We start from the raw sequence: 57,671 nt of genomic DNA, 5'->3' as shown, positions 1-57,671 counted from the left end.
CGTGGGCTGCTGCCGCGGATCCCGGCGTCGCCGCTGACGGGCGTCCCCGCCTCGAACGGACGGCCGGCCTCCGCTCCGGGTGGCGCGCCGCTGCTGGTGGCCGGGGGCCGCTGAGGAGCCCGCGCCCGGCGGGAAGATCCTGGACCCCGATGAAGTTAGTAGAACTGTGAACGACATCGGGGTACGAGATGCGGCCGCCTCTGCGGCGGCACAGGACGTGGACGTGGTCGTCATCGGCGCCGGGCAGGCGGGCCTGTCCAGCGCCCACCACCTGCGGCGGGTCGGCTTCGAGCCGGGCCGGGACTTCGTGGTCCTCGACCACGCGCCCCGGCCCGGCGGCGCCTGGCAGTTCCGGTGGCCCTCCCTGACGTACGGGAAGGTGCACGGCATGCACGCGCTCCCCGGCATGGAACTGACCGGCGCCGACCCCGCACGCCCGTCGTCCCAGGTCATCGGGGAGTACTTCGAGGAGTACGAGCGCCGCTTCGACCTGCGCGTACAACGCCCCGTCGACGTGTACAAGGTCCGAGAGGGCGACAGCGGAAGGCTCCTCGTCGAGACCTCGGCGGGCACCTGGTCGACACGCGCGCTGATCAACGCGACGGGCACCTGGGACCGGCCGTTCTGGCCGCGCTACCCGGGCCAGGAGACCTTCCGGGGGCGGCAGTTGCACACGGCGCTCTACCCGGGACCCGAGGCGTTCGAGGGACAGCGGGTCGTCGTCGTGGGCGGCGGCGCCTCCGGAACGCAGCACCTCATGGAGATCGCCCCGCACGCGGCCTCGACCACCTGGGTCACCCGGCGGCCCCCGGTGTTCAGGGAAGGCCCCTTCGACGAGGACTGGGGGCGTGCGGCCGTGGCCATGGTCGAGGAGCGCGTGCGTCAGGGGCTGCCGCCGCGGAGCGTGGTCTCCGTGACGGGGCTGCCCGTGAACGACGCGATCCGGCGGGCGCGGGCCGACGGCGTTCTCGACCGGCTGCCGATGTTCGACCGGATCACCCCGCCCGGCGTCGAGTGGGACGACGGACGCCACGTCGACGCGGACGTCATCCTCTGGGCGACGGGCTTCCGCGCGGCGATCGAGCACCTCGCACCCCTGCGGCTGCGCGAGACGGGCGGCGGCATCCGCCTCGAGGGCACCAGGGCCGCCGCGGACCCGCGCGTCCATCTGGTGGGGTACGGGCCTTCGGCCAGCACGATCGGGGCCAATCGCGCGGGGCGTGCGGCGGTCCGCGACATCCAGCGGCTGCTTGCGGGGGCGCCGGTCACAGTGTGACGCGGCTGCCTACGGCGGCTACGTGAGGCGCCTACGGCAGGTACAGGGTGTAGAGGAGCCGGTCGGGGGCGACGGGCGGGGAGCCCTGCAAAACACCGGTGGTGGCGTGGTCGACGAGGCCCCGCTTCACCTGGGCCGGGGTGTCGGCGGGCCGGAATCCGAGGTGCAGCGCCGCCGCGCCCGCCGTGTGCGCGGTGGCCATCGACGTGCCGCTGAGGGTGGCTACGGCGGTGTCGCTGTCCTGCCAGGCCGAGGGGATCTGCACACCGGGCGCGAACAGGGACACGCAGTCGCCGTGGTTGGACGAGGGGGCCCGGCGGTCGCCGCGGTCGCTCGCGCCCACACTGATCGTCTCGGCCACCCTGGAGGGCGAGGTTCCGCAGGCGCCGCCCGCCTGTCCCGAGCTGCCGGCCGACACGGTGTACGTGACCCCGGAACGGATGGATCCGCGGACCGCGCCGTCGAGGACCTCGCTGGCCGAACCGCCGAGGCTCATGTTCGCGACCGCCGGCCGCGTGGCGTTCGCCGTCACCCAGTCGACGCCCGCGACGACCCCCGACGTGGTGCCCGAACCCTGGCAGTCCAGGACGCGCACCGCCACAAGGCGGGCCTGCTTGGCCACCCCGTACGTCTTTCCCGCGGCGATGCCTCCCACGTGGGTGCCGTGGCCGTTGCAGTCGTTGCCCTTCTGGCCGTCGCCCACGGTGTCGGTACCGACCGACGCGCGGCCGCCGAACTCCGCGTGGGTGGTCCGTAGTCCGGTGTCGATGACGTACACGCTCACGCGCGGAGCGGTGGTGCGGTAGGTGTACGTGGTGGACAGCGGGAGGCGCCGCTGGTCGATGCGGTCGAGACCCCAGGGCGCGTTCGGCTGGGTCCGGTCCGGCGCGACCGCCCCGGCGGATCCGGCCCGCGACCGGGCGCCCCGCGGGGTCTCCACACGTACCCGGGTGTCCTGGCGGACGTACGCGACGCGGGGGTCGGCGGCGAGACGGGCCGCCTGCGCCCGGCTCATCCGGGCGGAGAAGCCGCGCAGCGCGGCCCGGTACACATGTCCGAGCCGCGCGCCTTCGGCCCTGCCGACGAGTTCGCGCGCCACGGCGGGCACGTCGCCGGAGGCGACCTCTTCGGCCGCCGCGCCTGAGCCGGGTGTGTTCAGCACGGCGATCCAGCCGTCCGGCACAGCGGTCTCGGAACCGCTCGCCGGCCGCAACTCCCCGGCGGGACCGGCGGAAGCGGCATGCGTCGCGGGGGTGGCGCCGAGCAGGGCGGCGGCCGTCAGTGCGCCGGACAGCAGCACCGCTGTCTGCCGCCGACGAGAGCTCGTTCTCATTCCCGGTGCACCCTAGCCTTTCGTCGACCAGAGACGGCGTCGGGTCATGTGCGGTGCGGGGCACGGTCGTTGCCCGTGGTACGGCGCGTAACGCATGCCAGCGTCTCGCGCCGACCGGCGCCGCACAAGAGGCCGGGCCACCGGTCGTGAGCAGGTCCAAAGGCAGGCTCTCAGGGCGCGGCGACGTTCACCAGGCTCTTGTAGGGGAGGTAGCGCGGCACGCTGGGCTGGGTGGGGGCCGGAGTGACGCCCTCCAGGGCCTCGATCATCATGCCCAGTTCCACGGTGCCGCCGCCCTCGGTGAAGCGCCGCCAGGCCGACATGTCCCGCCACTCCGCGTGGTTGAGGACCCGGCGGCCGTCCTTGCTCGTGTGGAAGTGGACGGCGAGCAGGCCCGGCGGGCGGGTCCTCTCCAGGATGTCGACGACACCGTCGACGAAAGCGCGCTGGTTGTCCGGCCCTTCGGTCTCGAAGATGGGGGTGACCAGCGCGCCGGGGGTCCGGTCGGGGCTGTCCTCGGGGGTGTAACTGCGGTAGAGCGAGTACCGCACCTCGCCGGGGCGCTCGATGCCCAGGAGCATGCGGTCGACCTTGCTGATGTCCTCGGAGCGCCGGGCCGCACGCGCCCATTCGCGGTAGGAGTCGTCGTCCGTCCACTGCGTGTAGTTCAGGACCTCACGGCCGTTCTCGCTGAGGAACGTGGTGAACGAGAGCATGCCGGCCGGGCGGTCCCGCTGTTCCCACTCCTCGAGCACGAGGTCCGCGGCCTGCTTCTGGACCCCGGGGGCCGGCAGTGGCCAGGAACTGACGAGGATCGTCCCGGCGTCCGCGCGCCGGACGTCGGGAAAGGCGCTTGATATCGGTGCGGGCATGGTCGGCTCCTTCTACCTACTGATCGGTACGAACAGTGCAAAGCGTTGTACCTGAACCACGGTTGAGGTCAAGGCGAAGCCGACCCGGCGAGCGTAGGAACTCCCCCTGACCGGCGGCCACTCCCCATGGCCTGACCTCCTGCTACTTGGCCTTGTTGAACTCCCTCACGTTCTTCTGGTGTTCCTGGAAGCTGGCCGTGAAACGTGTGTCACCCGGCTTGACGGTCACGAAGTACAGCCAGTTCCCCGGCGCCGGGTTGACCGCCGCTCGGATGGCCTCCTCACCGGGGTTGCTGATCGGCGTGGGTGGCAGACCCATGCGCGCGTAGGTGTTGTACGGACTGCTGATCTTCGTGTCGCGTTCGCTGGTGGCCAGGGTGGAGCGGTTGAGCGCGTAATTGATGGTCGAGTCCATCTGCAGCGGCATGCCCTGGTCGAGGCGGTTGTAGATGACCCGGGCGACCTTCCCCATCTCCCCCTTGGAGCCCGCTTCGGCCTCGATCATGCTCGCGATGGTGACCGTCTGGTAGAGGTTCACCGCATTGTGGCCTGCTCCCGCCGTGACCTGGCCGCCGCCGAACTTCTTGTGCGCCGTGTTCACCATGTACGACAGGACGGACGCCGGCGTCGACCCGGAGCCGATCGGGTACGTGGCCGGGAAGAGATAGCCCTCGGGGTTGCCGCGCGCCTCGCGGGGGAGTTTGAGACCGGCCTCGGGGAGGGCCTTCTTCGTGGTGCCGGTGGGCACCCCGAGGGCCTTGTCCACGGCCGCGTACACCTGCCCCGAGCGCCACCCCTCGGGGATGGTCAGGGATTGGGGCCCGGTGTCGTCGTCAGGAAGCAGCAGCGGCACCGCCACGGCGGTGGCCGCAGCGGCGGCTCCGATCGCGATCAGGGCGATCCGGCCCCGCCGCGTCAGTCGAATCGTGCCCCGTCGCGGAGTCTTGGTCTGCATGGAGGCACGGTAACCCGCAAATACCGACATCCCGGGCATATCTTCATGTCGCGGGCTCCAGTTGGGCGTCTCTGCGCAGGAGGGCGGCGTAACGGCCGTCCCGCTCCAGGAGCTCCTCGTGGGTGCCGCGCTCGGCGGTGCGGCCGGCGTCCAGGACCACGATCTGATCAGCGCTGCGGACGGTGGAGAGCCGATGGGCGATGGTGAGGGTCGTCCGGTCGGCGGACAGGGCGTCGATGGCTTCCTGCACCGCCCGCTCCGTCCGGTTGTCCAGGGCGCTGGTCGCCTCGTCGAGGATGAGGACCGGCGGGTCGCGCAGGATGGTGCGGGCGATGGCCAGGCGCTGCTTCTCGCCACCGGAGAAGCGGTGGCCACGCTCCCCGACAACCGTGTCGTACCCATCGGGGAGCGACGCGATGTGGTCGTGGATCTGGGCGGCGCGAGCCGCGGTGAACAGCTCCTCGTCGGTGGCGTCCGGCTTGGCGAAGCGGAGGTTGTCGGCGACCGAGGCGTGGAAGAGGTACGTCTCCTGCGAGACCACGCCGACCGCGCGCGCGAGGGTGTCGAAGTCGAGGTCGCGCACGTCGACACCGTCGAGTGTGACGCGGCCGCCCGTGACGTCGTAGAGCCGGGGGACGAGGTGGCTCAGGGTCGACTTCCCTGAGCCCGTGGGACCGACCACGGCGAGGCTGCTGCCCGCCGGGATGGCTATGTCGATGCCCTGGAGCGTGGGGCCCGACTTCTCGTCGTAGCGGAACTCGACGTCCTCGAAGCGGACCTCGCCCTTGATCGCGTCGAGACGCACCGGCTTCTCGGGCTCGGTGATGTCTATGGGGAGGTCGAGATACTCGAAGATGCGCTGGAAGAGCGCGAGCGAGGTCTGTATCTGCACGCCGGTGGAGAGCAGGCTCACGGTCGGCCGGAACAGGCCCTGCTGGAGCGAGACGAAGGCGACGAGCGTGCCGATCGAGACGGTCGGGCCGCCCATCTGGAAGGCGAGACCGGCCGTCCAGTAGATGACGGCGGGCATGGCGGCCATGACGATCGAGATGACGGCCATGCGCCAGCGGCCCGCCATGCTGGACCGGATCTCCAGGTCGACCAGTTGCTCGGACTCGTCGGCGAAGGACTTGGTGAGGGAGTCGGCGCGCCCCATGGTGCGGCCGAGGACGATGCCGCTCACGGAGAGCGATTCGGTGACCGTCGCGGCCATCGCAGCCATCTGCTTCTGGCGCTGCGTGGCGATCTTCTTGCGCTCGCGGCCGACACGGCGGCTGATCCACACGAACACCGGGAGGAGGAGCAGCGAGACGACGGTGAGCCGCCAGTCCAGGGCGAGCATGGCGATGACCGTCGCGACCACACTCGTGAGGTTGGAGACCAGCGACGTGGCGGTGGAGGTGACCGTCGCCTGCATGCCGCCGATGTCGTTGGCGATCCGGGACTGGACCTCGCCCGTGCGTGTGCGCGTGAAGAAGGCCAGGGACATGCTCTGCAACCGGCCGTAGACCGCGGTGCGCAGGTCGTGCATGACGCGCTGGCCCACGGACGTGCTGATCAGGGTCTGCAGGACGCCCAGGACGCTCGTGACGACCGCGCTGAGGATCATGCCGAGCGCGAGCAGACTCAGCAGCCCCGTGCGCCCCTGGGGCAAGGCGGTGTCGAGGATCTCCTTGAGCAGGAACGGGGTCGCGACCGAGACCAGCGAGGCGGCGCAGACCAGCAGGCCCACGACCGTGAGGCGGCCCCGGTAAGGACGGAAGAGGCGAAGGATGCGGCGCATCTGGCGCGGCTGCGGCTCCTCGCCGGGGGCAGAGGGCTGCGCCGTCCAGGTGGGTTCGTTGTGGCGCATGGGCTCCTTCGGGATCTCTGACGACGATGACTCAGGGAGCATAGCTCACTGTTACCTATACTCACAATGCACAAGGTCCTGATAATGTTCCCGCATGAACACCCCGGACCCCGACGGCCTGCTCGCCGAACAGTTGCTGCGGCTCACGCGCAGGCTGCAGCGGATCCAGAAGCGCCACCTGGTGCCGTCCGGCATCACACCCGCCCAGTCCCGCCTCCTGCGCACCCTCGCGCACTACGAGACCCCGCCGCGCATGGCCGACCTCGCCGAGCGCCTCGAAGTCGTGCCCCGCGCCGTGACCACCCTGGTCGACGGCCTGGAGGCCGCCGACCTCGTGCGCCGCGCCCCCGACCCCACCAACCGCCGGGTGATCCGCATCGAGCTCACCGACGCGGGCCTCAAGGCACTCGGTGAGCTGCGCAGCGCGCGCCGGGCCGCCGCGGAGGACATCCTTGCCCCACTGGACGTCGAGCAGCGCGCCCAGCTGGGCACCCTGCTGAACGCGCTGTTCGACGTGCCGGACATCCGCCGCTGCTGAACACCACGGCTCCGCCGGACCGTCGCACCCAACCGGCCCCACCGAGGAGAGCTCATGCCACTGCTGGAGCCCGAGCCGGACGCCCTGCGCCCCGGTGCCGCGTCGCGCACGGACGGCCCTTCCCACGACCGCGTGCCGGACAGGCGGGCCACCGGTACACCGGAGCCGCTGCGCTCGGAACTGACCGCGCTGCTCGGCGCGGACAAGGTCCTGACGAAAGTCTCGGACCTGGTGCGGTACGCCTCGGACGCCAGCCCCTACCGCTTCGTGCCGCAGGTGGTGGTCGTCCCCGAGGACATCGACGACGTGTCCGCCGTCCTCTCGTACGCGCACGGCAGAGGCCGCGAGGTCGTCTTCCGCGCGGCGGGTACGTCGCTGAACGGCCAGGCCCAGGGCGAGGACATCCTGGTCGACGTGCGCAAGCACTGGTCGGGCGTCGAGGTGCTCGGCGACGGCGAGCGGGCCCGCGTCGGCCCCGGCACGACGGTCGTCCGGGCCAACGTCACCCTCGCCCGGTTCGGCCGGGTGCTCGGCCCCGACCCGGCGAGCGCGATCGCCTGCACCGTCGGCGGCGTCGTCGCGAACAACGCTTCGGGCATGACCGCGGGCACCACCCGCAACTCCTACCGCACCGTGGCGTCCCTGACCTTCGTCCTGCCCTCCGGGACGGTCGTGGACACGGCGGCGGAGGATGCCCACGAGCAGTTGGCGCACGCGGAACCAGCCCTGTGCGAGGGCCTCCTGGCGCTCAAGCGGGAGATCGAGGCCGACCCCGGCCTGGTGGCCCGCATCCGCAGGAAGTACGAGATCAAGAACACCAACGGCTACCGACTCGACGCCTTCCTCGACGGAGCGACGCCGGTGGAGATCCTGCGCGGCCTGATGGTCGGTTCCGAGGGCACCTTCGGTTTCATCTCCGAGATCGTCTTCGACACGCTGCGCCTTGACCGGCACACGAGCACCGCCCTGCTGTTCTTCCCCTCGCTGCCCGCTGCCGCCGCCGCGGTACCCCTGTTCAACGCGGCCGGCGCGCTCGCCGTCGAGCTGATGGACGGCAATACGCTGCGCGCTTCGGTGAGCGTCCAGGGGGTCCCCGCCGACTGGGCAGGCCTCCCGAAGTCGACCGCCGCGCTCCTCGTGGAGTTCCGCGCTCCGGACGAGACCGCCCAGGAGGCGTACGAGGCGGCCGCCGCCGCGGCGCTCGAAGGGCTCGAACTGGTCGCGCCCGTCGCGTCGGTGACCAACACGTTCACGCGCGACGCGAAGACGATCGGCGGCTACTGGAAGGCGCGCAAGGCGTTCGTCACCGCCGTCGGCGGCTCCCGCCCCTCGGGGACGACGCTGATCACCGAGGACTTCGCGGTCCCGCCCGGCCGACTCGCCGAGGCCTGCCAGGAGCTCCTCGACCTCCAGATCCGGCACGGCTTCGACGCCGCCGTCGCGGGCCACGCGGCCCACGGCAACCTCCACTTCCTGCTCGCCTTCGACGCGGCGGTCCCCTCCGACGTGGAGCGGTATGCCGCCTTCATGGACGATTTCTGCCGCCTGACCGTGGAGCGCTTCGACGGCTCACTGAAGGCCGAGCACGCCACGGGCCGCAACATCGCGCCCTTCCTGGAGCTGGAATGGGGCCCCAAGGCCACGGAGTTGATGTGGCGCACGAAGCAGCTGATCGACCCGGACGGGGTCCTCGCGCCGCGCGTCGTCCTCGACCGTGACCCGAAGGCCCATCTGCGCGGCCTCAAGACCATCCCCAAGGTGGAGCCGATCGCCGACCCGTGCATCGAGTGCGGCTTCTGCGAACCGACCTGTCCCAGCGGTGACTTGACCACGACTCCGCGCCAGCGCATCGTGCTGCGCAGGGAGATGATGCGCCAGCCGGACGGCTCTCCGGTCGAGGACGGCCTCGTCGAGGCGTACGGCTATGACGCGGTGGACACCTGCGCGGGCGACTCGACCTGCGGCATCGCCTGCCCGGTCGGCATCGACACGGGCGCCCTGATGAAGGGCTTCCGCCATGCGCGGCACTCGCCCCGCGAGGAGAGAGCGGCCGCGCTCGCCGCGAAGAACTTCGAGGCCGTCGAGGCATCGGCGCGGCTCGCGGTGGCCGCCGCCGACAGGATCAGCGACCGGCTGCTCACCACGGTGACCCGCACCGCCCGCCGGGCCGTTCGCCCCGACCTCGTCCCCGAGTGGCTGCCCCGCATCCCCGGCGCCGCCGCGCGCAGGCTGCCGCGCACCGCGCGCGTGGGCGCCGCCGCCGTCTACTACCCGGCATGCGTCAATCGCATCTTCGGCGGCCCCGGCGACCTCTCCCTGGCACAGGCCGTGGTCGCCGTCTCCACGCGCGCGGGGCGGCCGGTCTGGATCCCGGAGGACGTCGCGGGGACGTGCTGCGCGACGATCTGGCACTCCAAGGGGTACGACGCCGGGAACAGGGTCATGGCCAACCGCATCGTCGAGGCGGCCTGGGGCTGGACCGCGGGCGGCCGGTTGCCGCTGGTCGTCGACGCCTCGTCCTGCACGCTCGGCATCGCGCACGAGGTCGTGCCGTACCTGACCCCGGACAACCGCGAGCTGCACCGGGAGCTGACCGTCGTCGACTCGATCGTCTGGGCCGCGGACGAGCTCCTTCCGCATTTGACCGTGCACCGCACGATCGGCTCCGCCGTCCTCCACCCCACCTGTTCCATGCAGCACCTCGGCGACGAGGCGCAGCTGCGCGCCGTCGCCGAAGCGTGCGCGGACGAGGTGGTGGTCCCGGACGACGCCGGCTGCTGCGCCTTCGCAGGCGACCGCGGCATGCTCCACAAGGAGCTCACGGAATCGGCCACGCGCAAGGAGGCCGCCGAGGTCACGTCCCGCTCCTTCGACGCGCACCTCTCGGCGAACCGCATGTGCGAGGTCGGCATGGACCACGCGACAGGCCGCGGCTACTACTCCGCACTCCTGGAGCTGGAACGCGCGACTCGCCCTACGGCGCCTGGTGCCGGTACTGGGACTGGTGCCGACACCGGTGCCGGTACCGGTACCGGTACCGGTACCGGTACCGGCACCGGCACGAGAAATCCAACTGCCTGACCACTTCGGTCCCTTGCGCCTCGCTCGCACCCCCGTAAGGGTGGCTTCCGCCCCAGTGGTAGAGACCAGCCGCCCTTCAGCTACGGAGGTCCGATGCACGACGAGAACGCGACACCGACTCCTGACGGCACCACCCCCGACGACCGCGCCGAGGGCACGAAGGGAGACGGTCACTCGCGCCGTACGGTTCTCCGGACGGCAGGCCTCGCCGGCGCGGGGCTCGGGGTCGGCGCCTTCGCGGGCGGCACGGCGCACGCCGACACCCCCGCCGCCGCGATCGCGCCGGATACGGCCGAAGCCCCGGCCCGCCAGGGCAAGACCATGATCGGCGTGCCGTTCCAGCGGCGTTCCACGGTCCGGGTGGGCATCATCGGACTCGGCAACCGCGGCGGCAGCATGATCGACCTCTTCCTCGCGATACCCGGCGTCCGCGTCGTCGCGCTCTGCGACCCGGTCAAGGAGAAGACCGCCGCGGCGGCGAAGAAGGTCACGGCCGCGGGCCAGCCCGCCCCGGCGACGTACACCAGGGGCGAGCACGACTACGAGAACCTGTGCAAGCGCGGCGACATCGACTTCGTGTACGTGGCATCGCCCTGGGACTTCCACTTCGCGATGGCCGAGTCGGCGATGCTGAACGGCAAGCACGTCGGCGTGGAGTGTCCCATCGCCCTGCGCCTGGACGAGCTGTGGGAGCTCGTGAACCTGTCCGAGCGCACCCGCAGACACTGCATGCAGCTGGAGAACTGCTGCTACGGCAAGAACGAGATGCGCGTCCTGCGGATGGCGCACGCGGGCAAGTTCGGCGATCTGCTGCACGGCGCGGGCGCGTACAACCACGACCTGCGCGGCCTCATGTTCGACCCCGACTACTACGAAGGCCCGTGGCGCCGCCTGTGGCACACCCGGCTGCGCGGCGACCTGTACCCGAACCACGGCTTCGGTCCGGTCGCCAACTACATGGACGTCAATCGCGGTGACCGCGTCACGCTCATCTCCAGCTTCGGCACGCCCTCGCTCGGCCTCGCCGAGTACCGCAAAGCGCACATGCCCGCGGGCGACCCCAGCTGGAAGGAGACGTACATCGAGAGCGACCGCACGATCAGTCTCGTCCAGACGGCGAAGGGACGGGTGATCCGCCTCGAGCACGACGTCTCCACGCCCCACCCCTACAGCCGCATCAACAGCCTGGGCGGCACGCGGGGCGTCTTCGAGGACTACCCGGAGCGCATCTACCTCGAGCCGGACCACACGAACGACGAGTGGGGCGACTTCACCAAGTACGCCGAGTTCGACCACTGGCTGTGGAAGGAGCACGCCAACCCGCCCGGTGGCCACGGCGGCATGGACTACATCATGATCTTCCGTCTGATGCAGACCATGCGCCTCGGCCTGGTGCCGGACTTCGATGTGTACGACGCGGCGACCTGGACGTCACCCGTGCCGCTGAGCCATCTGTCGATCAAGGCGAAGGGCGCGCCGCAGGCCATCCCCGACTTCACGCGCGGCCTGTGGAAGAAGTCCAGGCCGGGCCTGGACTCCGAAAAGCCGCAGGAGGGGTGACGGGCTGACGGGGGCCCGTCGGCGTGCCGGCCGGCGGATGGGTCAGCAGCGCCGACGGTCCTCCGTCAGGGTTCCCTGGACGGTGGCCAGGGTGCGGTCGTAGCACCCCGTGTCGCCGAGCAGCCGGTAGCGCTCGCGCGACGTGCCCACGGCGTGCCGCTGCTCGCGCGGCACGTTCGCGGTGTACGTCGCGTCGCCGTCGTAACGGTCGTCAAGAACCGACCAGTTGCCGCGCCGCCCGTCCCTGATCGTGGTGGTCTCGGAGCGGTCACCGAGGGCGATCTCGGTCCGCAGCCGGTCACTGTCGCCGAGGGTGGTGGTGCCGTCCATGGTGTACGTCCGGTCGGTGCGCACGGCGCGGTGGCCCGTGGTGATCGTCTCGCGGTCGGTCCAGGTGGCCTTGAGCGCGTCCATCGCCTCGCCGTCGGTCCAGCGGTGGCCGGATGCGTTCGCGAGGGTGCGGGTCACGGTCGTCGCCACGCGGCCGTGGGAGGTGTTCACGTACCCCGACACGCTGAGCCGGTGGCCGCCCTCCGTATCCAGCCGGTGCGCCTTCTCGCCGGAACCCGGTGTGTATGTCGAGTCGTTCGCGAGGGCGCCCTCCTGGTGACGGGTCAGGCGGCCCGTTACGTGGTCGCTCTTCTCGTCCTGCCAGACCAGAACGTTGACCGGGGTGCTCCAGCCGGTCTGCGCCTTGGGAACGCCGACCACGGAGACCTCCACCTGGTGCGGGCGGCCGTCGTTGAGTAGGCCCGCGAAGGGTGTCAGGTCGTATTCGACGGGTTTGATGTCGAAGGCGCGGGGCCCTGGGATCACGTACCAGAGGAAGGGGTTGGACCAGCCGCCGGTCCAGACGGTGGGGAACGGCGCGGCGATTCCCGCCAGTTGACCGTCGACCTTGACCTGCACTTCCCGGTACGGGCCATGGTCGGCCTTGCACGAATAGGGCGCGGCGTCGGGCACCGTCAGATACCAGTACTCCTCGCATCCGCCGCCCGAACCGGTCGCGTACACCTCGGCGATGATGCGTTCGCTGTTGCGCGGGGTAGTGAGGCTGGTGCCGTCCCCCAGGGGGACTACACGGTCAGGGACGGCCGGGGACGCGTGCCCGCGCTTCTCCCGCTTGTCCCGCTTGTTCTGCTTGTCCTGCTTGTCCTGCTCGTAGAACGTGAGCGTCGCCCTGACGTCGATGATTCCGGTGTAGGTGTCGTCGACGACGTTCCCGATGAGCATCTCGACCTGCTGGTCGCGGCTCAGCGTCTCGCTGTACCGGGTGACGTCCTTCTCCACGGACCAGGTGATGCCGTCGGCCGACGGCTCCGGAGTCGAGGTGCGGAAGACTTCTACGCCGCCGATACGGAGGTAGCCGAGGCGGTCGTACTGTCGCCCCTTGACCTTGCCGTCCAGGCGCAGGACCACCTTGCCCCAGCGTCCCTTGCCGCACTTCTCCGGAGGGGCGTAGGTCCCTTTGTACGGCGTGAAGTCCTTGAACTGTGCCTCGGCCACGGCTACTTCGCAGGACTTGGTGTGCGGTTTCGGCACTGGTGGTGCGGCGGTGATCGGGTCGTGCCAGTCGTTGCCGAACTCCGGTGGCGGCGTGTCGGCGGCGGCCGGACCGGCGCCGAGGAGAGTACTCGCGGCGAGGACCGCACCCACGAGCATGGACATGACGCGTCTTCTCATGGGTGATTTCTATGGGCAGTCGACGATCACCGCAATGGTGCAGCTCGCCGGGCCGCTGCGGCGCCGCTCGCCGGACCAGCGTGGTGCCGCCCGATGACTCAGGCTCGGAGGTTCGCCCTGTCCCCCATCACCACGACGGGGTGCTGCTGGGGGTCGAGCGTGCGCAGCAGGGACTCCATGCCCGGCTTCGACAGGCTCACGCAGCCCGACGTGCCGCTGCCGTGGTCCATGTGCAGCCAGATGCTGCCGCCCTTGGACTGCCCCTGGGGGCGCGTCGGGTCGTTCGGCGGGGTGCCCTTGGCGCGGTTGTAGTCGATGGCGATGACGTAGTCGAAGTCGTGCCAGTGCGTCTTCGGCCAGTAGTTCGGAGCCTGCATGGACGCGGATTTCGTATAGGCGAACTTGGCACCCGGGTCCGCGAGCACTCCCCCCGCATCGGTCAGCGTGAACACGCCGACCGGGCTGCGCTTGTCGTTCTCACGGTGGTCGGTGGTCCAGCCCTTCTTGCCGTTGTGCGCGGGCCAGCTGCGGGCCTTCGTCCAGGTCGTGTCCTTCTCCCCGGACTTCGTGTAGAGCACGACGGTCGACTTGGCCGAATCCTCACCGTCGCCGTAGACCGCGACGACCTGACGGGAGTTCTCCGGGATCTTGGATAGCAGCCGGTCGCCCACGTCAGGGATACGCTGGAGATCGACGGCCCCGGCACCCTGGCCGCTCCCCTGCCCCGTCCTCTTGCCGTGCCCGGCGTCGCCCTTCCCCGAGGCGTCGTCCCCGCTCGCGCAGGACGTCAGAAGGACACCACTGGCCGCCACCGCGACCACCGTTCGGACCACACCCGCAATACGCATCCGCCCATGGTCGCACCCGGTCCGCGCTACTCCGGCCCAGCCCCTCGAGCCACGCCGGGACCGGACCGATTCTTTACCTCAGAGCGGAAAATCGTTTGCTTCGGACCACCGCGCGAGGCGAACCTTTCACGGTTTGTAACCGCCATCCGCTTATCCGTCCGTTCGCTCGGTCTTCTTCCCGGAGCGACGGCCACCGCACCGAGCGCTGGGACATCATGCAGATTCGCGACCTTCCGTTTCCCGACCCCGGCGTCCCTGACGCCCGGTCGGGGCCACGCTTCCTGCTGTGGCTCGGCCGCAACCAGCTGGGCGGGCAGCTCAAGTCCCTCGCCTGGGGCCTGCTGCACTTCACCTCCATCGCGGGCCTCCCCTACATGGTCGGAATCGCCGTCGAGGCCGTACTGGACCGCTCCGGCGCCCGGCTCGCCCTCGCGGGCGCGCTGATCGGCCTCCTCGGCATCGGCATAGCGCTTGGCGACACGATGCTGCACCGCACAGCGGTCACCAACTGGATCACCGCCGCGGCCCGTGTGCAGCAGCTGCTCGCCCGCAGGACCGCCGCGCTCGGGTCCGCGCTCACCCGGCGTGTCGCCGCCGGTGAGGTCGTGGCGGTCTCCACCGGCGACGTCGAGAAGATCGGCTGGTTCGTCGAGGCCCTGTCGCGTTTCGCGGCGGCTGCCCTCACGGTCGTCCTGGTCTGTACCGGGCTCGTCATCTACCAGCCCGCCCTCGGCGCCATCGTCGCGGTGGGCATCCCGTTGCTCGCCCTCGCCGTACTGCCGCTGCTGCCCCGCGCCACGCGCCGGGCTGACCTCCAGCGCGAGAAGGCGGGGCGAGCCACCGAACTGGCCTCCGACACCGTCGCCGGACTGCGGGTGCTGCGCGGCATCGGCGGCGAGGAGCTCTTCCTCGACCGCTACCGCCGCGCCTCCCAGGAAGTCCGTACGGCCGCGGTACGCAGCGCTCGGATGTGGGCCGTCATCTCGGCGATCCAGATCCTGATGCCGGGTCTGCTGCTGATCGTGGTCGTCTGGCACGGTGTGCACCTCGCCCGCGAGGGCCGCATCACGGTCGGCGAGCTCGTCACCGTCTACAGCGCCATCATGATGCTCAACTATCCGCTGCGGCACTTCGAGGAAATCGCCATGGCGTACTCCTTCTCGCGCCCCTCCGCGAAGCGAGCGGCCCGGGTCCTCGCTCTGCAGAGGGTGGCGGAGGCTGGGGGCTCTGTGGGTTCTGAGACTTCTGTGGGTTCTGTGGGTTCTGTGGGTTCTGAGTCCGCGGGCTCTGGAGACTCCGGGAGCTCGTCGATCCATCGCGACCTGTACGACCCCGCTACGGGCCTGCTCGCCCCGGCCGGTCGGTTCACCGCCGTGGTCTGCGGCGACCCGGACGAAGCGGGCCGACTCGCCGAACGCCTCGGAGGGCACCCCTCGTTCGAGGAAGCTTCCGGCCTGCCGTCCGTGCGCTTGGGCGACGCACCGCTGGACGACCTGCCGCTGGACGCCGCCCGGACCGCCGTCCTCGTCCAGGACAAGGATCCCGTCCTGCTCTCCGGGACACTCCGCGCACTCCTCGACGTACCGGCGTCCGGAGCCGTCAGTCCCGAGGAGGCACTGACCGCGGCGCAGTGCGCCGACGTTCTCGACGCGCTGGCACAGGCGTCGGTGGACGACGATCCGATGGCCGCCCACCTCACCGAACGCGGACGTTCCCTCTCCGGCGGCCAGCGCCAACGCCTCGCCCTGGCCCGCTCGCTGGTCACCGACCCGGACGTACTGGTCCTGGACGAGCCGACGTCCGCCGTCGACTCGCACACCGAGGCCCGGGTCGCCGAGGGCATCCGGCAGCTGCGCCGGGGCCGCACCACCGTGGTGCTCACCTCGTCACCGCTGCTCCTGGACCACGCCGAGCGCGTCGTCTTCCTGGCCGACGGCGAGGTCGCGGCCGTGGGAGAACACCGTGAACTGGTGCACAGCGAGCCGCGGTACCGCGCGGTCGTCACCCGCGAGACCGACGACGAACGTCTCGCGGCACAAGCCCTGACAGATTTCGACATCGAGGAGACGGCATGACCGGCCTGGCGCCCCCGGCATACGATCCGGCGGCCCCCACGACGGCGGAGACCCTGCCTGTCGGCTCGGCCGCGACCGTGCGCACCTACGTACGCGAACTGTTCCAACGCCACCGCCGGTCTTTCCTGCTGCTCATCCTGGTGAACACGCTCGCCGTCATCGCCTCGATGGCCGGGCCCTACCTGCTCGGCGATCTGGTCGAGAAGGTCTCGGACGGCTCCCGTGACCTTCATCTGGAACTCACCATCGGCCTGTTCACCCTCGCGCTCCTGGTGCAGGCCTACTTCGTGCGCGCGGTGCGGCTGCGCGGTGCGATGCTCGGTGAGCGGATGCTGGCGGACCTGCGGGAGGACTTCCTCGTACGCTCCGTCGGGCTGCCGCCCGGCGTCCTGGAACGGGCCGGAACCGGCGATCTGCTTTCGCGGATCACCACGGACATCGACCGTCTCGCCAACGCCATGCGCGAGGCCGTGCCGCAGCTCGCCATCGGTGTGGTGTGGGTCGTACTCCTGCTCGGCGGGCTCGCGGTGACCGCACCACCGCTGGCCCCCGCCGTGCTCGTCGCCGTACCGCTCCTCGTCGTGGGCTGCCGCTGGTACTTCAAGCGGGCGCCCTCCGCCTACCGTTCGGAAGCCGCCGGTTACGCCGCTGTTGCCGCCGCCCTCACCGAGACCGTCGACGCGGGACGCACGATCGAAGCCCACCGGCTCGGTCCCCGTCGCATCGAGCTCTCGGAACGGCGCATCAAGGAGTGGACCGCCTGGGAGCGGTACACCCTCTATCTGCGGTCGGTCCTCTTCCCGGTCATCAACTTCACCCACACGACCGTGCTCTGCTCGACCCTGATGATCGGAGGTGCCTTCGTCCTCCAGGGTTGGATCGGCGTGGGCCAGCTGACCGCGGGGGTCCTGATCGCGCAGATGCTCGTCGACCCGCTCGGCATCATTCTGCGCTGGTACGACGAGCTCCAGGTCGCCCAGGTGTCGCTGGCCCGGCTCGTCGGAGTGCGCGACATCGAACCTGACTCCGGCGACTCGTCCTTGGTTCCGGACGGACGCCATGTCCTCGCTGACGACGTGCACTTCGGCTACCGCGCGGGGGTGGACGTACTCCGCGAGGTGTCTCTCGCCGTCGAGCCCGGCTCGCGAGTGGCCCTGGTCGGCCCGTCCGGAGCGGGCAAGTCCACCCTCGGCCGACTGCTCGCCGGGATCTACGGACCTCGCACCGGCCACGTCACCCTGGGCGGCGCCGCATTGTCGGCCATGCCCGCGGAGGAGGTGCGTACGCACGTCGCCCTGGTCAACCAGGAACACCACGTCTTCGTGGGCTCCCTGCGCGACAATCTCCTGCTCGCAAGGACCGTAGCGCGGGACGCCGAACTCTGGGCGGCGCTCGGCGCGGTCGACGCGACCGACTGGGCACAGGGCCTCGACGACGGCCTGGACACCGAGGTCGGCTCGGGCGGCTACGCACTGACGCCCGCCCAGGCCCAGCAGATCGCCTTGGCACGCCTGGTCCTCGCCGACCCGCACACCCTGGTCCTGGACGAGGCGACCTCGCTCCTCGACCCGCGTGCGGCACGGCACTTGGAACGCTCCCTCGCCCGAGTCCTGGACGGCCGCACCGTCGTGGCCATCGCCCACCGCCTCCACACGGCACACGATGCGGACGTGATCGCGGTGGTCGAGAGTGGCCGGATCACCGAACTCGGCAGCCACGACCAACTGGTGGAGGCGGACGGCGCGTACGCGGCTCTGTGGCGGTCCTGGCACGGGTAGCAGGTATGAGAATGGTCCGGCGGGAGGATGGGGCCAGTCGGTGCAGGGGCGTGGGTGGGCACCGGTAGGGCAAGGGTGTGGCCGGGCACCGGTAGGGCAGGGGCGCCCTGTTGGCCGCCATACAGAGGTAGTTAGGGTGCATGGATGGCTGCATCACCCATCAATCCCGGCGTGCCCGACCATCGCGGGCCTGCCCGCTACCTCTGGTGGGTGATCGTCAGCCAGCGTCGCCGCGTCGCTGTCGGCGCGCTGTTGGGCAGCATATGGATGGTCTGCCTGACGCTCCCACCGTACGTTCTGTCGCACGCCATCGACGACGGCCTGCGCCCCGGGAACCGACCGGCACTGTTCGGCTGGTCCGCGGCCTTGTTCGGTATCGGGGTTCTGAACGCCTGGCTTGCGATCATGCGGCACCGCACCATGACCCGGATCCGCCTCGACGCCTACTTCCGTACCGTGCGCGTCGTCGTCGACCAGGCGACCCGGCTCGGCGCCACGCTGCCCCGTCGGCTCTCGGCGGGCGAGGTCGTCACGATCGGCCACTCCGACGTGGGCGTGATCAGCCAGGCCCTCACCGTGACGGGGCCCGGTGTAGGCGCGGTCATCGCCTACCTCGTGGTGGCCGCGCTGCTGCTCTCCGTCTCCGCGTTGCTTGCCGCGGTGGTGCTGGTCGGGGTGCCCCTGCTCGCTGTGCTGATCGGACCGTTCCTCGGTCGGTTGCAGGGGGCCGAGACGGACTACCGGGAGCGCCAGGGCGCACTCGCCGCGATCCTTGGCGACCTCGCGGGCGGTCTCCGTGTCCTCAACGGCCTCGGTGGCAAGGGGGCGTTCGCCGCTCGCTATCGCGACGGCTCGCGCAGGCTCCAGGACGAGGGCTACCGGGTCGGGTCGAGCATGAGCTGGGTCCAGGCCTTCGGCCTCGGCCTGCCCACCCTGTTCCTCGCCGCCGTGACCTGGCTCGCCGCGCGCATGGCAGCGCAGGGCACCATCACCGTGGGCGAGTTGGTGGCTGTCTACGGCTATGTCGCCGTGCTCGTGCTTCCGGTGACGTTCTTCATCGAGGGCGGCTACGACATCGGCCGAGGCCTGGTCGCCGCGCGCCGAGTCGTGGACTTCTTGAACCTGGAGCCGGAGGGCTCCGACGTGACGGGGGCGGGGGTCGAGGCCGGGGCCGGGGCCGGGGCCGAAGCTGGGTCCAGGGCAGAGGCCGAGGCGCGGGCCGGAGTCGAGGCCGGGCCTCCCGGCAGGAGCACGGAGCCGCTCCCCGCCCCCCAGGTGCCGTCTGTGCTGCGCGACCCCCTGTCCGGCGTGGAGGTGGCGCCGGGGATCCTCACCGCGCTCGTCAGCGGGCACGTCTCGGACAGTACGGACGTCGTCGATCGCCTCGGACGGTTCCTCCCCTCCCCCGCCACCTGGGGTTCGGTCCGCCTCGACGACATCGCGCCGCACGAGATCCGCGCGCGGATCCTGGTGGCCGACAACGACGCCGACCTCTTCGCCGGTACGTTGCGCGCGGCGATCTCCGGGCGATGGGCACCGGACGACGACGCCCTCGCCCGCGCGGTGGACGCGGCCGCGGCCCGTGACATCGTCCTCGGGTTGCCGGACGGTCTCGACGCCCTTCTCGAGGCACACGGCAGCAACCTCTCCGGCGGTCAGCGTCAGCGCATCCGCCTGGCCCGCGCCCTCCTCGCTGACCCCGAGGTCCTCCTCGCGATCGACCCCACCTCGGCGGTCGACGCCCACACCGCGGCGAACATGGCGGCCCGTCTGCGCGCGGCCCGCACGGGCCGCACCACACTCGTCACCAGCACGTCCCCTCTCCTCCTCGACCAGGCCGACACCGTGTACTACCTGGTCGACGGCCGAGTCACCGCCGTCGGCCGCCACGCCGAACTGCTGGCCGAGCACCCGGGCTACCGGCGCCTGGTGTCGCCCGACGCCGAGGAGGGCGAAGCGCCAGAGGACGTAGGGGACGCAGGGGACGCAGGGGACGCAGGGGACGCACAGGACGCAGGGGACGCGGAAGTGCAGCATCCACCATGTAGCCACGAACTCCACCGCCCTTCCGCCGAGCCGAGTCATGAGGCACTCCGATGACGCCCGCGACGCCGTCCCACCACAGCGACGCGGCCGAGACCGGACCCGGGCACCTGCCCGTAGCCGGCCGCCGTCAAGTCCGCCGGGCCGCTGTCCGCCTCATCCGCCAGGACACCGCGGCCTTCGTCACGATGATCGTCTTCAACGCACTCGCGGCGGCAACAGGCCTCGTCGGCCCCTGGCTCCTCGGACGCATCATCAATACGGTCAAGGACGGCGGAGGCGTCGATGCTGTCGACCGTCTCGCGCTCGGCATCCTCGCCGGGGCCGTGGCCCAGCTCCTCCTGGCACGCCACGCCCGCTACCTCGCCCATCGTTTCGGTGAGCGAACCCTGGCCCGCATCCGCGAACAGTTCGTCGACCGGGCACTCGCGCTGCCCGCCTCGATCGTGGAGCGGGCCGGCGCGGGAGATCTGACGGCCCGCGGCACCACTGACGTGGCGACGGCCGGACAGACACTGCGTGACACCGGTCCGGATGTCCTCGTCGCGGCCGTGCAGGCACTGTTCATTCTCTGTGCCGTCTTCCTGCTCGACCCGCTGCTCGGCGCGTGCGGCGTGCTCGGCCTCACCGGTATCTGGTTCGCCACCCGCTGGTACCTGCGCAGGGCACACCCCGCCTACCTCGAGCAGGGAGCGGCCCACTCCTCGCTGGCGGAGGTCCTCGCCGCCACCGCGTCCGGAGCTCGCACCGTCGAGGCTTTCGGTCTGAGGGATCAGCGTGTCGCGGACAGCGAGACAGGGATCGGCCGGTGTGTCGTCGCCCATGACCGGACCCTGTTCCTGCGCAGCGTCCTCTTTCCTGCCATCGACATCTCGTACGCCGTGCCGGTCGTCGCCGTTTTGATCGTCGGCGGACTGCTCCACGAGCAGGGCTCCGTGAGCCTGGGCACAGTGATCGCGTCGGCGCTGTACCTGCGCCAGCTTTCCCAGCCGCTGGACACGATCCTGCAGCAGGTCGAGCAGGTACAGAGCAGTGGTGCCTCCTTCGCCAGGGTCGAGGGCCTGGCCACCGCTCCGCGGGTGCCGACCGCTCCCGCCACCCCGGCTACCGCCCTCACCGCGGCTCCCGACCTCACCGCCCCCGGCCCTGTAGACATGGCCGACGCCGACCGGATCGAGATCCGCGGTGTGCATTTCGCCTACAGTGACGGCGCCGATGTCCTGCGCGGCCTCGACCTCTCCGTTCACCCCGGCGAGCGCCTGGCGATCGTCGGCCCCTCGGGGGCCGGCAAAAGCACACTGAGTCGTCTCCTGGCGGGGATCGACGCTCCTGGCGCGGGGACTGTGACCGTCGGCGGCATCCCGATCGCCGAGTTGCCGCCCGAGCGGCTGCGCCGTCAGGTCGTCCTCGTCACCCAGGAGCATCACGTGTTCCTCGGCACGGTCCGCGACAACCTGCTCATCGCGGCGGAATCCGCTACGGACGCCGAGCTGAGCGCCGCTCTCACCGCGGTCGGCGCCGATTGGTCCGACGCTCTGCCGGACGGACTGGACACCGAGCTGGGTCCTCGTGGCCACCGGTTGCACGGAGCGCAAGCCCAGCAATTGGCACTGGCCCGTGTCGTGCTCGCCGATCCTCACACGCTGATCCTCGACGAGGCCACCGCTCTCCTGGACCCGACGACGGCACGTCATACGGAACGGGCCCTTGCCGCCGTCCTCCGCGGGCGCACCGTCATCGCCATCGCCCACCGTCTGCAGACGGCCCACGACGCGGACCGCGTGGCAGTCATGCAGGACGGCCGGCTGACCGAGCTCGGAACCCACGACGAGCTCGTGGCGGCCGGTGGCGCCTACGCCGCGCTGTGGCACTCCTGGCACGGCGAGCACCTGCCCGCACTCTGAGCGGGAATGGCCACTGCCTCCACTTGGGAGGTCGCCGCCGCGAGGGCGCCCCTCTCCCCGGGGAGGGCAGGTCGAGGCACCAGGATCGTCCTCACGCGCTCGAGGACGAGCCGTCAGATGAAGTTGAGCGCGGCTGCGCCGCCCACTCCCCCGAGCAGCATGAACACCGGCATCAGGACCTTGAGCTCGATCCAGCTTCCGGCCCGGAAACGCATCATCTTCGGCGGCCCGATCGGGTACCAGCGCTTGCGGCCGAGGGGAATGGGCCACAAGATCGGACACCCGGAGACGGTCAACGCGTCCCCGATGTCGTGCACCAGCGCGCCGAGCACGATCGGCAGGCCCAGCCACAGGTACTCCTGGCCGGGCGCGGTGAACATCCAGTCCGCACCGTTGCCAGGCTTGTCCAGGACCCCGGCGAGGATCCAGGCGCTCGTCGCAGCGAGCAGCCACACCAGCACATCGCTGCTCGACCCGCGGGCCGCCCGCCACAGCAGGCCTTCGATGGCGAGCACCATGTGGACGAAGAGGATCCCGAGGACGGCCCACCGCCCACCGAAGATCGCCAGGGCCGACGCACCCGCTCCTATCAACACGGCCCACAGCCAGGTGTGGGTCAGAGTGCGGTGTCCACCCGAGCGCCGTGGGTCCCCCTGCTTCCGGGTCGCCTTGTAGACGGCGTACGAAAGCTTGTCGACGATCTCGCACAGGCCCCGCGAGAGGGGCCCGAAGGCGCGCGAGATGGTCGCCGACTTGTGGTCGAGATCGGGAGCGAGCGCCGCTCCGGCGCAGATCAGCGCGCCTACGAGGAGGACCGGCCAGGGCATCGTGTGGCCCGCGGCCGCCGCGGCGGCACCGACCCCCAGCCAGGCTGCTGCCCCCGACAGCGAGTGTGCCGGTCCCATCATTGCTGTTGCCCGCCCCATTTCCATTCTTCTGACGCCCCGTTGGCGACACAGCGTAGCGTTCGTGATCTTCGTGGGGAGCTCCGGTTCCCTCATCGGGGCAGAAGGAAGGCAAGATGGGGGTGTGACCCTTATTGATCAGCTGCCGCCGGATGCCGACCCCGATGCCCTCTTCGAAGCCTTCTCGACGTGGGCCGAGGGTCAGGGCATCACTCTCTACCCGGCCCAGGAGGAGGCACTGATCGAGGTGGTCTCCGGGGCGAACGTGATCTTGTCCACGCCGACCGGCTCCGGCAAGAGCCTGGTCGCGGCGGGGGCCCACTTCACGGCTCTCGCCCAGGACAAGGTCACCTTCTACACAGCGCCGATCAAGGCTCTGGTGTCGGAGAAGTTCTTCGACCTGTGCAAGCTCTTCGGCACCGAGAACGTCGGCATGCTGACCGGGGACGCGTCGGTCAACTCTGACGCCCCGGTCATCTGCTGCACGGCCGAGGTGCTCGCCTCGATCGCGCTGCGGGACGGCAAGAACGCCGACATCGGCCAAGTCGTGATGGACGAGTTCCACTTCTACGCCGAGCCGGACCGCGGCTGGGCCTGGCAGATTCCTCTGCTGGAACTTCCGCAGGCGCAGTTCATCCTCATGTCGGCGACGCTCGGCGACGTCGGCATGTTCGAGAAGGACCTGACGCGCCGGACCGGCCGGCCCACGTCGGTCGTCCGCTCCGCGACGCGGCCGGTCCCGCTGTCGTACGAGTACCGCCTGACGCCGATCACCGAGACGCTCACCGAGCTCCTGGACACCAAGCAGGCGCCGGTCTACATCGTGCACTTCACCCAGGCCCAGGCGGTCGAGCGCGCGCAGTCGCTGATGAGCATCAACATGTGCACGCGGGAGGAGAAGGACAAGATCGCCGATCTCATCGGCAGCTTCCGCTTCACCACCAAGTTCGGCAAGAACCTCTCGCGCTACGTGCGCCACGGGATCGGCGTGCACCACGCCGGCATGCTGCCCAAGTACCGCCGCCTGGTGGAGAAGCTCGCACAGGCCGGGCTCCTCAAGGTCATCTGCGGCACGGACACCCTGGGTGTCGGTGTCAACGTCCCGATCCGCACGGTGCTCTTCACAGCCCTCACCAAGTACGACGGCACCCGTGTCCGCACTCTGCGCGCGCGGGAGTTCCATCAGATCGCCGGACGCGCCGGGCGTGCGGGCTTCGACACGGCCGGCTTCGTAGTGGCTCAGGCACCCGAGCACGTCGTCGAGAACGAGAAGGCTCTCGCCAAGGCCGGCGACGATGCGAAGAAGCGGCGCAAGGTGGTCCGCAAGAAGGCGCCCGACGGCTTCATCGCCTGGTCCGAGAGCACCTTCGAGAAGCTCATCTCTTCCGATCCGGAGCCGCTGACCTCCCGCTTCCGGGTCACGCACACCATGCTGCTGTCCGTGATCGCCCGGCCCGGCAACGCCTTCGAGGCGATGCGTCACCTCCTCGAGGACAACCACGAGTCGCGCAAGCAGCAGCTGCGGCACATCCGCCGGGCCATCGCGATCTACCGCTCCCTCCTCGCCGGCGGCGTCGTGGAGAAGCTCGACGAGCCGGACGTCACCGGCCGCATCGTGCGCCTGACGGTCGACCTGCAGCAGGACTTCGCCCTCAACCAGCCCCTGTCGACGTTCGCCCTCGCGGCCTTCGAAGTCCTCGACCCCGAGTCCCCTTCGTACGCCCTGGACATGGTGTCCGTCGTCGAGTCCACTCTCGACGACCCGCGCCAGATCCTCGCGGCCCAGCAGAACAAGGCGCGGGGCGAAGCCGTGGCGCTCATGAAGGCGGACGGCGTCGAGTACGAGGACCGGATGGAGCGGCTCCAGGACATCACGTACCCCAAACCCCTGGAGGAGCTCCTCTTCCACGCGTACAACACGTACCGGACGAGCCATCCGTGGGTCGGCGACCATCCGCTGTCCCCGAAGTCCGTCATCCGGGACATGTACGAGCGGGCGCTGTCCTTCACGGAGTTCACGTCCTTCTACGAACTCGCCCGCACCGAAGGCATCGTGCTGCGCTACCTCGCGAGCGCGTACAAGGCCCTGGAACACACGATCCCGGACGACCTGAAGTCCGAGGACCTGGAGGACCTGATCGCCTGGCTCGGCGAGATGGTGCGTCAGGTCGACTCCAGCCTCCTCGACGAGTGGGAGCAGCTCGCCAACCCGGACGTCATGACCGCGGAAGAGGCGCAGGAGAAGGCCGACCAGGTCAAGCCTGTCACCGCCAACGCCCGCGCCTTCCGCGTCCTGGTCCGCAACGCGCTGTTCCGAAGGGTCGAGCTGGCCGCCCTCGACCACGTCGAGGAGCTGGGTGAGCTGGACGCCGAATCCGGCTGGGACGCGGATGCGTGGGGCGAGGCCATGGACAAGTACTGGGACGAGTACGAAGATCTCGGCACCGGTCCTGATGCCCGCGGCCCCAAGCTGCTGCTCATCGAGGAGGATCCCGAGCACGGTCTGTGGCGCGTCCGGCAGACGTTCGCCGACCCGAACGGCGACCATGACTGGGGCATCAGTGCGGAGGTCGATCTCGCGGCTTCCGACGAGGAGGGCCGTGCCATCGTCCGGGTCACGGACGTCGGTCAGCTTTGAGCGCCCCACGAAGCCGCGTGGCCCGGACAGGAGTCGAGGAACTGTCATGAACAATCCCGTCGACCGGCTGGTCGACCTGCTGGACCTGGAGCAGATCGAGGTCAACATCTTCCGGGGCCGCAGTCCGAACGAGTCCCTGCAGCGGGTGTTCGGCGGCCAGGTCGCCGGACAGGCCTTGGTGGCGGCGGGCCGGACCACCGAGGGTGACCGTCCGGTGCACTCGCTCCACGCGTACTTCTTGCGCCCGGGGCGCCCGGGCGTGCCCATCGTGTACCAGGTCGAACGGATCAGGGACGGGCGCTCCTTCACCACGCGCCGCGTCACCGCCGTCCAGCAGGGTCGCACCATCTTCAACCTCACCGCCTCTTTCCATCAGCCCGAACAGGGCGCCTTCGAACACCAACTGCCGCCGCGCCTCACGGCCCCCGATCCGGAGACGCTTCCGACGGTCGCGGAGGAGATCAGGGAGCACCTCGGCGCGCTCCCCGAGCAGTGGGAGCGCATGGCCCGGCGCCAGCCCTTCGACATCCGTTACGTCGAGCGGTTGCGCTGGTCCGCCGAGGAGATCAAGGATGCCGAGCCGCGCAGTGCGGTGTGGATGCGTGCCGTCAGCCCGCTGGGCGACGACCCCCTCGTGCATACCTGCGCGCTCACGTACGCGAGCGACATGACGCTCCTCGACGCGGTCCGCATCCCGGTGGAACCGCTCTGGGGTCCACGCGGCTTCGACATGGCGTCGCTCGATCACGCCATGTGGTTCCACCGGCCGTTCCGCGCCGACGAGTGGTTCCTCTACGACCAGGAGTCCCCCATCGTCACGGGGGGCCGCGGCCTCGCCCGGGGCCGCATCTATGACGCCGAGGGCCGGCTCCTGGTGTCAGTGGTGCAAGAAGGGCTGTTCCGTCCGTACGGCGAGCGCCACATGGACAGTCCGACAACAGGCGCGTGACTGGCGAAGATCCTGAGCGGGAGGCGCGGTGCGACGGATTGACGTGGTGGAGCGGCGCACGAGGCTGGCGCTGCGCCACCGGTTGACCTCGGATACCAAGTCGCACGGTCCGGTTGAGGTGGCCCGGTCGCTGCTGGCCCTGCATGGCACCGACCCGTCGTCGGTGTACATCGGCGCCTGGGCCCGGATGCGGGACGGCTACCTGGCGGATGTGGAGCACGCGCTTTATGAGGACCGGTCGCTGATCCGGCTGATGGGCATGCGGCGTACGGTCTTCGTGGCGCCCCTGGATGTCGCTCCGGTGCTGCAGGCAGCATGCTCGCGAGCGGTTGCCGCACGGGAACGCCGTCTCGTTCTGAAGATGCTTGCGGAGTCCGGCGTCGCCCATGGCGCGGCGGGTGTTCAAGCGTGGCTGGCGGAGGCCGAGGCAGTGTTGCTGCAGGCGCTCAAGGAGCGGGGCGAGGCGACCGCGGCCGAGCTCGCGAGCGCCGACCCAAGGCTGAGCACCGAGTTGCTCATGGCACGCGGCAAGAGCTACGAGGGGCGGCAGAAGCTGGCCAGTCGGCTCCTGCTGCTGCTTGCCGCCGAGGGCCATGTGGTACGCGGAAGGCCGCTCGGCACGTGGGCTTCCCATCAGTACCGATGGGCGCCACTGACCGACTGGTTTCCCGGTGGCCTCGCTGACTGGGACACCCAGGACGCGGAGACGGAGCTCGCCCGGCGGTGGTTGCGGACGTTCGGTCCGGCCACCGCCGATGACCTGCGCTGGTGGGCCGGGTGGACGAAGACCCAGACGAAGCGGACGCTGACCGAACTGCGACCCGTCGAAGTCGACTTGGAGGGGACGGCCGGGCTGCTGCTCCCCGATGACACGGAGGAATCCCCGCGCCCCGAGCCATGGGCCGCTCTGCTTCCGGCGCTCGACTCCACTCCGATGGGGTGGCAGCACCGCGGCTGGTTCCTCGGGGACCACGGCCCGCGGCTCTTCGACAGGAACGGAAACATCGGCCCGTCCTTGTGGTGGGACGGCCGCATCGTCGGCGGGTGGGCCCAGGACGGCAAGGGTGACGTCGTGTGCCGGTTCCTCGAGGATGTCGGTGCTGACGCTCGGGACGCGGTCCAAGCGGAGGCTGAACGCCTCACTTCGCGTCTGGCGGGCGTGCGGCTCGCCCCGCGATCGCGTGGACGTACATGGCTTGAGGAGGAATTGGCCGGATGACGGGGGCCCCAGAGGGGGCCGACGACGGGACTCGACGGGCATGTGTGCTTCCGTTCGCCATAGTTCTCGGCTCAGCGCGGCCGAGTTTGCACGACGCGCTGGAGACCGCTGTTTACACTCGCCAACGCCACGAGCAACGACCCGGGCGCTGGCGTCGCGGACTACCGCTGTGCCATCGAGGAGTTCTCCAAAGACCTGGACGCCACGGTGCAGTGACCCCCGCGTGGCACGGCTCAGAACTCTCTATGCCCTCCTGCGGCGCAGCCACTTCATCAAGCTGCGCGACTCCTGTGCCGAGCCCTGGACGGTGGCCTCGGCGGTGAACTCGGCGGTGGCCTCGTTCGACGGTGCGGTCGCCGCCACGGGGGTGGTCGGTCCAGACGTGACACGTGGAGCAGGGCGCGGCGCCGCGCGCTGAGCTCGGGCCTGCACGAGGCCGATCAGCAGGCTGGAGCGCAGCCATCGGATCTCGTCGGGGTCATCCGCCGTCGTGATCCTCTCTACGATCCGCGCTCCGGGTGAGTCAGGTGCCCCATGGGTACGGGGCACGGGCTGGAGCCGATGGAGGTACGCGCGTTCGTATGGGTCCCTGACGATCTCCGCGATCTGCACCGGATCGAGCAGCGAGGCCATGGCGGCGGCGCGCTCCCATGCGTCGCCCGACTGGCGCAGCAAGAATCCTGCGTACCGCCCCCGCCAGTTGCGGGCTCGTAGGTCCTGGCCTTCGTCGAGGCGGCCGCGCATGGTCTCCGGCATACGGCCGGTGAGCAGTCTGGCGTTGATCTCGGATTCGGCGAAGTGTCGCAGCTCTTCGGCGAGATAGAGCCACACAACGGCCCGGTACCGATTGAGGTAGAACTTCACGGGCGTCAGGACGCCGGCGCGGGCGAGACGGGTGAACCGCGCCGTGGTGATGTGCATGAGCTCCGCGCCCTCCGTGGTGCCCACGGTTCTGACGCTTTCCCTCAGCGCCTCGGGAAACCCTTCGCCTGCGCGCACGCGGTCGATCTCCTCGCGAGTGACCCGGCGCTGGCCGCTCGCGGCCTCTCCAACGGTGCGGATGCGCCCCAGCATCGCCGCCAGGTCGAACTCGCCCCGCTTCAGCCCGAGTTCCTTCGCCGCCCGGGTCGGTGTGACGGCCGACGGAGGGTTCGTTGCGCGGGTGGGTTGCGTGACGGTGTCACTGGTCATGGTGGATCTCCCCCGTGAGATGTGCTTGCTCTCGGGAAAAACCGTAGCCCGATCACCGCGATCCTCGCTGAGCCTGTGGATAACTCTTGACGTGGCAGCGTCAGTGCAGGTCAGAGGTCCACGATGGGCGTGCGCTCCGGCTGTCGGGCGCCCACGCCCAGGTGCTCCCCGACCCGATTCACGAGCAGCGTCATCTCGTAGGCGACTTGGCCGATGTCAGCCTCCGCCGAGCTCAGCACACAGAGACAACTGCCGTCGCCCGCCGCCGTGACGAACAGGACCGCGTCGTCGAACTCGATCATCGTCTGGCGCACGTTGCCGGCCTGGAAGTGGCGCCCAGAGCCCTTGGCGAGGCTGTGCAGTCCTGAGGAGACTGCGGCCAGATGTTCCGCGTCCTCCCGCTTCAGATCCGAGCTCGCTCCGGTCACCAGGCCGTCGTTGGACAGCACCAACGCATGCCGTACGTGTTCCATCCGCTGCGTCAGATCGTCGAGCAGCCAGCCGAGCCCCGTGCTCTGCCCCATGTTCCTGTCTCCCCGTGTCCGCTCCCCCTGGCTGGAGGATCTGACCTGCCAGCCTTCCCCACGACCGGCGCCCCGGCAAGCATGATGGGGACATGGCACAGAAGATGACCGATGACGAGTGGCGGGCCTTCGTCTCCCACGGCACCCGCACCGCCAAGCTCTCGACCGTCAGAGCGGACGGCAGCCCGCACATCGCACCGATCTGGTTTCTGCTCGACGGGGATGACCTCGTGTTCAACACCGGCAAGGAAACCGTCAAGGGGCGGAACCTGGCACGGGACGGACGCGTGGCCCTGTGCATCGACGACGACCGGCCACCGTTCGCCTTCGTCGTTCTGCAGGGGCGCGCCGAACTGAGTGAGGACCTCGATCAGCTCCGGCACTGGGCGGCCCGCATCGGCGCACGCTATATGGGCGAGGACCGGGCCGAGGAGTTCGGCAAGCGCAACGGCGTACCCGGGGAACTCCTGGTGCGCGTGCGGATCGACAAGACCCTGGCGCAGGAGGGGGTCGCCGACTGACCACCCGCCAAAAGACGCCTCGGAGCCCCTGACAGCGCGCTGGAAGCCCTCCACGGGAGAAGGGCTCGACGAACAGAGCACCTCCTCAGTGCCCGCAGCGGGCTCAGCCCACCGAGTCGAGCAGCCGGGCGGTATGGACGCGCCAGGCATACTCGACCAGACGGATCAGCACCTCTTTCCCCGAATCGCGGTCCCGAGCGTCGCACAGCACCACTGGTGTCCCACGGTCGAGGTCCAACGCCCGTGACACGTCGTGCGCACCATACGTACGCGCGTTCGCAAAGCAGTTGACCGCCACCACGAACGGAATACGGCGGTGCTCGAAATAGTCCACGGCAGGGAAACAGTCCTCGAGCCGACGGGTGTCCGCGAGCACCACGGCACCGAGAGCGCCCTGTGACAACTCGTCCCACAGGAACCAGAACCGGTCCTGGCCCGGGGTGCCGAACAGGTACAGCGACAGGCCTGACCGGATGGTGATACGGCCGAAGTCCATAGCTACCGTCGTTGTGGTCTTCCGGTCGACGCCTTCGGTGTCGTCCACCGAATGACCCACCTCGCTCAGCAGCTCTTCGGTACGCAGCGGACGGATCTCACTCACCGCGCCCACCAAGGTGGTCTTGCCCACCCCGAAACCGCCCGCGACCAGGACCTTCAGCGCCATGGCAGCGGTCTCGGCGGCCATGTCGTCAGAGCGCTCGGAGCCCATCGATCACCTCTCGGAGGATCTTTTCGTCGGGAAGCTGTGCGGGTGGTACCGGGCGGCTGACCTTGACGCACCCCGTCTCCAGCAGATCGCCGAGCAGCACTCTGACCACCCCCACGGGCAGATCGGCGCCGGCGGCGAGCTCGGCCACGGACTGCGTCTCGGAGCGGCACAGTTCGATGAGTGCCCGGTGTTCGGGGCCGAGCGCGGTGTGGTCACCGGCCCCAGGTGCGCTCGGGTCGAGCGTCACGAGGGCGATCAGGTCGAATCGGACTCCACGCGGCCCCGGCCTGGTTCGCCCGCCCGTCATCGCGTAGGGGCGCACGAGGGGCCCTGCTTCGTTGTCGTACCACTGGCTGCCGGGCTGATCCGGCACGCCGCTCGTCCGCTCGGTCATGGGTTCCGACCGTCCTCGGTCATGAGGATCTCGACCGTTCTCGGTCATCCGGCGGCCGGTGGCCGCTCTGCACGGCGCGCCGGGGTGTCAAGGTGCTCACCCACGCGCTTGACCATGCGCGCCATCTCGTACGCGACGAGACCGATGTCGGCCGTCACAGAGGTGAGAACGGCAAGGCAGGAGCCGTCACCCGCGGCCGCGACGAACATAAAGGCGGCGTCCATCTCCACCATGGTCTGGCGCACTCCACCGGCTCCGAAGTGCCGCCCGGCCCCTTTGGCGAGGCTGTGGAATCCCGAGGCCACGGCAGCGAGGTGCTCGGCGTCCTCGCGGGCGATCCCGGTGGAGGCGCCGACCGGTAGTCCGTCGTTGGACAGCACCACCGCGTGCCGCACCTCGCCCACGCGCAGCACCAAGTCGTCCAGCAGCCAGTCGAGTTCTCCGGTCCGTTCACTGGGGATGCGCTGATCCTGAATCATGCAGGGTCTCCTTCGCTGCTGTCGGTGCCCGGTAGCGGTACGGGCCCGGGGCCGACCGGGGCGGACCCTCCGGCCCCGGGGAGCGGGCCACCGCCGCGCGCCCATCCGTCGCGGAATGCGGTCATGCGGTCGCGCACCAGCTCCGGGCTGCGCTCACCCTGTGTCCTCGTCCCCGCCGTGTCGTCTCCGTCCGCGGGGTGCGGCTCGCGCAGCTGCGGAGCGAGGCTCGCCTGGCGTACACGGCGCGGGAGGTCACCCGACGCGTCCTGGGCCTCGGCGCCGGCCATGGCGAGGGGGCCGCTGCCGTTGCTGTCGGGAGCGGTAGGCGGGGTGTCGGCGGCCGTGTCGGCGGCCTCGTGCGTAGGTCGGCTCTGATGCAGACGCAGCGTGGTGACGCCGACCGGTGCCGGTGCCTCGGTCGCGGCGGCCAGCACGGGGCGGGGCGCAGAGGCAGGAACGGAGTTCGTCTCGTGGCGCTGGTGCGATGCCCCCCGCACGCGCGCGTGCTCCCTGCCCAGATCGCTCCCGCGCTCAACAGGGTGGGCCTCCGTGCTTCCCACCGCGCCGCTGTGCAGGAGCGCGGTGGGAAGCAACACGACCGCTGTCGTACCGCCGTACGGGGACGTGCGCAGGTGCACTTTGATGCTGTGGTGGGCCGCGAGCCTGCTGACCACGAAGAGACCGAGCTGATCGCTGTCGAACAGATCGAGTGCCTCGGACTGCTCGACGCGCCGGTTGGCCTCGGTGAGCGTCTCCTTGCCCATGCCGAGCCCTCGGTCCTCGATCTCCAGCGCATAGCCGTTGCCCACTGGTTCGCCGCTGACCCGCACCTTGGTGTGCGGCGGCGAGAACTGGGCCGCGTTCTCGACCAGTTCGGCCACCAGGTGGGTGAGGTCGGCAACGGCGGTCCCGATCACTGATGCCACGGGAAGCTGACGCACCTCCACGCGCGCGTAGTCCTCGACTTCGGAGACCGCAGCACGCACCACGTTCGTCAGGGAGACGGGCATGCGCCAGGCCCGGCCCGGCGCTGCCCCGGAGAGGATGATCAAGCTCTCCGCATGGCGCCTCATCCGGGTCGTCAAGTGATCGAGGCGGAAGAGGTCACTGAGCTCGTTGGGATCGTCTGCCCTGCGCTCCATGCTGTCGAGGAGACTGAGCTGCCGGTGGACGAGAACCTGCGTTCTGCGGGCAAGGTTGACGAATACTCCGGAGATGCCGCTGGCGAGCTCCGCACGCTCGATCGCCGCACGCAGCGCCGCCCGGTGGACGGTGCCGAGCGCTTCGGATACCTGCCCCGTCTCGTCCTCCGCAGGTGGTCCAGCGGGTGCCTCGGCCCGGATGTCGATCTCTTCTCCGGCCCTCAGCCGCCGCATGGCTTGTGGGAGTTTCCGCCGCGCGATCTCCAGGGCTCCGTTGCGCAGGCTGACGAGTTCGACGACGAGACCCCGACCGATGCGTACGGAGATGACGAGTGAGGCGGCGACAGCGACCAGCCCGAGGAGGACCGCGGCGCCCGCCGGAGTGAGCAGCCCGTGGGTGAGCGGGTCGGCCCGGTCCCCAGCACTGCGGTCCGCTTTCTCCTCGATCGCTTGGAGCTCGCCCCTTACATCCCCATAGGCCTCGTCCCAGGCTCCCGAGGGGGCTGCGGCGAGCGCCTTGCGGCCAGGCTGGGCCAGCGTCACCTTGTCCTCGGTGGCGCGTACGACGCCATAGGCTCTCCCGGCCTCAACTCCGCGCCAGGCAGCCTGCTCCGGCCCACGGAGGTCCGCGACCGCCGCTTCGGTCAGTGTCCGTCGGGTGTCGACGGCCCCGGTGAACAGCCGGAGACCCGCCCCTTCGAAGGCTCCGTCAAGCCGGGCTGCGGCGAGGAGGACATCCTCGCGTGCCAGCATCTCCCCTGCCCTGGAGAATTCGAGCAGTACGCGCGCGTGGGAGCCCTCCGCGGTGTCCTGGATGCCGGTGAGCGCTCCGCCCACCGCGAAGGCCTGCGCGATCGTCTTCGTGTACTGGCCGTACGTGGCGTCCCATCCCACGCGACGGTTCAGCACTGCGGCCCGAGTCGAGCGGAGGCCCTGGACGCCCGACACGAAAGTTTCGAGCCGGTCAGTCACATCTTTGGGAAGCCCCGCTCCGTCGGCGACGGTTCGCTGGTCCCCCAGGCGCAGTTCGGCCACGGCGCGGTCGGTCCGGGACGTCTGCCTCCGCAGTGTGCCGCCGCGGTCGGCACCCGGGTCCGCCGCGTAACGTACGGCGGCAACGCGTTCGGCCTGAAGCGCGGTGACGGCGGCCTCGACCGGCGTGCGTACGGCGGCATCGACACGCTGAACCTGGCGCAGGCGCGCCACGTCCTGTGCCGTACTGACGGTCGCATACCCCCAGAGCGCGAGCAGCGAGACGACGGGCACCATCAACAGGCAGACAATCTTGGCGCGCACCGTGCGTGGCCGCATCCGCCACCACCCTGCGCGCGTGGAGGCCCGGTAGATCGTCGGCTCGGCGAATCGGCCTTCTCCGTACGGGTGTTCATCGGCGGGCTGGCCGGCGTGCGCGCGGCGACCGCGCGCCGGATGCTCCGGAGACAGAGGTGCCGTATCCGCGGACGATTCGGAGGTGCTCCGGGGGGTGTTCATGGCCTCCTCGCTGGGGTGGATGCGCTGTTCCGTAGCGCCCGACCGGCTCATGACCGTCATCGGCGCGCGGGGTCCTCAATCGGTCGCTGAGCAGAAACGGAGGCATCGCGCTCTCCGGTGGTCGGGGACAGCGCGACGAATGCCGAGGTCAGGAAGAGGTAGGAGCCGAGGCCGACGGCAAGGGGGAAGATGAACTGCATCGTCGTGGCTCCGGGAAGGACGGCTTGGGAAGGGTCCACCCGCACGCTCACCGCGAGCATTCCGGTGTAGTGCATGCTGCTCACCGCCCCGCCCATGACCATCGACGCCACTGCGACCGCGAGGGGCGATTTGATGTTGATGCCGGCCCACAGGGCGGCGGTCGCGGCGACGACTGCGATGACTACGGACAGCCCGACGAGCACGGGGTCGTACCGCACGTCGCCGTGCAGGCGCAGGGCCGCCATGCCGAGGTAGTGCATGCTCGCGACGCCCAGTCCTGTGGTGAGTCCACCGAGCGCGAGGGCTCGTCCGCGGTCACGGCCGTATCCCACGGCGAAGACCCCGGCGCCCACCACGGCCACCGCGACCAGGAGGCTCAGGATGGTGAGGGGCACGTTGTAACGGATTTCTGTGCCGGTGACTCCGAAGCCGAGCATGGCGACGAAGTGCATCGTCCAGATGCCGGTGCCGAGGGCGGAGGCGGCGGTGATGAGCCAGTTCCGGCGCGAGCGGCCCGAGGCGGCCAGCGCGCGGACGGTGCAGCGCAGCCCGAGGGCCGCGCCGATACAAGCCATCGCGTACGACAGCACGGGGGTCAGCCAGCCGAAGGTGGCGTGGTCCAGGTGTCCCATGGCCCCGGGACGCTAGTCCGACCCGGGGCGCACGACGGGGGCGCAGTTCGAAAACTGATGGAATATGACAGAGAGACGGCCCTGAACGACCACGTCACGCTCGAACGAGTGCGCCCAACGCGCGTGCGCCCGCTTGCGGGATCATGGGTCACATGAGCGACGACCACACGAAGGTCCAGGAGTTCTTCACCGCCCGCGCGGCCGACTGGGACGCCCGTTTCCCCGACGACGGGCCCGCCTATCGGGCCGCCGTCGCCGAGCTGGCACTACGCCCGGGCGCGTCCGTCCTGGACGCCGGGTGCGGAACCGGGCGGGCTCTGCCGGCCCTCAGGGACGCCGTAGGGCCCTCCGGAGTGGTGCTCGGCGCCGACCTGACGCCGGCCATGCTGGAGGCCGCGACACACGCGGGCAGGCACCGTGACGGCCAGCTCGTGCGCGCCGACGTGACGCGTCTGCCGCTGCGCACACAAGCCCTCGACGCCGTCTTCGGGGCCGGACTCGTCGCCCATCTGCCCGATCCCGCGAAGAATCTCAGGGAGTTGCGGCGAGTGGTGCGTCCCGGTGGGCTGCTTGCCCTCTTCCACCCCATCGGCAGGGCAGCGCTCGCGGCACGACAGGGACGCCAGATCACTCCGGAGGATCTGCGGGCGGAGGCCAATCTCGGGCCGCTGCTGGAAGGTTCCGGCTGGCGCATGACGTCGTACGTCGATGAGGACGCCCGGTTCCTCGCACTGGCGGTACGTCAGGACTGAGCGGGCCGGCGCGGAACCGGACACCCGCGAACACCGGGCACGGGGAACGAACCGAGCTCGGCGACCTCGTACCCCTCGGGGTATCCCTTGATCTCACGGTTCTGTCGCGCGTAATGCGGCGAGCGGCGCGGCGGCAGGAGGCGCACCGCGCGTCCCCTCAGTCGCACCGCGCCTCTGACCACTGAGCGGGTGATCGCGCCTGGCTGTTGATACCGGAACGCTCGCAGCAGCGGTTCGTCGAGCAATGCGAGGGTCGCATTGCGCAACAGGGGCGCCAGGGGGCTCGGGTACCACGAGGCCATCAGGTCCAGCGTCGCGTCGGATACCCCCCGCGCTCCCCGGTCCCAGCCGAAGTGAACTTCTTCGTAGTCGTCGAGGCACTGAGCGAACTCCTCGTAGGAGCCAGGGACCTCTCTGATTCCGAGGTGCTGTCCGAGGGTTCTGTAATACGCGGCAGCTGCGGCCATCTCGTGACGGGAGAGCCTGCGCCAGCCGTAGGCATCGATCCACCGCTTCGGCACTACCACGAACGTGCACAGCACGTAGCGCATGTCGTCATTGCTGATGTCGTAGCTGCGGTGCATCTGATTGATGCGGCGGATGGCCGTGCGGCCGGCCTCACTGGTGAAGCCGTGTTCCACGACGGAGTCGAGAAGGAGCGCCGTGTCGTCGTATCTCTTCTGCGTACGCTCCGTCAGCTCGGCTGTCAGGGCGAGCAGTCGGCCGATACTGGGAACTGCGTACGTGCGGTAGAGCGCGAGTTCGAGTGCGCGTGTGTAGTCCCACGGAAATTCGAACGTCGTGGTGAGTCGGTGGATCTCGAGGAAGTCCCGCTCCGGGTCGAGGCGCCGGATCTGCTCGAGCCGATCAAAACGCTTCACCGTGTGGTCCCCCTTCTGCCACCGGAACACTAACCCTAAGTTGATGGAGGCTGGGTAAGCGATCGGCGCCAGCAACCGCATCGGGGGAAGGCAGGCCGCATGTTTGACGGGCTCCGCAAGTTATGGCGCGCCAAGAAATCGGCGCCGGCCGAGGACGATCGCGTCCAGGGACACAGCAGCCCCAGGCGTGCGCGCAACCTCTTCGAAGCGGCTGCCGTCTACGTGGCGGCGTGCGCCGAGGATGATCGGGACGAGATGGACGAAGCCGCGGGATGGGTCTCTCCGGAAGCGCTGTCGTTCGGCGTCAGCGAACTGGCCTGCCGAGCTGTCATCGCGCTCGCGCGCGAGCGCGATGAGCCCCCGCGGGATGTGGCCCGCTCACTCCTCGGGTTGCCTGCCGCGTGAGCCCGCGTCCGCGCTCAGGCCGTCGAACAAAGCGATCTCCTGGCGAAATTCCTGGTCATCCACCCTCGACGATCTCTGGGGCGAGTGGTTAGGGTGCGCCGACGGATGAAGCGATGGGGAGGCTGGCATGGCCGGAACGGACGACGCTGTCGCCGCCGATGACGACGCGCTGTACGTGCTGACGGCGGTGCTTCTGACACCCGCGAAATTCCCCAGCGTGTTGGGCGACGACTATCCGGAGGCGTGCGCCTCGCTCGGCCTCGCGCCGGTCGCCGCAGGGTACGGACTGGTGCTCGGCCAGGACGGTGAAGGTGCTCGCTGGACCGTGGTCGTCGACGATGTCTCCCTCGTGGCCGTGGCGATCGCTTCCTGGGACTGCGGCATGGAGTACGACCTGTCCCCCGACGACCGCACAGTGGTCACCGCGCTGCCCGGCTGGCCTCTCGCGGTTGCCGTGGCAGCTCCCGGAGTACCGGCTCCGCACGACCCGGAGCCCGACCCCGAGGATGCCGGGCGGCCACCGCTCGCACCGCCGGCCTCGGAGGCGTGGGGGCCGGCTCAGCGGCGCCTGGGCGCCGACGAGATAGCGCTGCAGTGGGCAGCTTGGCGGGGGCAGATCGACGACGCCGACTTCGTGCCGGACGGAAAGCAGGAGGATGTCCCGGAGAACTCCGGGGCCGCGCCGCTGACCGGTGTCCGGCGCGTCCTGGCGGAAGCCCGGGCCTACGTGGACTCTCCCCCGCCACTGGGCCGAGTCCGGTCGTCCTTCGCCTCGGGTGACGCACGCACCCTGCGGGCCGACGGCCCCGGCTGGTCCATGGTCGCCAGGACCGACGACATCGCGTTCGTACTGCTGGACGAGGAACCGGGAGAGGTGCTGCCGGTGGGCCGGGGACCCGAGCTTCCCGCGTTGCTGGAGGCCCTCGACAAGATGGCGGTCCGCCCTTCCTGAGTACGGTCGGCAGCCCACCCGCACGACCGGTCGGCCGCCCGCATCAGCAAGGTCATCGCAAGTCCTGAGCGAACAGCCTCACGGAACGGCAAGCGTGGGCCTCAGCGGCCTATCTCCTTGCGTGTGACGCGACGAAGCCTGCGCCGCTGACCGGAGTCGAGGGTCAGATAGGCCGCCGCGGGGACTCCGAGCACGATCAGGAGTGCGGCCCACCACGGCAGCCAGATCAGCAGAATGATTCCGGCCGCCACGCCGCCCGCGGCGATTTTCGCGTTCTTCGACATGTGTGTCGCCTCCTCCGCGGCCCTTGCCGCTCTCTGTCTTGAAGAACGGGATCGGGCCTCCCCCAGTTCCGAACCGCGACCCTGAGAGAGCCCTGAGCCGTAACCCTTACTGGTCACGCGGCTGCTCGGTCCCGGCTTCCGATCTGCACGGGCACCGTATATCCCGCCCTACTCGACGCGGAGGGGCTTACCGACCTCGTACATGTGGCGCAGCACCTGGCGGTAGGAGTCGGCGAATCCGGCCTCTGTATAGGACATGCCCACGGCGGCGCAGTGGGCGCGCACGACGGGTTGGGCGAGGCGGAGGTGGGGTCGGGGCATGCTGGGAAACAGGTGATGCTCGATCTGGTAGTTGAGGGCGCCGAGGAACCAGTCAGTGGCGAGGCCGCCTCGGATGTTGCGTGAAGTCAGTACTTGGCGACGCAGGTGACCCCACCGTTCGCCATCAGGGTCCGGCATCTCCATGCCCTTGTGGTTGGGCGCGAAGGCCAGCCCGAGGTGCAGGCCGAACAGCGCCTGATGGACCGCGGCGAAGGCGATCGCATGGCCGATCGGCATGGCGGCGAGCAGCAATGTCACGTAGCCGGCGAGGTGGGCGACGAGCAGGAGGCCTTCCACCACACGTTCCCGCGCATCCTGCCGCCGCAGGTCCTTGAAGCCGTAGATCTTCATGGCGACGCCCTGGAGAAGTGTCAGCGGGAAGAAGAGCCAGGCCTGGTTGCGGGTGAGCCATCGCCGGAAACCCACCCGGACCTTGGCCTGCCTGCTGGTCCACACGAGGACGTCCGCGGCGACATCGGGGTCCTTCTCGATGTGGTTGGGGTTCGCGTGGTGCCGGTTGTGCTTGTCGTTCCACCAGGCCGAGCTCATCCCGAGCAGGAGGTTGCCGTGCACGAGGCCGATGGCACGGCTGACGGACCGGTTTCCGGATATCTGCGAATGACCCGCGTCATGGCCGATGAACGCCGTCCTGGCGCACAGGACGGACAGCACTGGGGCGAGGAGCAGCACCCACCACGAGGATCCGAGAAGGAACATTCCGATGCCCACAGCCACCAGTGCGAGGCCGTTGACCGCGATGGTGTGCGCGTACCAACCGATGCGGCGGTCCAGGAGGCCCTGCTCCTTGACCGTGCGCAAGAGGGGCGCGAAATCACTTCCGGCGCTCTTCCTGCCGATACCGGCTGGGGAGCGTTCCGCGACTGCCGCGGCCTGGGACATGGTGGGTCTCCGGTCTTCGTGACGACGGGCTGACCTCATAGAACGTACGGACCGGTAACCCTGGGCAGCCATGGCGGCACCACCCGTGTACGACCGGGGGTCAGCACCGCTCGGCAGGGGGGCTGGCTACACCCCGCATCGGCAAGTGACCTGAATCACCGGCGCTCTGCCCCGCCGATGCTTCCGCCCTCCTGTACTCTCGGGCGCTCTGGTCTCAGTAGTCAAATTTGAGGAATGCGTCTCGCTGTGCACAGGCCCCCTGTCGTGTCCCCCTCCGAGATCCCCGAACTCTCCCGCTGTTCCGTCCTTTTCGTGCCTGCCGACCCTCCGCGCGACGGACGCGTCGCTTTCTGGCGCCCTGACGGCACGGGGCCTCCTGACGCCTCTGCCGGCTCTTGCGGCGAACTGTCGGTCGCCGTGCCGGGGGACGACGACATCGAGCTCATCACCGTGTCTGCGGTGCTGCTGCCTGTCCGCGCCGCGTTGCCGGTCCTCACGCGCGCGCGTGGCGCGGCCGGGACGCACCCGACAGGTGCCTTCTGGGGGACGGCAGGAGTCCTGGCGCTGCAGCTGGCGGCCCGGGGATTGCTGTTGCCGGGGCTGACCGCCGACGATCACGACGCGTGGCGTACGGGGCCGTTGGGCGCCGAGGACCTGCAGCGGCTGCGCGAGTTGGCCGCGGCGATGCCGCCGGCCGCCCACGGGCTGCCGTTGGACGACCGTGTTCCGCTGCGCCTGCCCGAGCCGGAGCGCCTCCTGCGCCAGTTCCTCGATGCCGTGGCCGACACTCTGCCGCGCTCCCCCGCGGCACCGCTGGCGTCGGGCAGCCCCGTCTTCGCCGCACCTGAGCCCCAGCGTGTTCCCGAACAGCGCGCCTGGGCCCTGGATGTGGCGGCCGGGCACGACGCCGGTGTCCGCATCTCGTTGCGCGTGGAGATTCCCGGCCTCGCCTTGGTCTCCGAGGACGGCACCCGTCTGCCGTTCCGCGCCGTTCCGCAGCTCCACAGCGTCAGTGACCCCTCTCTCGTCGCGGACGCCGCCGAGGTATGGGCCGGCTCCGGGCCCTTGGGCCAAGCCTTCGGGCCACGTTCGCGCATGGATGCCCTGCTCGCGCTACGTCGTGCCACGCGCGCGTGGCCGCCGCTCGCCCCGCTGCTCTCTGCCACCGTGCCCGACGCGGTCGAGTTGGCCGACGAGGATGTCACCGCGCTCCTGGGCGAAGGCGCCCGTGCGCTGGCCGTCGCCGGCGTCGACGTGCACTGGCCCAAGGAACTGGCACGCAGCCTGACGGCGCGCGCAGTCATCGGTCCTGCGGACGAGGAAGGCGACGACCAAGGCAAGGGGCCGCACAAGCTCTCCTCGGACACACCGTCCTTCCTGTCCGCCGACGCGCTGCTCGCCTTCAACTGGCGCTTCGCGCTGGGCGGTCAGCAGCTGACGCGTGCAGAGCTGGACCGCCTCGCCGAGTCCAACCGTCCGGTGGTCCGTCTGCGGGACCAGTGGGTGCTCATCGACCCCGAGGAGGCCCGCCGCGCCCGCGACCGGCACGACCGCAAGGTCACTCCGATCGACGCGCTCAGCGCCGCGCTGACCGGCTCCGCCGAGATCGGAGGCGAGCGCGTCGACGTGCAGCCGACGGGCTGGCTCGCCACGCTGCGCGAACGACTCGCCGACCCGGAGAGCATGGAACCCGTCGGCCAGCCGGTCGCGCTCGCCGCCGAGCTGCGGGACTACCAGTTGCGCGGCCTGAACTGGCTGGCCCGGATGACCTCGCTGGGTCTCGGCGCCTGCCTAGCCGACGACATGGGTCTCGGCAAGACGATCACTCTCATCTCGTTGCATCTGCACCGTCAGACGCACGAGCAGTCAGCAGGGCCCACGCTGGTGGTCTGTCCGACATCTCTGATGGGCAACTGGCAGCGCGAGATCGAGAAGTTCGCGCCCGGCACACCCGTCCGCCGCTTCCACAGCGCACAGCGCAGCCTGGAAGGCCTGGCCGACGGCGAGTTCGTGCTGACCACCTACGGCACGATGCGGCTCGACACGGAGAAGCTCGCGCAGACCCCCTGGGGCATGGTCGTCGCCGACGAGGCCCAGCACGTCAAGAATCCGTATTCCGCCACGGCCAGGCAGCTGCGTACGATCGGGACACGCGCGCGTGTGGCACTGACCGGCACTCCTGTGGAGAACAACCTCTCGGAGCTGTGGGCCCTCCTCGACTGGACGACGCCGGGGCTGCTGGGCAGGCTCGGGACCTTCCGCACGCGTTACGCCCAGGCCGTGGAGGGTGGCACGGATCCGACGGCTGCCGAGCGGCTCGGGCAGCTCGTACGCCCGTTCCTCCTGCGCCGCCGCAAATCGGACCCGGGGATCGCACCCGAGCTCCCGCCGAAAACGGAGACCGACCGTGCCGTCTCCCTCAGCACGGAACAAGCGGGCCTCTACGAAGCCGTGGTCCGTGAGACGCTCGCGGACATCTCCGGCGCCGACGGCATCGCCCGCAGGGGGCTGATCGTCAAGCTCCTCACCGGCCTCAAGCAGATCTGCAACCACCCCGCGCAGTACCTCAAAGAGGACAAGCCCCGGATCCCGGGGCGCTCCGGAAAACTCGAACTCCTCGACGAGTTGCTCGACACGATCCTCGCCGAGGACGCGAGTGTGCTCGTCTTCACCCAGTACGTCCAAATGGCGCGGCTCATCGAGCAGCACCTGTCGGCCCGTGGTGTTCCCTCGCAGTTCCTGCACGGCGGCACGTCTGTCGCGCAGCGGGAAGCGATGGTGCAGCGCTTCCAGGACGGGGATGTGCCGGTCTTCCTGCTGTCCCTGAAGGCGGCGGGAACGGGCTTGAACCTGACGCGCGCTGAGCACGTCGTGCACTACGACCGCTGGTGGAACCCTGCCGTCGAAGCGCAGGCCACCGACCGGGCGTACCGCATCGGCCAGACACAGCCGGTGCAGGTCCACCGGCTGGTCGCGGAAGGAACGATCGAGGACCGCATCGCCGACATGCTGCTGCGCAAGCGGGAGTTGGCGGACGCCGTCCTCGGGTCCGGCGAGTCCGCTCTGACCGAGCTGACCGACGCCGAACTGTCGGATCTGGTGGAGCTGCGAGGGGGCACGCGATGAGTGACATCCATGACGAATCGTTCGGAACCGCGGACGACGACCCGCGCGCGGGCGCACAGGGCGAGGAGCGCACGTTCGCGGCGTTGCCGCCCGCGCACGGCAAGGGCTTCGCACAGAGCTGGTGGGGCCAGGCCTGGCTCAAGGCCCTCGAGGACACGGCACTCGACCTGCAGCAGCTCAAAACGGGCCGCAGGTTGGCGCGCGCGGGCGCGGTCGGGGCGGTCTCGGTGCGGCCGGGCCGGATCACGGCGGTCGTCAAGGACCCTGACGGCACACCGCACCGCTCCGATGTCCTGCTGCAGGAGTTGAGCTCCGAGGAGTGGGATCGCTTCCTGTCCATGGCGGTCGAACGGGCCGGGCACATCGCAGCCCTTCTTGACCGCGAAATGCCACCGCATCTGGTGGAGGACTCCGCGGCGGCCGGTGTCGAACTCCTGCCGGTCATCGGCGACCTGGAGCCGGAGTGCGACTGTGACGCGTGGGACCACTGCGGGCACACGGCAGCACTCTGCTATCAGGTGGCGCGCCTCCTCGACGAAGACCCTTTCGTGCTGCTGCTGATGCGGGGGCGCGGGGAGCGGATACTCCTCGACGAGCTGCAGGTGCGGAGCATCGCGACGGCTGACGTGCTGGAGCACGAGGACGGCGCCCAGGAGGCCACCCCCGAGGGCGTCAGCGCCACGGAGGCCTACGCGGACGGCGCCATCCTGCCGCCGCTGCCCGCGCTGCCTCCGTTGCCCACGGAGCCGGGCCTGCCGCCGACGCTCGACACGGAGGCGGAGCCCGCGCCGGGTCTCGATGTGCCGGCGGTGGAGTTCCTGGCCGCGCAGGCTGCCGTCGAGGCGTACAGGATGCTGGCGGACGCACTCGCTGCCGGGCACGAAACCGTGCCGGTCGAGGACGAGTTGACCAGCGGTGAGGACGCCGTGCGGTTGGCGGCCGGCGGGCCCGGCGGCACGATCGAGGCACGGCTCGCGGAGGCATCCGAACGCGGCCGGGACGGCCTCGCCCTCGCCGTGCGGGCCTGGCAGTACGGGGGGCGTGCCGCACTCCATGTACTTGAAGAGGAGTGGGCACCACAGGCGCAGGCACTGGCACGCGCGCGTGCCGCTCTGGACGCCGCCTGGGAAGAGGACGAACGCCCCCGGCTGCGCGCGGCCAACAACCGCTGGACCGTGGTCGGCACGGACGCGCAACTGCGCCACGGACGTGACGGCCGCTGGTGGCCCTACCGTAAGGAGCGGGGCCGTTGGACACCCGCGGGACCGTCCGCCAACGACCCGGCGACCGCGCTGGCCGTGGCAACCGGACGCGAGTGACGCGGAGGTATCGCCTGTGGGTCGGGTGCGTTGAGGCGGAAGACGGCGGATGACGAGCGGTACGTGATGGGTGGTGGATGCTGGATGGCTGAAACGCATGGGTCGTCCACCGGCGCGTTCCCGACATGCGTCCGTACGCCGGGAACACCGGCGCACGCGCTCACCCGGCCCAGCGATTGAGCGCGGCCATGTCATCGGCGAGCGTGGCTCACGTCGGATCAGGGAGGTCTGACCGCAAGAGCCTTCCCAGGCTCGACAGCGGGGCATCGGATACATCAGCTCTGTCCGCGCGACCTATCTGAAGGGGGTTGACCGGGCACCGCGCCCCTCGGGTGCTGATCGGACCGGTGGTTGACGGCGGCGCCTCCTGCCCCTCGCAGGAGGCGCCGCCGGCGCGTCTCCAGGGGGCCACCTGGCGACTCGCTGGTCACTGCCAGGGGCGCTGCGGACCACTCAGCTCCGGGCCGCCAGGAGGTGGTCCATGGCCAGCTGATCGAGGCGCTCGAAGGCCATGCCGCGCGTTGCGGCCGCCTCCACGTCGAATGCCTCGTAGGCGTTCCTGTCGGCGAGCAGGCCGGAGAGCCCGTCGTCGGCAGTGGGAACGGCCAGCTCGTGCAGACGGGCCGCGCGCAGCGCCTCACGCACTTCGGGGTCGGCACGGAAGGCAGCCGAACGTTCGCGGAGGACCAGGTAGTTGCGCATGCAGCCTGCGGCCGACGCCCACACCCCTTCGTAGTCCTCCGTGCGCGGCGGCTTGAAGTCGAAGTGCCGCGGCCCGCCGTATCCACCCCTCTCCAGAAGGTCAACCAACCAGAAGGCACTGCGCAGATCGCCGGCGCCGAACCGCAGGTCCTGGTCGTACTTGATGCCCGTCTGGCCGTTGAGGTCGATGTGGAAGAGCTTGTCCGCCCACAATGCCTGGGCGATGGAGTGCGGGAAGTTCAGGCCCGCCATCTGTTCGTGGCCCACTTCAGGGTTGACGCCGAACAGTTCCGGCCGGTCCAGGCGCTCGATGAACGCCAGGGCGTGGCCGACGGTGGGCAGCAGGATGTCACCTCGCGGCTCGTTCGGCTTGGGCTCGATCGCGAACCTCAGGTCGTAGCCCTGGGTGGTCACGTACTCGCCGAGCAGGTCGAAAGCCTCCTTCATACGGTCGAGTGCGTCGCCCACGTCCTTCGCAGCACCCGATTCCGCTCCCTCCCTGCCGCCCCACGCGACGTAGGTGCGCGCGCCCAGCTCCACCGCGAGGTTGATGTTGCGGATCGTTTTGCGCAGGGCGTACCGACGTACATCGCGATCGTTGGCGGTAAACGCGCCGTCCTTGAAGACGGGATGAGTGAAGAGGTTCGTGGTGGCCATCGGAACGACAAGGCCCGTCGCGTCCAGTGCCTGCCGGAAGCGCTTGATGTGCCCCTCTCGCTCCGATTCGGACGATCCGAACGGGACGAGGTCGTCGTCGTGGAACGTCACTCCGTAGGCACCCAGTTCGGCAAGGTGACGCACCGAGTCGGCCGGGTCGAGTGCGGCCCTTGTGGCGTCCCCGAACGGATCCCTGCCCTGCCAGCCGACGGTCCACAGGCCGAAGCTGAACTTGTCCTCAGGAGTGGGCTGGTAGTTCATGTGCGGCTCCCTCACCTATTTCGTCATGGCCGTTTACAAATTAGTATCCAAGGGCGCCGCTGGGAAGAGGGAGGACCTCGGGGGCATACCGAGGGAAGTCACAGAAACGGAGACCGTCATGTCATCAGCGCCCACGGCCCAGGGCCCGCTCGTCGTCGGGGTGGACAGCTCCACGCAGTCCACCAAGGCCCTGGTCGTCGACTCGGCCACCGGCCGGGTCGTCGCGCGCGGACAGGCCTCGCACCGCGTCAGCACGGGCGAGCGCCGCGAGAGCGACCCCCAGGAGTGGTGGGTCGCGCTGTGCACGGCACTTCAGCAGTGCGGGCGAGCCGCTCGGGAGGCCGCGGCGGTGTCTATCGGCGGCCAACAGCACGGGCTCGTCACGCTCGACAAGAACGGCAACGCGGTGCGTCCGGCCCTGCTCTGGAACGATGTGCGGTCCGCCCCACAGGCGCGGAGCCTCGTCGAGCGTCTCGGCGGCCCCAAGGTGTGGGCCGATCGAGTCGGCAGCGTCCCCGGGCCGTCCTTCACCGTCACGAAGTGGGCCTGGCTCACCGAGCAAGAACCCGCCGCGGCCCGCGCCACGACTGCCGTGCGCCTGCCCCACGACTACCTCACGGAACGCCTCACCGGGCTCGGCACGACGGACCGCGGCGACGTCTCCGGAACCGGGTGGTGGGCTTCGGGCACGGAGCAGTACGACGAGGGCATCCTCGACATGGTGGGCCTTGACCCGGCGTTGCTGCCCCGCGTCGCACGCCCTGGGGAGGTCGTCGGTACGGTCCGCGACAGTGATGACGACCTACCCTTTTCGAGGGGCACCCTGATCGCACCCGGCACCGGCGACAACGCGGCAGCCGCCCTGGGGCTCGGGTTGCGCCCCGGGACGCCGGTGCTGAGTCTCGGCACTTCGGGCACGGTGTACGCGGTCTCGCAGAACCGTCCTGCGGACCCGACCGGCACGGTCGCGGGCTTCGCCGACGCACGCGGCGCGTGGCTGCCGCTGGCCTGCACCCTCAATTGCACGCTGGCCGTGGACCGGGTCGCCGAGCTGCTCCAGCTGGACCGCGAGGCGGTGGAGCCGGACGGTTTGGTGACCCTTCTGCCCTACCTGGACGGCGAGCGCACACCGAATCTGCCCCACTCCTCGGGGGTGCTGCACGGCCTGCGGCACGACACGACACCCGGACAGCTGCTGCAGGCCGCGTACGACGGGGCGGTGCACTCGCTGCTCGGAGCCCTCGACCTGGTCCTGGACGCGGACGCGGATCGGTCGTCCCCACTGCTGCTCATCGGAGGCGGAGCACGCGGAGCGGCCTGGCAGCGCACCGTGCGCCGCCTCTCCGGGCGCCCCGTCCAGGTCCCCGAGGCCCAGGAGTTGGTCGCGCTCGGCGCGGCGGCGCAGGCCGCGGGTCTGCTGACCGGCGAGGACCCGGGCGCGATCGCCCGACGCTGGGACACGGCCCGGGGCCCCGTGCTCGACCCCGTGGAGCGGGACGAAGCGACGCTGTCCCGGATCTCCGGGGTACTCTCCGACGCGGCACCGCTCCTGGACCGGGCGCCCCATGGGGAGTGAGGAATGACCGAGGCATGACCGCACCGCTGCACGATGAGCGCCGGGCCACGTCCGGCGCTCGGTTGCCCGACACCCAGCAGGCGATGCGCCGCCGCAACCTCTCGCGGGTGATGCACACCGTGGCCGCTCACGGGCCGCTGTCTCGTGCGGCCGTGGCCTCGCACATCGGCCTCACGCGTGCCGCCATCTCCACTCTGGTGGATGAATTGATCCGCTCGGGGCTCCTGGACGAGCTCGGCCCGGAGCGTCCGGCGCGGGTAGGGCGACCCGGATCCGCCCTCGCGGTCAGCGCGCGGGGGCCCGTCGGCATCGGCGCCGAGGTGGGGGTCGACCATCTCGCCGCATGCGCGGTCGATCTACGGGGCGAGACCCGCGCACGCGCCGTGCGGCCGGCCCGGAATCGCGGGCGGTCCCCCGTGCCGGTGCTGGAGGAACTCTCCGTCCTGATCGAACAGGTGAGCTCCGAAGCCCGGCAAGCCGGCCTGGCCCCCGCGGGCCTCGCCGTGGCCGTTCCCGGGCTGGTGGCGCGCGATGCACGGACAGTCGTGCGCGCACCCAACCTCGGCTGGGACGGCATCGACCTGGGCAGGCTTCTGCCCACCGAGCTGCCCTTGACCGTGGACAACGAAGCCAACTTCGGCGCACTCGCGGAATTGTGGCTCGGCGAGGAATCGTCCGAGAGTTTCCTCCATGTCTCCGCGGAGATCGGAATCGGCGCCGCGCTGGTCGTCGACGGACAGCTGCTGCGCGGCACACATGGCTTCGCCGGCGAGTTGGGCCACGTGCCCGTACGGCCGGATGGACCGGCCTGTCCTTGCGGAGGGCGGGGCTGCCTGGAGCAGTACGCGGGCGAGGAGGCCGTGCTGCGCGCGGCGGGCCTCGAACCCGGTGCGGAGCGGAGCGAACTTCTCGCCGAGCGCGCCTCCGCGGGTGACGCGGCGGTACAGCGGGCGCTGCACAGCGCCGGGACAGCACTCGGCATCGCTCTCACCGGCGCCGTCAACCTGCTGGATCCGCAGGCAGTGATGCTCGGCGGCGCACTGTCGCGCCTCGCACCATGGCTGTTGCCCGCTGTCGAGCAGGAGTTGGCAGAGAGAACGGCTGGTCGGGCCTGCGGAGTGACGGTCTCCGGTCTCGGGCCTGACGGGCCTCTGCTCGGCGCGGCGCACTCGGTGGCGCGGAGGGTGCTGGACGACCCGGTGGGGTTGGGATTGAGCTCGGGTGCACATCCCGCTGCTGCGCGGGGTAGTGGCTGAGGACCGGCGTGAGCCCCGCTGCCGTCCGCCGGTGACCCGAACGGGTGGCAGGGATATCCACAATCACTCCGCTGTACACAGATCTGAGCCACGCCCTTTCGCCTCAACCAGCAAGCGCCGTACCGTAATTCACGCGAGGCGCAGCTGCCCTGGTGGCAGGGATGGCAAGGCGGGCGCCGACGCAGATCGGGGGATTCGATGTCGGGGGAAACCAGCGCTGGGCGCGAGTGGGGGCTGTCGGGCTCCGCGAGAACCGGTTGCGCGGCCCGTCCTGCCGGGCCGGCGGCCGATCCGGCCCGGGTGACGCGAGGCATCGATGATCCCCGGATCCTGACCGTACGCCCCGACCCGAGCGAGTACGCCTGGACCTTCGGAGGTGCCCCACCGGTGGCGCGCATCGCTCCGGGCACGCTCCTCGACCTGTTCACGGAGGACTGCTTCGCAGAGAACGTCCGAACGGAGAAGGACCTGGTCTCCGAGGTCTGCGAGTTCCCGTTCCTGAACCCGCAGACCGGTCCCTTCCATGGGGAAGGAGCGGAACCGGGCGACACCGTCGCCGTGCACTTCGTATCGATCGACCCGGCCCGCGACTGGGCGGCCTCCACTACGGTCCCCTTGTTCGGCGCCCTCACGTCCACCCACTCCACTGCCTCCCTCCAAGCACCGTTGCCCGAAGCCGTCTGGATATGGCAGCTGGACCGGGCCCGCCGCACCGCACGGTGCACGGCACGGGACAGCGACTTCGAGATCGAACTGGCCTTGGACCCCGTGCACGGCACGGTCGGCGTCGCACCCGCGAGTCTGGAGGTGCGCTCGGCGCTCGTGCCGAATATCCCAGCTCGACCTGGTGCAGTGGCTCGTCCGTGACTACGGCTTCAGCGAGCGGGACGCCTACCAGTTCGCGACTCAGACGGTCGAGTCCCCACTCGCCAACGTCTGCGACACCAAATACACCTGCGTGGCCAAGATCCGCAAGGAATGGCTTCCCGCGCGTGAGACTCACCATGGACTGCACGCGCAGCTGCGCGAGACAGCCGTCTCGTTGCGGAACGGGTCGGTTCACCGCCCTTCCTAGCCCCCTAGCCCTCTCTGGAACCGCGCCTGTCGGCAGGGCGGCCCCTCCCACCCGACGCAGTGGATGTCTCAAGTACAGCGCCAGTCCAGTCGTTCCCCCCACCGAGAGGCAGGCCAGTCATGGATCGAGAAAGACGCTCCCCCAGCAGACGTCGGCTGTTGCAGGGCGCGGCGGCCGCCGCCGTACCCTCAGCGCTCCTGCCCGTCACACGGGCCGCCGCCCAGGCCCGAGCGGTCGACTACCCCCTGGCCGAATCGGTTCCGGCCAGCAGCTCCAACTACACGGCCGCCAGTCGGCCCAGCACCTATCCCATCGACTACGTGATCATCCACGTCACACAGGAGACGTACGCGGACACACTCGCCATCTTCAAGAACCCGGCGAAGCAGGTCTCGGCCCACTATGTGGTGCGCTCCAGGGACGGACACATCGCCCAGTGCGTCCGCGAGCGCAACGTCGCCTGGCACGCGGGGAACTGGAGCTACAACACGCGCAGCATCGGAATCGAGCACGAAGGGTGGGTCGACAAACCCGAGTACTTCACCAACGCGATGTACGAGCAGTCCGCCGCTCTGACCGCAGCCATCTGCTCCAAGTACAGCCTCCCGAAGGACCGTGAGCACATCATCGGCCACCACGAGGTTCCGGGCTCGGACCACACGGACCCCGGCCCGTACTGGGACTGGTCGCGCTACCTACGTCTCGTCAACTTCGCCTGAACAACCCGGCCGGTACCGCGTCCTTGTCGGCTCTACGCTCCGGGGCGACGATGGCAGCACCGCATCGCCGTCCCGGGAGGACGAGTTGACCGATCCATGGGTGGCCCTGGAGCCGGGCGCTGATCCCGACGAGCGGGTGAGGATGTTGCGCCGTGCCCACGAAAGGTTCACCGACATGGGGACGGTTTCCCGTCCGGTGCGCCCGGTGGTGGCCGACTCATGGCGGCGGTCGGCCAGGGCCCGGGTGTGCCCAGAGGGCACCGGCGCGGAGGTGGATCTGACCGACGGTGATCTCGGCGCGTACCGGGCGGAGCATCCGCTGGCACGAGTGATGCCGCTGTTCCGGGAGTTGATGGGTACGTTCGCGGCCGACGGGGAGCATCTGCTCGCCGTGTGCGATGCGCAGGGCAGGCTGCTGTGGGTCGAGGGGCACCCGCGGGCGCGGCAGCGTGCCGGGCGGATGAACTTCGTACCGGGGGCGCGGTGGGCGGAGACCGCGATGGGGACGAACGCACCGGGGACGGCGGTGGCCGTCGACCGGCCGGTGCAGGTCTTCGCCACCGAGCACTTCATCCGGCGTGTTCAGCCGTGGACATGCGCGGCGGCTCCCGTGCACGACCCGCGTACGGGGCGGCTCATCGGCGCGGTCGACATCACCGGTGGGGACGGCCTCGCGCACCCGCACAGCCTCGCCTTCGTGCAGGCGGTCGCGCGGGCGGCGGAATCGCAGCTGGCCCTGTTCGCCCCATCGGCGGGCACCGGCGAAACCGTCGAGCTGACTGTCCTGGGCCGGGACGAGGCACTGCTCGTCGCGGGCGGGCGCAAGGTGCGGCTCAGCCGTAGGCACAGCGAGATCGTCGTGCTGCTGGCCCGCCATCCGGAAGGACTGACCGGGGACGAGTTGCTGTGTGCGCTGTACGAGGACGAGTCGGTGCCGCCGGTGACGCTGCGGGCTGAATTGGCACGGCTGCGGCGGGTTCTCGGAGGGGAGTTGCTCCGGTCGCGGCCGTACCGGCTGGCGGTCCCCGTCGAGTGTGACATCGACATCGTCGAGCGTCGTCTGGGGGCGGGGGCGGTGACTGCGGCCGCGGCGGCGTATGCCGGTCCGCTGTTGCCCCAGTCGCAGGCGCCCGCCCTGGTCCGGCTCCGCCGCAGAGTCGCCGATCAGCTGCGGTCGGCCCTCGTCGACCGCAATGACCCCGACCTGCTCGCGGGCTGGACTCGCGCACCGTGGGGGGAAGACGACCTGGTGGTATGGCGGGCGCTGGCATCACTGCGTCCGACGGCGCCGGTGCTGGCCCGTTTGAGGGAGCTCGACGCGGAGTTGGCGGCCTCATCTGCATCGGGGTGACAGAGTCCCGGCGCATCGGTCCCCGTACGCATCCTTGCTGAGATCCCTTCTGCGAACGGAAGGGACTCGGAAGGAATTCGGACGGAACCCGGAAGGGAGCGCAACGTCGGCGCAACGTCCGGGCTCCTAGCCTCCGGGCGAGAGCTGCCCGACGGCGGGCAGCCTTCCCCGGGAGGCCAGCCAAGATGACCCGTTACGCAGCACCCGGCACCGAGGGCGCGATCGTCGCCTACCAGTCGCGTTACGACCACTTCATCGGCGGCGAGTACGTGGCGCCCGCCCGTGGTCAGTACTTCGAGAACCCGAGCCCGGTCAATGGCCGGCCCTTCACCGAGATCGCCCGAGGCACCGCCGAGGACGTCGAGCGAGCCCTCGACGCGGCACACGCGGCGGCTCCCGGATGGGGACGTACCTCCGTCACCGAGCGCGCTGACGTCCTGCGCAAGGTCGCCGACCGGATGGAGGCCCACCTCGAAGAGCTCGCGGTCGCCGAGAGCTGGGAGAACGGCAAGCCCATCCGCGAGACGCTGGCCGCCGACATTCCGCTCGCCATCGACCACTTCCGGTACTTCGCGGGTGTCATCCGTGCGCAGGAGGGGTCGCTGAGCGAGGTCGACGAGGACACCATCGCGTACCACTTCCATGAGCCGCTCGGCGTCGTCGCGCAGATCATTCCTTGGAACTTCCCGATCCTCATGGCCACGTGGAAGCTGGCGCCGGCGCTCGCCGCAGGGAACGCCGTCGTCCTCAAGCCCGCCGAGCAGACTCCGGCCTCCATCCACTACTGGATGAGTCTGGTAGCCGACCTGTTGCCGCCGGGGGTCGTCAACATCGTCAACGGCTTCGGGGTCGAGGCGGGCAAGCCGCTGGCCTCCAGTCCGCGTGTCGCCAAGGTGGCCTTCACCGGGGAGACCACCACGGGGCGGTTGATCATGCAGTACGCCTCCGAGAACATCAAACCGGTGACGCTGGAGCTGGGCGGCAAGTCGCCGAACATCTTCTTCGACGACGTGTGGGCCGCCAACGACGACTTCCGGGACAAGGCGTTGGAGGGATTCACCATGTTCGCCCTCAACCAGGGCGAGGTGTGCACCTGTCCGTCGCGGGCCCTGGTGCAGCGCGGGCACTACGGCGAGTTCCTCGAGGCGGCCGTCGCGCGCACCGAGCAGATCAAGGCCGGGCACCCGCTCGACACCGACACCATGATCGGCGCGCAGGCCTCCAACGATCAGCTGGAGAAGATCCTCTCCTATCTGGACATCGGCCAGCAGGAGGGTGCCAAGGTGCTGACCGGCGGTCAGCGTGTGGATTATGACGGCGAGTTGGCGGGTGGGTACTACGTCCAGCCGACGATCTTCGAGGGCGACAACCGCATGCGGATCTTCCAGGAGGAGATCTTCGGACCCGTCGTCTCGGTCGCCTCGTTCAACGACTTCGACGACGCCATCAAGATGGCCAACGACACGCTCTACGGACTGGGGGCCGGGGTGTGGACGCGTGACATCAACACCGCGTACCGGGCGGGCCGTGCGATCCAGGCGGGCCGCGTCTGGACGAACTGCTACCACGCGTACCCCGCCCACGCGGCGTTCGGAGGCTACAAGCAGTCCGGCATCGGCCGCGAGACGCACAAGATGATGCTGGAGCACTACCAGCAGACGAAGAACATTCTCTGTTCCTACAGCCCTAAGAAGCTTGGGCTCTTCTAAAGCCTCAAGGAGGTTGCCTGGAGGTTCTGTTCCACTCCAGGCAACCCCGTGCCCGTGGGCCACTCTGCGCCGTCACCTCAGCACCTAGCACCTAACACCTAGGGCGCGGGCCGGCCCCGTACCCGGCCGCGCAAAGTCCGCGCGGACGAGGGGTCCTCCTCGGGCAGCCGCGCCTAGCTGCGCAGAACGCAGAATTCGTTGCCCTCGGGATCAGCAAGGATTGCCCAGCCTGAACCATCAGGATTCCGGTGATCAGCGACAAAGGTGGCACCGAGGCCCAGCAGCCGGTCCACCTCCTGATCGCGCGAGGTCTCAGGGCGCAAACACAGATGGATCCGATTCTTGATCGTCTTGGCCTCGGCCACCTGGTTGAAGTACAGCACTGGACCCTCCGCCAACAGCACCAGAGTCTCCCGGTCACCCGGTCTGACATCCGGATGCATCGGACGGCCCGTCACACTGCTCCAGAACCGGGCCAGCTCGTAGGCATCCGCACAGTCAATCGCCACGTTCTGCAATACCGAAACCATGCGCCCCAGCCTTCCACGCCCCAGGACAGGGGGTGGCGGCAGGGGCGGCGTCCCGTTCGGACGCCGCCCCTTGAGTGACTGGCCCGGGGTTACTTGACGTTGACGCCGGTCCAGGCGGCGGCCACGCGCTTGTACTCGGTGGAACTGGCGCCGTACAGGTCCTTCGCGGCGCGCAGCGTACCCTTACGGGCCGCCTTGTAGTCGGTGGTCGACGTGAAGTACGTCGTCAGGGCCTTGAACCAGATCTTCTCGGCCTTGCCGCGTCCGATGCCAAGGACCTTGGTGCCGTCGGCGGTCGGCGAGTTGTACTGGACGCCGTTGATCCGCTTCTTGCCGCTGCCCTCGGACAGCAGGTAGAAGAAGTGGTTGGCGATGCCCGAGGAGTAGTGGACGTCGACGTTTCCGGCGTTGGCGTTCCACTTGTCCAGGGAGCTGCCGTCCTTGCTCGGCTTGTCCATGTAACGCAGCGGGGTTCCGTCGCCGTTGATGTCGATCTTCTCGCCGACGAGGTAGTCGCCGACGTCCTTGGGGTTCTTGGCCTTGAACTCCACGGCGGCGGCGAAGATGTCCGAAGTGGCCTCGTTCAGGCCGCCGGACTCGCCGCTGTACTCCATGTTGCCGGTCGCCGAGGTGACACCGTGCGTCATCTCGTGGGCCGCGACGTCGATCGAGGTGAGGGGCTTCTTGTTGCCCTCGCCGTCGCCGTACGTCATGCAGAAGCAGTCGTCGTCCCAGAAGGCGTTGACATAGTTGTTGCTGAAGTGGACCCGCGAGGTCGCGCCCTTGCCGTCACCGTTGATGCCGCTGCGGCCGTGCACCGACTTGTAGTAGTCCCAGGTGAGCTGGGCACCGTAGGCGGCGTCGACGCCGGCGGTCTGCGCGCTCGTGGGCTTGCCGTTGCCCCAGACGTCGTTGGAGTCCTTGAACAGCTTGCCGGCGCTGTTCTCGGTGTGCTTCAGGTCGAAGGTGCGGTGGCCGCCTCGGGCCTTGTCGGTCAGCTCGTAGCCGCTCGAGACCTTCTTTGAGCCGATCTTGACCTTGCCGCTGTACTGGCTGTTGCCGGTGCCGTTCTCGATGCCCTGGTACTGGTACAGCTTCTTGCCCGTCGCGGCGTCCGTGATGACGTGGAGCTTGCTGGGCGTGCCGTCCTTCTGCACACCGGTGACGACCGTCTCGTACGCGAGGACGGGCTTGCCGGAGGCGGCCCAGATCACCTTGCGCGGAGCCTGCGCGTCGGCCTGCGCGGTCTTCGCCTTCGCGGCGGTCGACTCGGCAGACTTGGCGACGGAGGACTTGCCGAGCTTCGCGTCGGTGGACGCGACCTCGACCGTGGCCTCGGTCGCCTTGGTGACGCCCTTCAGTTCGCCGCTCTTGGCGGTGTGCACGACGAGGTCGCCGCCGAGGACGGGCAGGCCGTCGTAGGTGCGCTCGTAGCGGGTGTGGGTAGTGCCGTCGGCGTCCTTGACGACGTCGCGGACGACGAGCTTCTCCTTGGCACCGAGGCCGATCCGCTCGGCGGTCGCCGATCTCTCGACGCTCGCGTCCTTGAGGAGGTCCGCTCTGGTGGACGCCGAGAGGGCGACGGGAGAACCGGACGGCTCGTTGTCCTTGTCCGGCTGGGCGGAGGCGCCGGTGGTCAGTCCGGCGGCGAGCAGCGCTCCGGCGGCGACGGCGGTGGCGATCGCGAGCGTCGAACGCTTGCGGGATATGTCAGAGGTCACGCGGGCTCCATCTGTGGGGGCCCGGGAGGCATGGAGGGCCGCCCGGAGCAGAAAGTGACGCGATGCGGGCGTGCAGCGTGTTACCGCACGTGCAGCGTGTTGCGGGGAAGAGTGTCATTCCAACCAGGTACATGTCAGCATTTTGGCTGGATGTTGGCCGGATATGGCCCGTTCAGCGATGGTCGACATACGGAATGCGAACAGTTCATGAACGCGGCGGCACCGACAATGCGCCCGCCACGCCGCGGAGTTGGCCGACCGCTGCGGCGATGCGCCCGCCCCCGGTGAGGGGGGAGCCTCTGGGTCTGTGCGGTCACCATGACGCCCCCCAGCAATCGGCTGCCGCTCCTCCTGGCCGCCCATCAGAACCGCTCCACAAAGGTGTTCGGTCGCTTCCGTAGACCCGAACATGCGCCGATGAGGCCCTTGCTCCGGAAAATATGCGGCTCGGATTCGCTCTCGCAGATATTTTTGCGGTCATCCATTGACCGGGACCAAGGCGCCCGGTAGAAAGATCGCGATCAGGATCGCGACCACGAGTCCGGTCCCTACAGCTCTGCCCGGGGGATTTCGCTTTGCCGCACACAGATGCACTTCGTCCTGCCCGCGTCCTGGTGGTCGAACCCGCCTCTTCCGGGGGCGCCACCCTGATCGGTGTCGCGGCCGAGATGGGACTGCGGGTCGTCGTCGCCACCGCCGACTCCGGCGACCGCCGGCTCTCCGACGCCGTGCGCGCGGCGGCCGACTCGGTGCTGACAGTGGAGACCAACGACCAGGCCGCCCTCGAGACGGCGGTGCTCGAACTGCACCGGGCCGAGCCGTTCCAGGCGGTGCTGCCGGGCTCCGACATCTATGTGACGGCGACCGCGCGCGTCGCCGCGGAGCTGGGCCTGCCAGGACTGCCCGTGGCCACCGTCGACCGGGTCCGGGACAAGAGCGTCATGCGGGCCGCCGTGGCCGAGGCCGGGCTGCGCACCCCGCGCTTCGCCCAGGCGACCACCGACGCCGAATTGCGCACCGCGGCCGAACGGGTCGGCTTCCCGTGCGTGCTGAAGCCGGTCGCCTGCTCCGGCAGCATCCACGTCAGCCGCGCCGACGACATCGACCAGCTCACCGCCGCGTTCCAGCGGCTCGTGACCGACCCGGAGCCCGACATGGGCAAGCTGCACGAGCACCGGGTACTCGTCGAAGAGTACGTCCAGGGCCCCGAGTTCAGCGCCGACGGCTATGTCCTGGAGAGCGGCGAAGTCACCGTCGTCGCCCTCAGCCGCACGCTGCTCGGCCCCGAGCCCGACTTCGTGGAGCTGGGCCATCTCACCCCGGCCCTCGTCGACGACACCACCCTGAAGAGCGTCGAGGCGTACGTCGGCGACGTCGTCCGCGCCGTCGGCATCACCAGCGGCCCCTTCCACTGCGAGCTGCGCCTGGCCGCCGACGGTCCGGTGCTCATCGAGATCGGCGCCCGGCTGCCCGGCGACCGGATCGTGGAGCTGCTGCGGCTCGTGACCGGGGTCAGCCTGCCCAGGGTGGCCGTCGCCACCGCGCTCGGCGTCGACCTGGAGGCGGCCGATGCCTTCGCGCCGCCGCAGGCCGAGAGCGCCGGGATCCGCTTCTTCTCCGCCGCGGGCCGCTCCTCGTACCGGGAGCTCACCGGGTGGCCGGAGCTCGAGGCACTGCCCGAAGTCACCGAGAGCGCCGTGTACTTCGCGCCGGGCGAGACCATCCCTGGCGTCGAGGACTGCCGCTCGCGCCTCGGCCACGCCCTGTTCACCGCCGACTCGCCGCAGGGCGCCCTCGACCGCTGGCAGGCGCTCGGCGACCTCGTCGTCCCGGCCTGACCCGGCGGATCCCACCATGAACGCACACATAGACGCACACGTAGACGTAGACGTAGACACACATGTAGACGCACGCATACTCGACTACGCGGCCGTTGGTATCGGTCCCGCGAACATGAGCCTCGCCGCACTCGCGCATCCGGTCGACGGGCTGCGCGGCGCCCACCTGGAACGCCGTGAGAGCTTCTCCTGGCACCCCGGACTGCTGCTGCCCGAGGCCACCCTCCAGGTTTCGCTCCTCAAGGACCTGGTGACGCTGGTCGATCCGACCAGCCCCTTCTCGTTCCTGTCGTTCCTCGCGAGTGAGGGCCGGCTCTACCGGTTCCTGGCCGCCGACTTCCCGGCCGTCCTGCGCGCCGAGTTCAACCAGTACCTCCAGTGGGTCGCCGGGCGGCTGCCGAGTCTGACGTTCGGGGCGGACGTACGCAGTGTGGACTTCCGCGACGGTGCCTTCCAACTCCGCGCCGGAGAGCACGAGGTGACGGCACGTCACCTCGTGCTCGGCACCGGGCTCGCCCCGTCCGTCCCCGAGCCGTTCCGCCC

The 57,671-nt window shown here is 69.8% G+C and carries 45 protein-coding genes and 1 pseudogene (2 of these 46 running past the window's edge); 26 read left to right on the top strand and 20 right to left on the bottom strand.

The window, feature by feature from the left end:
• Together ABZ953_RS06085 and ABZ953_RS06080 are read left to right on the top strand one after the other, a co-directional pair.
• A protein-coding gene (locus ABZ953_RS06085) for an LLM class flavin-dependent oxidoreductase (RefSeq protein ID WP_361717452.1) crosses the window boundary here: on the top strand, positions 1-114 show its 3' end. 1,095 nt of this gene lie to the left of the window's left edge; 114 of the gene's 1,209 nt are visible here — the last part of the coding sequence; its start codon lies off the left edge, out of view; the stop codon is at positions 112-114.
• A gap of 52 nt (positions 115-166) precedes the next feature.
• Complete coding sequence (locus ABZ953_RS06080) at positions 167-1,276, top strand: NAD(P)-binding domain-containing protein (protein ID WP_361717449.1); 1,110 nt, start codon at positions 167-169, stop codon at positions 1,274-1,276.
• 31 nt (positions 1,277-1,307) lie between these two features.
• Here ABZ953_RS06080 and ABZ953_RS06075 read toward each other — a convergent pair whose 3' ends face one another.
• The 4 genes from ABZ953_RS06075 to ABZ953_RS06060 form a co-directional block, all read right to left on the bottom strand.
• A complete protein-coding gene (locus ABZ953_RS06075) occupies positions 1,308-2,609 on the bottom strand; it encodes a S8 family peptidase (RefSeq protein ID WP_361717446.1) in 1,302 nt (433 codons plus the stop codon).
• Between the two features lie 170 nt (positions 2,610-2,779).
• Positions 2,780-3,481 (bottom strand): antibiotic biosynthesis monooxygenase, encoded by a 702-nt coding sequence (locus tag ABZ953_RS06070; protein ID WP_361717443.1) that lies wholly within the window; start codon positions 3,479-3,481, stop codon positions 2,780-2,782.
• A gap of 142 nt (positions 3,482-3,623) precedes the next feature.
• A complete protein-coding gene (mltG, locus tag ABZ953_RS06065) occupies positions 3,624-4,436 on the bottom strand; it encodes an endolytic transglycosylase MltG (protein WP_361717440.1) in 813 nt (270 codons plus the stop codon).
• A 43-nt stretch (positions 4,437-4,479) separates the two neighbouring features.
• Positions 4,480-6,288 carry an ABC transporter ATP-binding protein gene (locus ABZ953_RS06060; RefSeq protein ID WP_361717437.1) on the bottom strand — a complete coding sequence of 603 codons (1,809 nt, stop codon included), beginning with the start codon at positions 6,286-6,288 and terminating at the stop codon, positions 4,480-4,482.
• Between the two features lie 94 nt (positions 6,289-6,382).
• Here ABZ953_RS06060 and ABZ953_RS06055 point away from each other — a divergent pair, with 94 nt between their 5' ends.
• The 3 genes from ABZ953_RS06055 (at position 6,383) to ABZ953_RS06045 (ending at position 11,467) form a co-directional block, all read left to right on the top strand.
• Entirely contained in the window at positions 6,383-6,826 is a 444-nt protein-coding gene (locus tag ABZ953_RS06055; RefSeq protein ID WP_361717434.1) for a MarR family transcriptional regulator, read from the top strand.
• Positions 6,827-6,880: 54 nt separating this feature from the next.
• The gene (locus ABZ953_RS06050) at positions 6,881-9,907 is read left to right on the top strand and encodes an FAD-binding and (Fe-S)-binding domain-containing protein (protein ID WP_361717431.1); all 3,027 of its coding nucleotides are present in this window, start codon (positions 6,881-6,883) and stop codon (positions 9,905-9,907) included.
• A 93-nt stretch (positions 9,908-10,000) separates the two neighbouring features.
• A complete protein-coding gene (locus ABZ953_RS06045) occupies positions 10,001-11,467 on the top strand; it encodes a Gfo/Idh/MocA family oxidoreductase (RefSeq protein WP_361717428.1) in 1,467 nt (488 codons plus the stop codon).
• A 42-nt stretch (positions 11,468-11,509) separates the two neighbouring features.
• Here ABZ953_RS06045 and ABZ953_RS06040 read toward each other — a convergent pair whose 3' ends face one another.
• Entirely contained in the window at positions 11,510-13,150 is a 1,641-nt protein-coding gene (locus ABZ953_RS06040) for a peptide-N4-asparagine amidase (RefSeq protein WP_361717425.1), read from the bottom strand.
• Between the two features lie 98 nt (positions 13,151-13,248).
• On the bottom strand, positions 13,249-13,998 hold the full coding sequence (locus ABZ953_RS06035; RefSeq protein WP_361717422.1) for a L,D-transpeptidase family protein: 750 nt from the start codon (positions 13,996-13,998) through the stop codon (positions 13,249-13,251).
• Positions 13,999-14,213: 215 nt separating this feature from the next.
• Here ABZ953_RS06035 and ABZ953_RS06030 point away from each other — a divergent pair, with 215 nt between their 5' ends.
• From ABZ953_RS06030 to ABZ953_RS06015, 4 genes are all read left to right on the top strand, one after another.
• Positions 14,214-16,073, top strand: coding sequence for an ABC transporter ATP-binding protein (locus tag ABZ953_RS06030; RefSeq protein ID WP_361717419.1), 1,860 nt, complete (start codon positions 14,214-14,216; stop codon positions 16,071-16,073).
• Positions 16,070-17,851 carry an ABC transporter ATP-binding protein gene (locus ABZ953_RS06025; RefSeq protein WP_361717416.1) on the top strand — a complete coding sequence of 594 codons (1,782 nt, stop codon included), beginning with the start codon at positions 16,070-16,072 and terminating at the stop codon, positions 17,849-17,851. The genes ABZ953_RS06030 and ABZ953_RS06025 overlap by 4 nt, the downstream gene beginning before the upstream one ends.
• 144 nt (positions 17,852-17,995) lie before the next feature.
• Positions 17,996-19,951, top strand: a complete 1,956-nt coding sequence (locus tag ABZ953_RS06020) for an ABC transporter ATP-binding protein (RefSeq protein ID WP_361717414.1) — start codon at positions 17,996-17,998, stop codon at positions 19,949-19,951.
• On the top strand, positions 19,948-21,798 hold the full coding sequence (locus ABZ953_RS06015; protein ID WP_361717411.1) for an ABC transporter ATP-binding protein: 1,851 nt from the start codon (positions 19,948-19,950) through the stop codon (positions 21,796-21,798). The genes ABZ953_RS06020 and ABZ953_RS06015 overlap by 4 nt, the downstream gene beginning before the upstream one ends.
• A gap of 113 nt (positions 21,799-21,911) precedes the next feature.
• Here ABZ953_RS06015 and ABZ953_RS06010 read toward each other — a convergent pair whose 3' ends face one another.
• Positions 21,912-22,706, bottom strand: a complete 795-nt coding sequence (locus tag ABZ953_RS06010) for a metal-dependent hydrolase (protein ID WP_361717409.1) — start codon at positions 22,704-22,706, stop codon at positions 21,912-21,914.
• Between the two features lie 61 nt (positions 22,707-22,767).
• Between ABZ953_RS06010 and ABZ953_RS06005 the strand changes: the two genes are divergently transcribed.
• Genes ABZ953_RS06005 through ABZ953_RS05995 form a run of 3 tightly spaced genes read left to right on the top strand, consistent with a single transcriptional unit; the run spans position 22,768 to position 27,509 of the window.
• Positions 22,768-25,341, top strand: a complete 2,574-nt coding sequence (locus ABZ953_RS06005) for a DUF3516 domain-containing protein (protein ID WP_361717406.1) — start codon at positions 22,768-22,770, stop codon at positions 25,339-25,341.
• A gap of 46 nt (positions 25,342-25,387) precedes the next feature.
• The gene (locus ABZ953_RS06000; RefSeq protein ID WP_361717403.1) at positions 25,388-26,290 is read left to right on the top strand and encodes an acyl-CoA thioesterase II; all 903 of its coding nucleotides are present in this window, start codon (positions 25,388-25,390) and stop codon (positions 26,288-26,290) included.
• 46 nt (positions 26,291-26,336) lie between these two features.
• Positions 26,337-27,509, top strand: a complete 1,173-nt coding sequence (locus ABZ953_RS05995) for a winged helix DNA-binding domain-containing protein (protein ID WP_361717400.1) — start codon at positions 26,337-26,339, stop codon at positions 27,507-27,509.
• Between the two features lie 243 nt (positions 27,510-27,752).
• Here the strand turns inward: ABZ953_RS05995 and ABZ953_RS05990 are convergent, their stop codons facing one another.
• Both ABZ953_RS05990 and ABZ953_RS05985 read right to left on the bottom strand, forming a co-directional pair.
• The gene (locus tag ABZ953_RS05990) at positions 27,753-28,700 is read right to left on the bottom strand and encodes a DUF6397 family protein (protein WP_361717397.1); all 948 of its coding nucleotides are present in this window, start codon (positions 28,698-28,700) and stop codon (positions 27,753-27,755) included.
• 110 nt (positions 28,701-28,810) lie between these two features.
• A complete protein-coding gene (locus tag ABZ953_RS05985) occupies positions 28,811-29,224 on the bottom strand; it encodes a roadblock/LC7 domain-containing protein (protein WP_361717394.1) in 414 nt (137 codons plus the stop codon).
• A 92-nt stretch (positions 29,225-29,316) separates the two neighbouring features.
• Between ABZ953_RS05985 and ABZ953_RS05980 the strand changes: the two genes are divergently transcribed.
• On the top strand, positions 29,317-29,745 hold the full coding sequence (locus ABZ953_RS05980; RefSeq protein WP_361717391.1) for a PPOX class F420-dependent oxidoreductase: 429 nt from the start codon (positions 29,317-29,319) through the stop codon (positions 29,743-29,745).
• A gap of 103 nt (positions 29,746-29,848) precedes the next feature.
• Here the strand turns inward: ABZ953_RS05980 and ABZ953_RS05975 are convergent, their stop codons facing one another.
• Genes ABZ953_RS05975 through ABZ953_RS05955 form a run of 5 tightly spaced genes read right to left on the bottom strand, consistent with a single transcriptional unit; the run spans position 29,849 to position 34,793 of the window.
• The gene (locus tag ABZ953_RS05975) at positions 29,849-30,454 is read right to left on the bottom strand and encodes an ATP/GTP-binding protein (protein WP_361717388.1); all 606 of its coding nucleotides are present in this window, start codon (positions 30,452-30,454) and stop codon (positions 29,849-29,851) included.
• Positions 30,435-30,848 (bottom strand): DUF742 domain-containing protein, encoded by a 414-nt coding sequence (locus ABZ953_RS05970; RefSeq protein WP_361717385.1) that lies wholly within the window; start codon positions 30,846-30,848, stop codon positions 30,435-30,437. Before ABZ953_RS05970 ends, ABZ953_RS05975 begins: the two co-directional genes overlap by 20 nt.
• A gap of 44 nt (positions 30,849-30,892) precedes the next feature.
• The gene (locus ABZ953_RS05965; RefSeq protein WP_361717382.1) at positions 30,893-31,327 is read right to left on the bottom strand and encodes a roadblock/LC7 domain-containing protein; all 435 of its coding nucleotides are present in this window, start codon (positions 31,325-31,327) and stop codon (positions 30,893-30,895) included.
• Positions 31,324-33,960 (bottom strand): nitrate- and nitrite sensing domain-containing protein, encoded by a 2,637-nt coding sequence (locus tag ABZ953_RS05960; protein WP_361718246.1) that lies wholly within the window; start codon positions 33,958-33,960, stop codon positions 31,324-31,326. The genes ABZ953_RS05965 and ABZ953_RS05960 overlap by 4 nt, the downstream gene beginning before the upstream one ends.
• A gap of 56 nt (positions 33,961-34,016) precedes the next feature.
• On the bottom strand, positions 34,017-34,793 hold the full coding sequence (locus ABZ953_RS05955) for an MHYT domain-containing protein (RefSeq protein ID WP_361717379.1): 777 nt from the start codon (positions 34,791-34,793) through the stop codon (positions 34,017-34,019).
• 152 nt (positions 34,794-34,945) lie between these two features.
• Here ABZ953_RS05955 and ABZ953_RS05950 point away from each other — a divergent pair, with 152 nt between their 5' ends.
• Positions 34,946-35,545, top strand: coding sequence for a methyltransferase domain-containing protein (locus ABZ953_RS05950; protein WP_361717376.1), 600 nt, complete (start codon positions 34,946-34,948; stop codon positions 35,543-35,545).
• Here the strand turns inward: ABZ953_RS05950 and ABZ953_RS05945 are convergent.
• A complete protein-coding gene (locus tag ABZ953_RS05945; RefSeq protein WP_361718243.1) occupies positions 35,536-36,426 on the bottom strand; it encodes an oxygenase MpaB family protein in 891 nt (296 codons plus the stop codon). The genes ABZ953_RS05950 and ABZ953_RS05945 overlap by 10 nt on opposite strands.
• 99 nt (positions 36,427-36,525) lie before the next feature.
• Here ABZ953_RS05945 and ABZ953_RS05940 point away from each other — a divergent pair, with 99 nt between their 5' ends.
• The gene (locus ABZ953_RS05940) at positions 36,526-36,831 is read left to right on the top strand and encodes a hypothetical protein (RefSeq protein WP_361717373.1); all 306 of its coding nucleotides are present in this window, start codon (positions 36,526-36,528) and stop codon (positions 36,829-36,831) included.
• Between the two features lie 127 nt (positions 36,832-36,958).
• Positions 36,959-37,783 (top strand): hypothetical protein, encoded by an 825-nt coding sequence (locus ABZ953_RS05935; protein ID WP_361717370.1) that lies wholly within the window; start codon positions 36,959-36,961, stop codon positions 37,781-37,783.
• A 101-nt stretch (positions 37,784-37,884) separates the two neighbouring features.
• On the opposite strand, the gene ABZ953_RS05930 is transcribed toward ABZ953_RS05935, so the two are convergent.
• Together ABZ953_RS05930 and ABZ953_RS05925 are read right to left on the bottom strand one after the other, a co-directional pair.
• Complete coding sequence (locus ABZ953_RS05930) at positions 37,885-38,067, bottom strand: hypothetical protein (protein ID WP_361717368.1); 183 nt, start codon at positions 38,065-38,067, stop codon at positions 37,885-37,887.
• Positions 38,068-38,235: 168 nt separating this feature from the next.
• A complete protein-coding gene (locus ABZ953_RS05925; protein ID WP_361717365.1) occupies positions 38,236-39,288 on the bottom strand; it encodes an acyl-CoA desaturase in 1,053 nt (350 codons plus the stop codon).
• Positions 39,289-39,522: 234 nt separating this feature from the next.
• Between ABZ953_RS05925 and ABZ953_RS05920 the strand changes: the two genes are divergently transcribed.
• A complete protein-coding gene (locus ABZ953_RS05920) occupies positions 39,523-42,414 on the top strand; it encodes a DEAD/DEAH box helicase (protein ID WP_361717362.1) in 2,892 nt (963 codons plus the stop codon).
• The gene (locus ABZ953_RS05915) at positions 42,411-43,733 is read left to right on the top strand and encodes an SWF or SNF family helicase (protein WP_361717359.1); all 1,323 of its coding nucleotides are present in this window, start codon (positions 42,411-42,413) and stop codon (positions 43,731-43,733) included. The genes ABZ953_RS05920 and ABZ953_RS05915 overlap by 4 nt, the downstream gene beginning before the upstream one ends.
• A gap of 453 nt (positions 43,734-44,186) precedes the next feature.
• On the opposite strand, the gene xylA is transcribed toward ABZ953_RS05915, so the two are convergent.
• Entirely contained in the window at positions 44,187-45,353 is a 1,167-nt protein-coding gene (gene xylA, locus ABZ953_RS05910; RefSeq protein WP_361717356.1) for a xylose isomerase, read from the bottom strand.
• Between the two features lie 118 nt (positions 45,354-45,471).
• Between xylA and xylB the strand changes: the two genes are divergently transcribed.
• The 6 genes and pseudogenes from xylB to ABZ953_RS05880 all read left to right on the top strand — a co-directional run bounded on the left by xylB (position 45,472) and on the right by ABZ953_RS05880 (position 53,039).
• Complete coding sequence (gene xylB / locus ABZ953_RS05905) at positions 45,472-46,929, top strand: xylulokinase (protein WP_361717353.1); 1,458 nt, start codon at positions 45,472-45,474, stop codon at positions 46,927-46,929.
• A 14-nt stretch (positions 46,930-46,943) separates the two neighbouring features.
• Positions 46,944-48,185, top strand: a complete 1,242-nt coding sequence (locus ABZ953_RS05900; RefSeq protein WP_361717350.1) for an ROK family transcriptional regulator — start codon at positions 46,944-46,946, stop codon at positions 48,183-48,185.
• A 312-nt stretch (positions 48,186-48,497) separates the two neighbouring features.
• A pseudogene (locus tag ABZ953_RS05895) lies at positions 48,498-49,260 on the top strand (hypothetical protein).
• Between the two features lie 119 nt (positions 49,261-49,379).
• A complete protein-coding gene (locus tag ABZ953_RS05890) occupies positions 49,380-49,979 on the top strand; it encodes a peptidoglycan recognition family protein (protein WP_361717347.1) in 600 nt (199 codons plus the stop codon).
• An 85-nt stretch (positions 49,980-50,064) separates the two neighbouring features.
• Entirely contained in the window at positions 50,065-51,330 is a 1,266-nt protein-coding gene (locus ABZ953_RS05885; protein ID WP_361717344.1) for a GAF domain-containing protein, read from the top strand.
• 185 nt (positions 51,331-51,515) lie between these two features.
• On the top strand, positions 51,516-53,039 hold the full coding sequence (locus ABZ953_RS05880) for an aldehyde dehydrogenase family protein (protein ID WP_361717339.1): 1,524 nt from the start codon (positions 51,516-51,518) through the stop codon (positions 53,037-53,039).
• 173 nt (positions 53,040-53,212) lie between these two features.
• Here ABZ953_RS05880 and ABZ953_RS05875 read toward each other — a convergent pair whose 3' ends face one another.
• On the bottom strand, positions 53,213-53,569 hold the full coding sequence (locus ABZ953_RS05875) for a VOC family protein (protein WP_361717336.1): 357 nt from the start codon (positions 53,567-53,569) through the stop codon (positions 53,213-53,215).
• Between the two features lie 89 nt (positions 53,570-53,658).
• Positions 53,659-55,290, bottom strand: a complete 1,632-nt coding sequence (locus ABZ953_RS05870) for a M4 family metallopeptidase (RefSeq protein ID WP_361717333.1) — start codon at positions 55,288-55,290, stop codon at positions 53,659-53,661.
• Positions 55,291-55,865: 575 nt separating this feature from the next.
• Between ABZ953_RS05870 and ABZ953_RS05865 the strand changes: the two genes are divergently transcribed.
• The gene (locus tag ABZ953_RS05865) at positions 55,866-57,128 is read left to right on the top strand and encodes an ATP-grasp domain-containing protein (protein WP_361717330.1); all 1,263 of its coding nucleotides are present in this window, start codon (positions 55,866-55,868) and stop codon (positions 57,126-57,128) included.
• Between the two features lie 16 nt (positions 57,129-57,144).
• Positions 57,145-57,671, top strand: partial view of a SidA/IucD/PvdA family monooxygenase gene (locus ABZ953_RS05860; RefSeq protein WP_361717327.1) — the 5' end (the start) only. It continues 751 nt past the right edge of the window; 527 of the gene's 1,278 nt are visible here — the first part of the coding sequence; its start codon is at positions 57,145-57,147; its stop codon lies off the right edge, out of view.

It is taken from the genome of Streptomyces sp. NPDC046465 (genome assembly GCF_040646035.1).
Taxonomy (GTDB): domain Bacteria; phylum Actinomycetota; class Actinomycetes; order Streptomycetales; family Streptomycetaceae; genus Streptomyces.
The sequence above is the reverse complement of the archived record's forward strand: the minus strand, read 5'-3'. Positions and strand labels throughout refer to the sequence as shown.

Bases quoted from the DNA above. Each gene is read 5' to 3' on its own strand.
- ABZ953_RS05965 (WP_361717382.1), bottom strand. From the start codon at position 31,327: ATGATTCAGGATCAGCGCATCCCCAGTGAACGGACCGGAGAACTCGAC.
- ABZ953_RS05890 (WP_361717347.1), top strand. From the start codon at position 49,380: ATGGATCGAGAAAGACGCTCCCCCAGCAGACGTCGGCTGTTGCAGGGC.
- xylB (WP_361717353.1), top strand. From the start codon at position 45,472: ATGTCATCAGCGCCCACGGCCCAGGGCCCGCTCGTCGTCGGGGTGGAC.
- ABZ953_RS05980 (WP_361717391.1), top strand. From the start codon at position 29,317: ATGGCACAGAAGATGACCGATGACGAGTGGCGGGCCTTCGTCTCCCAC.
- ABZ953_RS05880 (WP_361717339.1), top strand. From the start codon at position 51,516: ATGACCCGTTACGCAGCACCCGGCACCGAGGGCGCGATCGTCGCCTAC.
- ABZ953_RS06045 (WP_361717428.1), top strand. From the start codon at position 10,001: ATGCACGACGAGAACGCGACACCGACTCCTGACGGCACCACCCCCGAC.
- ABZ953_RS06070 (WP_361717443.1), bottom strand. From the start codon at position 3,481: ATGCCCGCACCGATATCAAGCGCCTTTCCCGACGTCCGGCGCGCGGAC.
- ABZ953_RS06015 (WP_361717411.1), top strand. From the start codon at position 19,948: ATGACGCCCGCGACGCCGTCCCACCACAGCGACGCGGCCGAGACCGGA.
- ABZ953_RS05970 (WP_361717385.1), bottom strand. From the start codon at position 30,848: ATGACCGAGCGGACGAGCGGCGTGCCGGATCAGCCCGGCAGCCAGTGG.
- ABZ953_RS06035 (WP_361717422.1), bottom strand. From the start codon at position 13,998: ATGCGTATTGCGGGTGTGGTCCGAACGGTGGTCGCGGTGGCGGCCAGT.
- ABZ953_RS05985 (WP_361717394.1), bottom strand. From the start codon at position 29,224: ATGGGGCAGAGCACGGGGCTCGGCTGGCTGCTCGACGATCTGACGCAG.
- ABZ953_RS05935 (WP_361717370.1), top strand. From the start codon at position 36,959: ATGGCCGGAACGGACGACGCTGTCGCCGCCGATGACGACGCGCTGTAC.
- ABZ953_RS05925 (WP_361717365.1), bottom strand. From the start codon at position 39,288: ATGTCCCAGGCCGCGGCAGTCGCGGAACGCTCCCCAGCCGGTATCGGC.
- ABZ953_RS06075 (WP_361717446.1), bottom strand. From the start codon at position 2,609: ATGAGAACGAGCTCTCGTCGGCGGCAGACAGCGGTGCTGCTGTCCGGC.
- ABZ953_RS05930 (WP_361717368.1), bottom strand. From the start codon at position 38,067: ATGTCGAAGAACGCGAAAATCGCCGCGGGCGGCGTGGCGGCCGGAATC.
- ABZ953_RS05940 (WP_361717373.1), top strand. From the start codon at position 36,526: ATGTTTGACGGGCTCCGCAAGTTATGGCGCGCCAAGAAATCGGCGCCG.
- ABZ953_RS06040 (WP_361717425.1), bottom strand. From the start codon at position 13,150: ATGAGAAGACGCGTCATGTCCATGCTCGTGGGTGCGGTCCTCGCCGCG.
- ABZ953_RS06050 (WP_361717431.1), top strand. From the start codon at position 6,881: ATGCCACTGCTGGAGCCCGAGCCGGACGCCCTGCGCCCCGGTGCCGCG.
- mltG (WP_361717440.1), bottom strand. From the start codon at position 4,436: ATGCAGACCAAGACTCCGCGACGGGGCACGATTCGACTGACGCGGCGG.
- ABZ953_RS06060 (WP_361717437.1), bottom strand. From the start codon at position 6,288: ATGCGCCACAACGAACCCACCTGGACGGCGCAGCCCTCTGCCCCCGGC.
- ABZ953_RS06010 (WP_361717409.1), bottom strand. From the start codon at position 22,706: ATGATGGGACCGGCACACTCGCTGTCGGGGGCAGCAGCCTGGCTGGGG.
- ABZ953_RS06030 (WP_361717419.1), top strand. From the start codon at position 14,214: ATGCAGATTCGCGACCTTCCGTTTCCCGACCCCGGCGTCCCTGACGCC.
- ABZ953_RS05960 (WP_361718246.1), bottom strand. From the start codon at position 33,960: ATGAACACCCCCCGGAGCACCTCCGAATCGTCCGCGGATACGGCACCT.
- ABZ953_RS05955 (WP_361717379.1), bottom strand. From the start codon at position 34,793: ATGGGACACCTGGACCACGCCACCTTCGGCTGGCTGACCCCCGTGCTG.
- ABZ953_RS06000 (WP_361717403.1), top strand. From the start codon at position 25,388: ATGAACAATCCCGTCGACCGGCTGGTCGACCTGCTGGACCTGGAGCAG.
- ABZ953_RS05990 (WP_361717397.1), bottom strand. From the start codon at position 28,700: ATGACCAGTGACACCGTCACGCAACCCACCCGCGCAACGAACCCTCCG.
- xylA (WP_361717356.1), bottom strand. From the start codon at position 45,353: ATGAACTACCAGCCCACTCCTGAGGACAAGTTCAGCTTCGGCCTGTGG.
- ABZ953_RS05900 (WP_361717350.1), top strand. From the start codon at position 46,944: ATGACCGCACCGCTGCACGATGAGCGCCGGGCCACGTCCGGCGCTCGG.
- ABZ953_RS05915 (WP_361717359.1), top strand. From the start codon at position 42,411: ATGAGTGACATCCATGACGAATCGTTCGGAACCGCGGACGACGACCCG.
- ABZ953_RS06025 (WP_361717416.1), top strand. From the start codon at position 16,070: ATGACCGGCCTGGCGCCCCCGGCATACGATCCGGCGGCCCCCACGACG.
- ABZ953_RS06020 (WP_361717414.1), top strand. From the start codon at position 17,996: ATGGCTGCATCACCCATCAATCCCGGCGTGCCCGACCATCGCGGGCCT.
- ABZ953_RS05950 (WP_361717376.1), top strand. From the start codon at position 34,946: ATGAGCGACGACCACACGAAGGTCCAGGAGTTCTTCACCGCCCGCGCG.
- ABZ953_RS05875 (WP_361717336.1), bottom strand. From the start codon at position 53,569: ATGGTTTCGGTATTGCAGAACGTGGCGATTGACTGTGCGGATGCCTAC.
- ABZ953_RS06055 (WP_361717434.1), top strand. From the start codon at position 6,383: ATGAACACCCCGGACCCCGACGGCCTGCTCGCCGAACAGTTGCTGCGG.
- ABZ953_RS05920 (WP_361717362.1), top strand. From the start codon at position 39,523: ATGCGTCTCGCTGTGCACAGGCCCCCTGTCGTGTCCCCCTCCGAGATC.
- ABZ953_RS05975 (WP_361717388.1), bottom strand. From the start codon at position 30,454: ATGGGCTCCGAGCGCTCTGACGACATGGCCGCCGAGACCGCTGCCATG.